Below are 54959 nucleotides of genomic sequence, written 5' to 3' on the forward strand. Positions count from 1 at the left end.
TCATCAGCGTCGGTGAAGGCGAAGAGGATGGCGTCGCGCCCCTTCTCGCCTTGCTGGCGATCGACCCGGAAACCAAGCGCGCGCCGATTGCGCTGGTCATGACCTCGGAACGCTTCCACCGGCAAGTGGCCCGTATGGGAAAGCTCGCCTCGTTCTATGCTCTCTCTCTCAGGCTGGTGTCGGCCGGGGAGGCAGCCGATGCCTATGACCTGCTCGAAGCTGGAGCGCGGGCACTGTCGTCGGACACGATGGTCCTGCTTGCAGGGTCGTTGATCCCGAACAACAACGGCTGGTATCGCAAGCTTGTCGGCACCCAGGCAGCGCTCAAGAATAGTATCATCTCCCCTACCCTTGCCTATGAAGACTATTCTGTCCGCTGGGCGGGAACCTGGCCCGCGCGCCGCTACGAAGGCTACCCCATCAGCGCGGTGACCGGGTTCAAGCTGACGCCGGTCACGGCAGCATCGCTGGACTGCTGTGTGATGCCGCGCCAGGCTCTTCTGAAGGCCGGCGGATTTGCCGGCGGGTATCTCGGCTCGCGGGACAAGGGGTTTGATCTCGGCCTTCGCCTCGGCCGCGCCGGCTTTGCCTGCTACTGGCTGCCATCGGTGCAGATGCTTGGTTCCGACGAAGCGTCGAGCGCGGGCACATCGAAGATGGGCTCTCTCGTGCAGAGCATCGACCGCAAGATCCTCGATATCAGGGGCATGGCTGCGCCAACCGGCAACACAAATCCATCGGAAGGCCCGCGCGCATGACCGAGCAGCTTCGGGTCCTTGTCGTCTCGCATGGGCATCCGGCACTTGCGTTGGGTGGCGCCGAGATCGCGTCCCACAACCTGCACCAGGGCCTGAATTCGCTGCCCGACGTAGAGTCCGTCTATCTGGCCCGCGTCGGCCACCCACTTCCCCGACATGGTGCTTCGGCGCTCATGAGCCTTGGCCCGACCGAGGACGAGCTTCTGTTTCATGCCGACGACTACAACCATTTCTTCCTTTCGAATGGCGATACCGAGGCTCTGCAGCGCGACCTCGTGCGCTTCGTTCGCGACGCACGGCCCCATGTGGTCCACTTCCATCATGTGCTGGGCCTCGGGATGGAAGCGCTCTACGCAGTACGCGATGCCCTGCCGCGATCTGCCATCCTGGTGACGTTCCACGAATATCTGTCGATCTGCCACAACCACGGCCAGATGGTTAAACGGCCGACCGGCCAACTCTGCAAAAAAGCATCCCCTATCGCCTGCCACGGATGCTTTCCCGAAATCCCCGCCTCCAATTTCCTCAAGCGCGAGCGGTTCGTGCGCGGAATGCTCGAACTGGCCGACGCCTTCGTTTCCCCCAGCGTGTTTCTGGCCGAGCGTTACGCCGAATGGGGGATCGAGGCAGACAAGCTTTCGGTCATCGAAAATGGGATCGCCATGGGAGAAGCCGTGCCGGCGCGCGAGCTTCCGCCCCATAGCCCCTACCGGAACCGCTTCGCCTATTTCGGACAATTGACGCCGTTCAAGGGCGTCGACGTGCTGATCGACGCGGTCTCGCGGGTGCCCGAGAACATCTGGGGCGACGACGCCTGCCTGATGATCTTCGGCGGCAATCTCGAGCGCCAGCCGCCCGAGTTCCAGGAGCGCCTGAAGAAGCTTATCGACGATGCGGGTCGACGCGTTCGCTTCTACGGCGCCTACCAGAACGCCGACATGCCGCGCCTGATGCGGTCGGTGGATTGGGTCGCAATGCCGTCCACCTGGTGGGAAAACTCGCCGTTGGTCATCCAGGAAGCGCTGCACCACCGCAGGCCCCTCATCTGCTCCGACATTGGCGGCATGGCCGAAAAGGTGCGCGACGGAAAGGACGGGCTGTATTTCCGCGCCGGCAGCGCACAGGATCTCGCCGATCGCATGGCCGAGGTGTTGAGCGATCCGCAGGCCTGGGACCGCTTGCGGGCGTCGATGAGGCAGCCGACGAGCCACCTCGATTGCGCCCGCAAACATGTCGAGCTCTACCGTCAGCTGCTGCGTCGCGATCATGGCGGCGTCTCCGGCGGCCGGACCAGCCTGCTCTCGCAGGCGGGATAGGCAGCAGATGGCCCGCGCTTTCATGACCTGCCGCGAAATGCCCGATTTCCCGACAGAAGCCGGCATGGCTCGCCAGACCGTCGGCACCGGCAACCCCCAGACTATTTCCGCTCACAAAGTCGCATGAACAGGAGGGCTACCGCCATGCACCAGAAAATCCGCAAAGCCATCATTCCTGCCGCCGGTTTCGGAACGCGCATGCTTCCGGCGACCAAGAGCATTCCCAAGGAGTTGCTGACGATCGTCGACCGCCCCCTGCTCGACTACATCGTCGCAGAGGCCTTCGCCTCGGGGATCGAACATGTGGTCATCGTCACCGGGCGCATGAAGGGCGCGATCGAGGACCATTTCGACCAAGCCTTCGAACTCGACGTCAGCCTGCGCAATGCCGGCAAGCTGCCTCTGGCCGACCGGATCGCGCAGGACACACCTGCTGCCGGCACGATCTCCTTCGTGCGGCAGCAGCAGGCGCGGGGTCTCGGCCACGCCGTGTGGACCGCCCGCCACATCATCGGCGACGAGCCCTTCGCGGTGCTTTTGCCCGACATGCTCATGGTCGACGACAAGCCATGCCTGAAATCCATGGTCGATCTCTATGAACGCCATCGTGACAATTTCGTCGCGGTGGAGAGATGCGCGCCCGAGGACGCCCACAAGTTCGGCATCGTCTCGCTCAAGCCCACGGCCGACGGCCCTGTCGTGACCGGGCTCGTGGAAAAGCCGGCTCCTGGCACGGCACCCAGCAATCTCTTCATTTCAGGACGCTACATCCTGCAGCCCGAAATCTTCGCCATCATCGAGCAGCAGGCGCCGGGAGCGGGCGGTGAAATCCAGCTCACCGACGCCATGCTCACACTACTGGAAACCCGCAACATCCGGCCCTTCGAGTTCTGCGGCCACACCTTCGATTGCGGCGTTCCAGCCGGCTTTGTGACCGCCAACCTGCACATGGCGGCACAGCGCGCCGATCTTGCCCCTCATATCGGGACCGCGGTGGATGCGCTCTACCCGGCACGACGCGCGGTTGCGTGAACGTGCTGCCGGGTGCCCCACGCCAGTGAGGCAACCGGCTCGACCGGCGGTCGAATGCAGGCCGTCCGCCGTCAGGCTTCGGTCGGGGTGTCGTCGTCAGCTCCAGACCCGGCCAGTTAGCAGGTGTCGGTTTCGCGCTGTATCTGCTCCAGCTCTGTCGCCGCACTGTCCATCGCGCGGTTGAAGACAGCGACCATGGTCTCGATGTCATCGGCCGAATGGGCCGCCATGACCTGGAAGCGAAAGCGTGACTGCCCCAACGGGACGGCCGGAAACTCCACCAGATTGGCAATTCCGCCGTATAGGGAGAGGTATTTCGAGGCCAGCCGTCCCAAGCCTTCGCCGCCGACGCGTACCGGCACAATGGGAGAAGGCTCCCCCAGCACCTCGCGGCCGGAGCGTGCCATGGCTTGGCGCAGATGGATTACGTTGTCCCGGAGCTTGCGCCGCAGCTCCTTGCCTTCGTCCGACCGGATGATAGCAAGCGCTTCCATGATCGTGGCCGCCTGAACCGGCGACAGGGCATTGGAGAAGGTATGCGGGGCACTGTAATATCTCAGATATTCGGCCGCCGCCCGCGTTTTGACCGCCACGAAGCCGCCGTTGGAGGCAAAGGTCTTGGAGAAGCTGCCGATGACTATGTCTATGTCGCCGAGCATCTCCTGCGCGCCGATATGGCCAAGGCCATCCTCGCTCATGCAGCCGAAATCATGCGCGCAGTCGACCAGCAGGCTTGCCCCGTAGGCATCACAGATATTCCGAAGCGCCCTGAGATCAGGCGTTTCCGAATGCATTGAAAACAGGCTTTCTGTCGCGACCAGGATGCCGTTTTGCGTGTCCGTCGCGCGAATATTCGCCAGCTTGCGGACCAGCGCATTCTGGTCGAGATGCCGGAAGTAATGCACGTTCCCGGTGGCGGCGGATGCTCCGGCCTGGAGGCAGGAATGCGCCAGAAGATCCATCACGACATGATCGTCCGCACGGACGAAACCCTGGATGGCGCCATATCCGGCAGCCCATCCAGTCGGATAGAGCACGACCTCGCGGCCACCGACGAATTCCGAAAGGGCTTGCGACAATTGCAGTGAGTAGGCAGTGTTGCCGAGCAGGGCAGCGGAGCCTGCGCTGTGGACGCCGTAAGCGTCGATCGCGTCCCGTGCCGCTGCCTTGATCCTGGGATGGGAGGACAGGCTGAGATAGTCCTGCGACGCGAAATTGACGCCCGAGCTGGCCTCGCCAGCGTCCGTGCGGATGTCCGATCGCGGCCGGGGTGCAGATGAGGTAGATCGGGCATATGGCCACAGGCCATGCTGACGTCGGAGATCCTGCCAGCTGAAAAAGTTCTCTGCGCGCGCCATGAGGCCGCTGTTCTTCAGCGCGCGATAGTCCTTCAGGCTCCCGGAAAGTGCAGCCTTGGGTATTGGTTTCATCGGCGACGTGTCTCTCGTTCGGTACGAAGGTTTCTGGCGAAGCGTCCTGGCCGATTCCTGGAGCGACGGGCCCGCCGCTCCATCCATCTTCTTGGCCGCATTTGTGCGACGCCGGACGTTGCCGTCAGGCTGCAAAATGCTCAGAACTTGAAACTCAGCCGTGTCTTCACGAGATCGAGCTGGCCGTCGATCAGCGTTCCGTCGAACCGATTGAACTGCATGTGGTCCCAGCTCACGCCGGCGACGATGTTGTCGCTCAGCAGGTAGTCGGCGCCCAGGCCTGCCACCCAGCCCCAATCCTCCAGGCCGATGTTGGTGGTGATGTAGGTGGCGCCAGCATGGCCTGTCAGCAGCAGGCGATCAAACGCGAAGCCGGCGCGCGCCTTTGTCGCGAAGGCGCCTTCGACGTCGATGGGGAAGCCTTCGAAATTGATGTCGAGCCGCGTATATTCGGCTTCGCCTCCGAGGACGAAGGCGCCGAATTGGTGGAGATAGCCGACTTGGGCGCCAAACACGACGCCGTCTCCGGACGAGCGGAGCGGCGGCGTAAACTGACGGTCGACATCGCGAAGCCAGCCATAGCCGGCCGAGATACCGACATAGGCTCCGTTCCAGTCAACGGCCGGCTGCCCGACCAGGTCGGCCGCTTCGCCCACGTTGGCTGAAAGCATCAAGGTGAAAATACCGAATATCTGCGCTCTCATAGTGACCCTAATCGAATCTCATACAAATGAGAACGCAGTAGATGGCTTTCCGCACTGCATTCAAGCTGCATCGGAAAGGATAATTAATTTTTCTTTAAGTATTTTTCTAGCAAAGTATCCGCAAATACAAACAATCAAAAAATTTAATATTATAAAGATATCAAATAATACTAGCCGACTACTAAAAATTATTCAAAACTAAATCCGACATGTATAATGACATATATCACATCCCGACATGCTGGCAACGGAATAAGGCCGGATTTTCGCGCCGATGGAGACTTGTTCACGGGTTTCCGCCTTCATTGGGAGCTCCGGTATCGTCGCTGTCATGCAGCAAGACGCACAGGGCATCCAAGCGTCGCCCATTTCCGACCGTCGGCCAGGCGCCCAGCAACTCACCCATTCTCGTCTCTGAAACGAGCTCTGGAGACAACCGGCAGAGAGCCTGTTAGGCCACTGGAATGATGCGACTGGCTAGGCTGATTGCGCCCTTCCGGTTGGCCACTCGCGAGTGCCGCGGGACGTCGGCGCCCTCGCAGCCGCACTTCCAGTGTCACCACAGAGCTGTGACATGGTTCACGTGGCAAAGATCTATCGTGACCTGCTCGACGGACACGAAGCGCCCCTGGCGCCCGCGTCCTGCTGTCCTGTCTCGAACTGCTCGGCAAGATAGCGGATGGCTTTGTCCATGGCAGCCCCCCGCGGCCGGCCGGTCGCCTTGCTGTGGAGGCGACCGGCAATGCTCTCGTCAGCGGCCGCTGCCGCAGCAGCAATCGCAGCCGGAACCGTCCTTGCGGCCGATCTCTACACGCCAGACCTCTGGCCCCTGTTCCAGATACTCCCAAGTCAGTTGTTCCGGAAACGCCATTTCGAGCTGGTAGTGCAGAGGTCGCGGGTCGTGGTCGCTGGCAAGCTCGAACATCGCGCCGGGGGCCAGTGCGTCGACGATAGCGAAAATCCTGGGGTGGCGCTCCATCCGGGGAATGGTCCTGACATCGACGACAGGGATGGTTCCGGTTTCGGCAGTTGCCATGTCGTTGTTCCTTCGGGCCGCGACAGAAAAAACGGGGCGAGCGGCCATCCTCCCCAAGCATCTGACCCTAATGCGGGGCCAGGGACGCCAATTTGCCGAAGCGCAAACAATTCCCGAACACCACATCGGATTGGGATTTCGCAAAGAGGGTGGGCAGAGCCGCAGCTAGAACCATCGCAGACAATGGCGACAGAACTGGAAAATCCGATGTCCGAATCCATACTGGAGAAATATGGCGAGGCGCGCCTGCCCCGCTACACGAGCTATCCAACGGCGCCGCGTTTTTCGCCGGCAATCGCGTCCGGCTCGTATGGTGACTGGCTCGAGCAGTTGCCGGCAAATGACCCGGTATCGCTCTACCTGCACATTCCGTTCTGCCGATCGATGTGCTGGTATTGCGGCTGCCATACGACGATCACCAGGCAGGATCGCCCGATCCTCGACTACCTCACCGTGCTGCGCGACGAGATTCGAATTGTGGCCAGGCGCATTCCCCATCATCTGCCTGCCGGCGAGGTGCATTTTGGCGGCGGCACGCCGACTATCATCTCGCCGGTGGAATTCCTGTCGCTTATGGACCTGCTGCGCGACTGCTACGGTTTTTCGGACCGCACCCGCGTTGCCATTGAGATCGACCCGCGCCGCCTTTCACCCGAAATGGCCCGAACTCTGGGAGAAGCGGGCGTCACCCGTGCCAGCCTCGGGGTCCAGAGTTTCGATCCGGTAGTGCAGAAAGCAATCAATCGCATCCAGACGCAGAGGCAGACGGCTGATGCGACCGACAACCTGCGCCGATCAGGCGTCGGCAGCATCAATTTCGACCTGATCTATGGTCTGCCGCACCAGACCGTGCAGTCCTGCATCGACACGGCCAAGGCAGCCATCGCTATGCTCCCCGACCGCTTTGCGGTGTTCGGCTATGCCCACATACCCTCATTCAAGAAGCACCAACGCATGATAGACGAGGCCGCCTTGCCCGACAGTGCTGCCCGCAACGCACAGGCTGAGGCGATCGCCGCGACGCTGGCCGCCGCCGGCTACCGGCAGATAGGCCTGGACCATTTCGCCTTGCCCGACGACGACCTCGTCAAGGTGCAGGGAGCCGGAAGGCTCCGTCGCAACTTCCAGGGCTATACGACCGACAACTGCGAAACGCTGATCGGCTTCGGTGCGTCCGCGATCGGCCGCATGAAGGACGGCTACGTGCAGAACGAGGTGGCACCTGGCCTCTATGCCCAACACATCGTTTCAGGACAGCTGGCTACCGCAAAGGGATATCGCTTGACCGGCGAAGACGCGTTGCGGGCCGAGATCATTGAGCGACTGATGTGCGATTTCAGGGCCAATGTCGGTGCGATCTGCCGTACGCATGGCGTCGACCCTTCGGAGTTGCTTGCCGGCAATGGCAGGCTGAAGGAGCTGGCCGAGGACCGGGTGGCGACGATTGCCGATGGAGTGGTGCATGTCAGCCTCGAGCACCGCTTCGTCGTCCGTGCGGTTGCCGCGGCCTTCGACGCCTATTTCGATCAGTCAATGCGCACGCACAGCAAGGCAGCCTGACTGTCCTGCATGTTCGGAAGCAAAAAGGCCCGGCGTGGGAGCGCCGGGCCTTTCGCCACCGCAGCCTTGTTCCCCTATCCTGCAAGGCTGCGGTAGATAGAAGGAAGAGCCGCAGGCAGCTTCGCGATGTTGCCGACCACCGCAAATCCATTGTGGCCGAACAACGTCGGTATGTAGGATTTCGCTTCCCGGTCGACCGTCACGCCAAAGACCCTGAGGCCGCTCTGCCTTGCCTCCATCACCGCGCGGCGGCTGTCTTCCAGTGCAAAGCGACCCTCATAGTGGTCGAGATCGTTGGGCTTGCCGTCGGTCAGCACCAGAAGCAGCTTCTTGCGGTTCGGCTGCCGGGCCAGCTCGGCGCTGGCATGTCGGACGGCGGCCCCGATCCGAGTGTAGTAGCCCGGCTTCAGCGCGGCGATGCGAGCTTCGACCGCAGCACCCATAGGTTCGTCGAAGGCCTTGACTGTCTCCACGCGGACCCAGTCACGCCGTCGCGACGTGAAGGTAAGGATAGAATGGTTGTCGCCGCAGACAGCGAGCCCATTGGCCAGGATCAGGAGTGCCTCTTTCTCGACGTCGAGGACCCGACGATCGTCGAACCAGGCATCCGTCGAGAGCGACACGTCGACCAGGATTGTGACGGCGAGATCATGCGCCTGCGGCCGACTCATCAAGTGGATGCAGTCGCTGCCCTGGCCACCGGCGGCCAGATCGCAACGACTGCGTACGACAGCATCGAGATCAAGGTCGGCGCCATCGAATTGAGCGCGCAGCATCTCACGTCGCGGTCGCAGCACCTCGAACTGACGGCGTACCTTGCGGATGATGCGCCGAATCTCGAGGTCAGGTTCCTCGACCGTTCCAGTTTCCGCTGCAGGCGCGGCCAGCACCCGACAATGGCCGGTCAGATAGGTGCCGGTCCGGAAATCCCATTCGGGATAGGTCAGTTCCGCCGTTAGCGGCGTCCGATCAAGCGCTTCCGGCGGCAGGTCGAGGTCGAAGCGGAATCGTGATGCCGGGCGTCCCTTGCGCTCGCCGAGCGTCATATTGTCGAGGTCCTCGGCCGCCTTGGCATCATCGTCACTGTCATCAGAGGGACGATCGACATTGACCATCTCGGCCATCGCCAGGATCTTCTCGAAGCGGTTGAGGATGAACGGACTGCGGTCGTCCTTGCGATCCTCCTGATTCTCGCGCACCGCAACCTGGCGCTCGATCTCGGCGCCGCCGGCATCTCGGCCTCCAGTAGCCGGTTCGTCCTCGTCGCGGCGGGAGGCGGTCTCGGGCCGCAACAGCGCGTCTGGCCACAAGGGTGTGGGCAGCATCGGCAGGTACCCCGCCGGAGCGCGGGGCGGAAAGATCGCCGCCAGGGTGTCGTCGGGCAAGCCTGCGTGCCGCCGGAGCAAGCTGGTTACCCTCCGCTCGACATGCGCCTCGACCGATGGCAATGGGCCGCGATGACGCGCGGCGAGCGTCGCCTCGGCCAGTCGTCGATAGCGGCGGCCCAACCCCGGAAAGACTTGCATCACGCTTGCAACCGTCGCCTCGGCCCGTCGCAAGACCGCAAGGTCGCGCAGCAGCGGGTCCACATCCAGGACCGGATCGAGCGGCATGAGCGCCATGTAGGCGGAAAGCCAGACATAAAGATCGCGGTTGAGCTGACGATCTGGAAACAGGTCGATCACCGCAGGCAACATCAGCGACCATCCGTCACGAGCCGGCTGGGCGAGCTTCTCTTCGCCAAGCCCCATGCGCTGGCGCCAGCCGAGGCGATGGCCCGATGTCTTGCCGCGTAGAGTTGCGATCTGGATGGCCCCTTCGCCGCCAAAGCCCCGAAAACAGACGGCCAGCATCGGCTGAATGGCGGCCAGATGCACCGCATGCTCAGGACAACGCGGCCAAGTCTGGACATGGCCGATCAGGCGATGCCAGGCGCGGCCGACTGTCTCTTCCAGCTCGAGAAGATCAAGCATGGCCGGTCTCAACGGATCAGGGAATCGGCAAGCTCGACCAACGCCGCCTTGACGTCGGGCTCGTCGGTCAGCGGTTCGATCAAGGCTGCGAGCACGGCTTCCCTGGCGGGCAGCCCGGCGTCGATCAGGGTGGCGCAATAGACGAGCAAGCGGGTGGACGCGCCCTCCTCCAGATCGTGCCCCTTGAGCGCACGGATGCGCCGGGCGAGTTCGACCAGCGGAGCGACCTGGTCTTCGGCCAGTCCGCTTTCCGTCGACACCACGGCGATTTCTTTCGCCCTGGGCAGGAAGTCGAATTCGATGGCGACAAAACGCTGGCGGGTGCTTGGCTTCAGGCTTTTCAATAGGTTCTGGTAGCCGGGATTGTAGGAAACGACGAGCATGAAGCTTGCCGGCGCCGCCAGCTGTTCGCCGGTGCGCTCGAGCGGCAAGATGCGACGATCGTCGGTCAGCGGGTGCACCACCACTGCAACGTCCTTTCGCGCCTCGACGATCTCATCGAGGTAGCAGATGCCACCTGCACGCACTGCGCGTGTCAGCGGCCCATCGACCCACACGGTGTCGCCGCCCGTCAGGAGATAGCGTCCGGTAAGGTCAGCGGCGGCGAGATCGTCATGGCATGAGACGGTAGAGAGCGGCAGGCCGAGCTTTGCCGCCATGTGGCTGACGAAGCGGGTCTTGCCACATCCGGTCGGGCCTTTGAGCAGCAGCGGCAGTCGCCGCGCCCAGGCGAGCTCGAACAGGGCGCACTCGTTGCCGGAGGGATTGTAATGGGCCGGGCTGTCGGCAACGGGACGGACGTTCGGCAATCTAGTCGTCATAGGGGCGATGGTCATCGGGGGAACTCCGTGGGGAAACGGCTTCAGGTGCGGAGCCGACCCCGGACGAGCCGGGGCCGGAAAACAGGGTCATTCGGCGGGCTGGAGAATGCGGGCCGACTTTGAGCGGTGTTCGTGGCCGGGAACGAGAACCGCCCACATGAACATCAGTGCCGAAATGACGACCACGACACCGGAACCGAGGCGTACCCAGTAGAACAGGGCTAGCTGGTCCTGCACGTCCATGTAGCTCTCGCCCAGCACGCGCTGGAGGTGCACCTGGACAACGCCTGCGAAGGTGAGCGCGAAGGTCATCACCGACATCGCCGTCACCATCATCCAGAAGCTCAAGATCGAGAGCCACTGGTTGTAAGGCGCTCGCCCCTTAATCTCGGGGATGGCATAGGCCATCATCGCCAGATTGAGCATCACATAGGCGCCGAAAAATGCGAGGTGTCCGTGCGCCGCCGTCACCTGCGTGCCATGGGTGTAGTAGTTCACCGACGACAGCGTATGCAGAAAGCCCCAGACGCCGGCGCCAAAAAACGCCATGACGGAGCAGCCGATCGACCACAGCAGTGCTGCCTTGTTGGGATGGTTGCGGCCGGCCTTCCAGGTCATGTGGAAAGTAAACAGCACCATCGAGAAGAACGGCGCCACTTCGAGTGTTGAAAACAGCGAGCCGATCCATTGCCAGTAGCCAGGCGCGCCAATCCAATAATAGTGATGGCCGGTGCCGAGGATACCCGAGAACAAGGCGAGGCCGACGATAACGTAGAGCCACTTCTCCACCACCTCGCGGTCGACGCCGTTGAGCTTGATCATCAGGAAGGCGAGCACCGACGCCATGATCAGCTCCCACACACCCTCGACCCAGAGATGGATGACGTACCACCAGTACATCTTGTCGAGCGCGAGGTTTGACGGGTTGTAGAACGAGAACAGGAAGAAGATCGCCAACGCCCAAAGCCCGAACAGAAGGATGTTGGTGACGGCGGTCTTGCGCCCCTTCAGCGCCGTCATGGTGATGTTGAACAGGAACATCAGCACGACAACGACGATGCCCACCTTGATGATGAAGGGCTGTTCGAGGAATTCGCGGCCCTCGTGAATGCGAAACAGGTAACCGACCACGGCGATGCCGGCCGCTATGAAGAACATCCAGAACTGGAGGATCGCCAGCTTCGGGCTGTAGAGTTCGGTCTCGGTCTCTTCGGGCAGCAGGTAGTAGGTTGCGCCCATGAAGCCCATCAAGAGCCAGACCACCAGCGCGTTGGTGTGGATCATGCGGATGATGTTGAAAGGCAGAAGCTCGGACAGGGTGTTGGGCAGCACGTAGATCGTGCCCGCGAGCACGCCGAAGGCGACCTGTGCCAGGAACAGGACTAGCGCGCCGTAGAAATAGGTCATTGCGATCTTTTGCGTTTGGTACTTCATGTCTCTCTCCTCGCGCTCAGCCGGCCTGGTTCGGTGGCCAGTTCTGGGTCTTGATGCGGCTCGTCCACTCGAGGAAGTCGGCGAGGTCGTTCAGTTCCTGGTCGGTGAGGTTGAACTGCGGCATCTGCCGCCGGCCCTCGATCCCCGAGGGCTGCGCGGCCATCCACGCCTTGAACGTTTCGCGGGCACCGGCGGGATCGGTGTCTCCGCCATAACGTTTCCAGACATTGCCGAGCTCGGGCGCGAAATAGGCCCCCTCGCCCAGGATGGTGTGGCAGTTGATGCAGGAATTGCGCTCCCAGACATGCTTGCCGCGCGCTACCGAGTCCGTCAGCGTCTTCTCGTCGGTCGAGGTGGTGCGCATGTAGAAGTGGCTGTGGGCGGTAAGCCCCACAAAGATTGCGAAGAAGAAGATCGAGCCGCCGTAAAAGACGTTTCGAGCCCCCGTTTTTGTGAGGCGTTCTGCCATCACGCGTTCCTTTCCCAGTCAGATTCCCGCAGATGCGGGATGGTCCGAACGATTCATCCCCGACGGGCAGGCCGCCGCTCTCCGGATCAGTTCCGGGCCGGAACCTTCTATGAATTCGGGGGGAACGGTCTTTGCGATTTGGCAAACAAAGCAGCTCAGCCGACAGCGAGCTGGATGATTGCGACCTTTGCCACTGCAAGCACGGCAAGGATCGCGCACCACCCGACAAGGGCGCGACCGACAGTCTTACTGCGGCGAAGCCCCATGAAATCGAGGACGACGAGGCGGGCCTTGAGCATCGCCAGTGACAATACGAAGCCAAGGCCGACAAGGCTGCCGGCGAAACCCACTGCCAGCGCGCTCGCGGACGTCAGACCAAGAAGCACGAGCCAGACCCGCAACAGGTGCTTTTCGGTGCCGCTACCCATGCCGGTCACGCCAGGTAGACGATTGGGAACATGACGATCCAGATCAGGTCGAAGACGTGCCAGAGCGTGGTGATGAGGATTATGTTCGACTGCTCCATCTTCCATCTGACGAGCAACAGCACCGCGGAGCCGAAGAGGACATGCAGCAGGTGGAAGCCGGTCAGAAGGAAATAGAGTTCGAAGAAGGCGCCATAGGCTTCACCTCCGACATGGGCGATCTCGCCGCTATATTCGAACAGCTTGATTGCAACGAAACCGAGGCCCAGCAAGGCAGCGCGCACCAGCGACCTTTGCCTTCGCGCCCGTGGCATACCTGGACGGGCAGCGCGGGCGGCCTGCCAGCCGCTGGTGAGCAGCACCGCGGTATTCAGGGCAGCAAGCGGCGTATTCAGATGCAATCGTGCCGCGGCAAACGCCTCCGCCTGGAAGATACCGGCGACCATGAAGGCCGCGAGCAGGATGCCGAACGCGGCAAGTTCGCTCCAAACCAGTATCCAAAGCAGGAAATCGCCCGCGTCAGGAGCCTCTTCTTCCTTGGTGGCCACTGTCATATCCATGCCGCTTCATAGGCGGGCGGCGGCAGCGTTTCTTTGCGTTTGCGCAAGGTGGCAGGGGCGAAAAGCTGCAAGATCGGTTCATCAGCATCAATCCCGTGGAGCCGGCGATGAGCAGCGCACAGTTCGGACTTTCCGTCGCCACACCGATCATCATCGGTTTCGCGCTGCTGCTCTATCGTATGGGCGTCCTGCAGCGCACGGGTGCAGCTTCCGCCGTTCTCGCATCGGTCGCGATTGCCGCGATCCTATTCCTCAATCAGTAGCCTGCTCCAGACAGCCCCGATGAACCGCCCGACAGCATCCAACCGCTTAGCCTCCCTTGAGCTGCTGTACGGCCGGACGCTTCGCATCTGCGACGAACTCGAGGAAGTCGCCGACACCCTGCCCAATCCCGACCGCCGTCTTTGCCGGCGGCTGGCGGTCGATCTCGTAGAGAGCGTTTCAGTCGTGACCCGGCGCGAAGAGCAGTATCTGTTTCCCCTCCTCGTCACCCCGGACGAAACGGCCATTGTTACGAGGCTGCGCGAGGAGCATGCGCAAGACCGCTCGACCGCAACGGCTATCGCACGCGCCCTCATCAATCTTGCTCGCGGCCGCGCCGTCGGTTCCCACGAGGCGATCGGCTACATGTTGCGTGCCTATTTCCTCGGCGTCCGTCGCCACGTTGCCTTCGAACTGACGCTGCTTGCCTCAGTCAAGGCCACCGCCGGCCGGAACTGACTGACCCTCCACGCCCTGGTTCCGGATCTCCGAAGACTGAGACCGTCGCTGTCATCTGCGGCAAGTTGCAGTCAAACACTTGCTAAATTGTCGCACTGCAACATCTGTTTGCGCTGCAACAAAGAAGGATTGCCGACAAGCGCCTAATCTCCTGACCGTAACAACAGGCAACATCACGCAGAAGGAGATCTAGATATGTTGACGCGACGCGAAGCACTCTTGGGTACGGCCACAGGTGCGGCAGCGGCCGCGCTTCTCGGTTCGGTCCTGGCGACCCCGGCTCTGGCGCAGGCCAAGGTGGCCGATGTCGCCGGCTTGCCGAGGATCAAGGTCGACCTCGTCGCCCCGCCGTTTGCCCATGCTCATGACCAGGTCGCCAAGGGCGGACCCAAGGTCATCGAATACCGCATGACCATCAAGGAGCAGCCCATGGTCATCGACGGCGAAGGCACCACGCTGAGGGCAATGACCTATGAAGGTTCCATGCCCGGGCCGCTCATGATCGTGCATGAGGGCGATTATGTCGAACTCACGCTGGTCAATCCCGAAACAAACGAGATGCCGCATAACATCGATTTCCATGCAGCCACCGGCGCGCTGGGCGGTGGTGCCCTCACCCACGTCAACCCGGGAGAGCAAGCGGTTCTGCGCTGGAAAGCGACCCGCACCGGCACCTTCGTCTACCACTGCGCGCCGACCGGCATGATTCCCTGGCACGTCGTCTCCGGTATGAGCGGCGCGGTCATGGTCCTGCCGCGCGACGGACTGAAGGACGAGAATGGCAAGGCGCTTAAGTATGACCGCATCTTCTACATCGGCGAGCACGACCTCTACGTCCCGCGCGACGAGAACGGCAAATACAAGAAATACGACAGCCTCGGCGACAGCTATGACGAGACGCTGAAAGTGATGCGGGGCCTGATCCCGACCCACGTCGTCTTCAACGGCAAGGTCGGTTCGCTGACCGGCGACCACGCCCTCAAGGCAAAGGTTGGCGAGACAGTGCTGTTCATCCACGCCCAGGCCAACCGGGACAGCCGTCCTCATCTGATCGGCGGCCACGGCGACCATGTGTGGGAAGAAGGCAAGTTCGCCAACGCGCCGGCCAAGAACCTCGAAACCTGGTTCATTCGCGGCGGATCTGCGGGTGCGGCGCTCTACACCTTCCTGCAGCCAGGGGTCTACGCCTACGTCAACCACAACCTGATCGAGGCTGCCGAACTCGGCGCAACGGCTCATGTGGTCGTCGACGGCGAATGGGATGACGACCTGATGAAACAGGTTGCAGCACCCGGCCCGATCCCGACCAACTGACCGGCGGTAAACCTTCACTGTCCAATTCGGCCCGCCGGCACGCACGCCTGCGGGCCGTTTTTTTTCAAGGGGCTAACAGGAGCCCAACAATGAAACCACGAAATCTGCTTCTGGCTTCGGCCGCGATCCTTCCAGCACTTGCACTGTCGGTCTATTTGCCTCTGCACGTGCCTGCCCGGCCGTCGGCCTTGCCTGACATGGCCTCTCCCCAGACGGTAGTCGTTGCCCCGGGGCAGTTGACCTACAGGCTGCCGGGCGAATTCCAGAACGCCGACCTGCCCGTCGATGCGCCTGAGAAGCGGGTCCGCTTCCGCCGCTCGTTCGACATCATGACCTATCAGGTGAGCGCCGCCGACTATGCTCGATGTGTTGCCGATGGTGCTTGCGAGGCAGCCGATGGCGCCGTCGAACGAGCTGGCGACCTGCCAGCCACCGGCGTCAGCTTCCGCGACGCGAACGCCTATGCGCAATGGCTGTCCGATAAGACCGGCGCGACATGGCGCCTGCCAACCGATGAGGAATGGGCTTTCGCCGCGGCCGAACGCTTCAGCGACCGGGGACCGGATCTGGCCGGCGGCGACACCATCGCACGCTGGCTGGCGCGCTATCGAAGCGAGTCCGAAGCGGCGAAAGGGCGCGACCCCGAACCCAAGCCGCAAGGGCATTTCGGCGTCAACTCCAACGGTCTCCGTGACGTCGGCGGCAATGTCTGGGAATGGACGACGACGTGCTACCGCAGGGTCGCCCTCGGCAACAATGGGCGCATCGACACCAGCACCGACAATTGCGGCGTGCGCGTCGTCGGGGGCAAACATCGCGGCTACATGTCGTTCTTCATTCGCGATGGCAAGAGCGGCGGCTGCGCGGCAGGTCTTCCACCCGATAATCTCGGTATCCGGCTGGTGCGGGAGCGCCCGTCGATGCTCTCTTCCTTCAAGGCGCTCTGGCGTGGCGCCGCAGGCTAGCAGATGCCGACAATGAGGCCCGGATTTCCCATGGAGATCCGGGCCTTTGTATTTCCGGCAGTTCGGGACGTCCTTACGACGACGCGGGATTGGGATGTCGTGCCCGCAAGCGCGGACGCAGCAGAATGCCGCCGTAAACTGCGGCATAACCGAGGAAAGCGAGTGTCCAGGCGGCGGCCGACAAATGCAGCAGCGATGTCATGGCGGGCAGGAAGGCATAGCCAATTCTGAGGATTGCCGACGCGATCACGGCAACGAAGACCATGCAGGTGGCATTGCCGGCATGCAATTCGCGCCCCGTATGCCCCAGTGTTGCCCGGGCCATCACCGCCAAGGTCATCGTGCCGATGGCCCCTGTTCCGAAAGCGTGCAGGCCTGCGGCCGGAGCCACGACATCGGGCAATGCGACTGCAAGCCCGGCCAACGCGAACCCGACCGGCACGAAGGCATAGGCAACATGCAGGACAAACACCAGCGGATCGCGCAAGGTGCGGTCACCGGCCCAGCGAGCGAGCCGTACCACGTTCAGCCCTGCTGCGACTGCCAGGACTGCACCGCTTGCCGCATGATCCGGGAAACAGGTCCAGGCCAAAAGGGCGACCGCCGAGCCTACGATCGTAACGGCATCGAAGCTGTTGAACGGCACCGGCAAGCGCCCTTGCCCGTGGCGCGCCAGCCAGTTGCGGGTGAAGCTCGGGATGATGCGGCCCCCGATAATCATGATCAGCACCACGGTGGCGCCGATCCCCAGCCGGCGAGCGATATCGGCCTCGCCGTTGAAGTGCACTTCGAGGTGGTAGACGACATTGGCTGCAAACATGACGCTGACCGGTGCGAGCACTTTGAGGTTGCGCCAGTTGCGGCCGGCGATGATCTCGACTGCGGCTGCGACGGCTACCGCCAGCAGGAAGGAGCTGTCGATCATTGCGGCCGCGAGCCAACCAATGCCGACCGAGAAGAACACCGCCAAGCGGCCGGCCAGCCAGATAGCCACCAGCGCCGCGAGCGCCCCCCCCTGCACCGGCAGCCGGCCGGTCCAGTTGGGAATGGCCGTGAGCAGGAAGCCGGTTACAATGGCCGCGACATAGCCAAAGATCATCTCGTGGATGTGCCAGTCAACCGGCGCAAATGTGCTCGCCGTCGCTAGACGCCCGTAAATCATCGGCAGCCATGCCAGTATGGCCAGTCCTGCAAAGAGCGAGCCAAGCAGGAAGAACGGGCGGAACCCGTAAGACAGAACGGCGGGATAGTTGCCTGGCCGGACACGGGGAATGGCCATTGTGCACTCCTTTCCAAGAAAGCAAAAAAGGCCGGGCAGAACCTGTCTACCCGGCCTTGTCTGGGAAATTTCGGGCGTAACCGCCACGGCTCAGTTGGTGGGCACCTGTGCCAGCAACCCTTCGAACACTTTCTTGGCCTTGCCGGTCTGCTTGACCGCCTTTGCCTGTTCGAGATTGCTCGGCTTGCCGACCACGATCAATGCCACCATGCCCATGCCGTAATGCGGCGTGCACTTGACGCCGTAGACGCCTTCCTTGTCGAGCGTGACGGTGATCTGCTCGTTCATCTTGCCCTTGAAGGGCGTTGCCCCCTCGGGGATCATGTCCTTGATGCTCTCGGCATCGTGGGATTTGTCTGTCGGCACGAAGGTGACGGTATCGCCTGGTGCCGCGACGATGAAATCGGGCTGGAACACCATGGCCCCCTTTTCGCCCTTGTTCAGCATCTGGACCTGATGATCGGCTGCCTGTGCGGCGCCGGCCAGAAGGGCCGCTGCAAAAGCGGCCGCAACAACAACTGCATGTCTCATCGTCTTTTCCCATGTTCTTGCATGACGGCTCCAGCCGTCAGCCCTCTGTAGGGTCCGCCCGTGTCGAGAACTTTGATCCAACGCAAACTTGACCGGGATTTCAGGAATATTGCGCTGCTTGTGTCAGTCCGATGGCCTGTGACATTCTGGCGCTCGACAGCGAATGCCGATTTGGAGCACTGGGCTCGGCACTGTCAGGAGATACGGAATTGAGCCGACTCGATCGCTCGCTGATTGCAGGCATGCCTATATTCCAGGGAATGGCCCCTGCCGAGCTGGATGGCATGCTCGTGAAAGCGCGCTCGCTGCGCATCGCCAAGGACCAGACGGTGTTCGAACAGGAAGGCGAGGCCCACTCCTTCTTCCTGCTGCTCAGCGGCCATGTGCGGGTTGTCAAGACCACGCCCGACGGCCAGCAGGTCATCGTCCGCTACATCAGCCCGGGTGAACTGATGGGCATCGCCCATGCTTTGGGGCGCACCACCTATCCGGCCAGTGCTGTCGCCGCCGTCGACTGTGTCGTGCTGGCATGGCCCGGCCATCTGTGGCCCGAAATGGCCGCAAATTTCCCGAATTTCGGCGCCGGAACCTACAAGACCGTCGGCGCTAGGCTGCAGGAAACGCAGGCGCGCGTCGTCGAACTCGCCACCGAACAGGTCGAACAGCGCGTTGCACATGCCCTGCTGCGGTTGGTCAAACAGACGGGCCGCAAGACCGAAGAAGGCATCCTCATCGACTTCCCGATTTCGCGGCAGGACATTGCCGAAATGACGGGCACCACATTGCACACGGTCAGCCGCCTGCTCACCGCCTGGGAAGAAAAGGGGTTGGTCAAGAGCGGGCGCCAGAAGGTGACCGTGATCGAACCACACCGGCTGTTTGCGCTGGCCGAGGGCCAGGCTGACAAGGGCTGATCCAAGAGCTCATTTCATCAATTTCGTCAGGTCCGCGACCAGCAAATCTTCATCGAGAAGATGCTCTCGTGCGGCATCAGACACCGTATGGAACGAGGCGATCGGGCAACCGACGCAAAGCATGCCATGGCCCAGAATGACCCGGATCGAACCGGGCCACCGGCGCATGATGGTGTCCATCGTCATGTCGTGGTCGAAACGTGACTTCATTGTCGGGCTACCCGATTGTCGGGCCCAATCATGAGCTGGCCGGCGCGTTCCATCATTGCGCATGGACAAAGAGACCGACGATCGCAATGTGCCGGCATCGCGAACAACAGATTGTCGCGGTCTGAGCGTTTGGCGGGCAGCTCCGGGGCGTCCTCGCCATCTCGAAGAGGGCGGCCTATTCGATCCGGCTGGAGCCAGCCGCCCAGAATGTTTCGCATCGCGCGCATGACTATTCTCGATCCGATCGGGATCAGATCGTCACGAAAGTCATGGTCTGGATTGTAGTGTTGGATATTGCTCGCCTGCCCCGAGGAAGAACATCACCGATGCTGCGCTGTGGCCAAACAGGCCAAAGTCTTCCGATGCGTGCATCGGTCGCAATGCTTGTGACCGACATGCGGCGCGCAGCAGACCTCGCGACTGTGCACGCTATCCCAGGCTACAGCCCTCTCCTCCAGCACTTCACTAGATCTGGAATATGGTCGCAGGCCGGGCTTGCGGGATCGGGAAAAGAGAATGGCAGTTCAGCGGAAGTCTGACTGGTGCACGAAACCTTTGCGCCGGCAAATATCGCCGCCGAAACTACGTTGTTGCCGCGGTTTTCCCTCTACTCCCACTCAATTATTCAAAACCCAGCTAGGTCATTGATCTAGCTGGGTTTTTTCTTGCCCACAGACCGATATGCCGACCCATGAGCCGTCAAAATCATACGGTGTTGATTTTAAACGGGAATTTCCGCGAAAAATTTTTCGCGCGCTGTCGGAATCTATCGAGATCAATCGCCCTTCAGAGCCGCATTTTTCGGTCAGCATCGACCTCGCCGCCAACCCAAAAGTACCGTCATCAACTGCTTTAGCAAATTGGAAGCGAGGAATCGAGGCCACCGTAGCGAGCCCCGCCGCCATGAGGAGTGACGACCGCGAAGCCCAGAGCAAGTCGGCCCCGCTGTAAGCGATCGCCAGTTGCTCATGCGCCTCTATCAGCTGCTCGGTGCGCTCACGTTTCGCCAGTGTCAGCCAACACTACAGCGCCACATGTCCCCGGGAAATTTGCAGAAATGCTAAAATAGCTGCCCCTCATACTTGACTATGAAAATCAGCTTAAATAGGACCGTCCAGTTTGCTCGGTCAACTCGAACTTTCCCTCAGGCTCGAAACGCAGCGGGCACGCCATCCCATTGGGAGGGCGTGATGGGCCGTTGCGTCCTCCATCCGGTGACACAATTGAGCGCTTTCGACCTCTCCCTCGCATCATCACCAGCGCTTTTGTCCTATGCCAGGACATCACTGAGGTTGATCCATTTCGGCGGCCTGATCCTGGGATTCGGCGGGGCGGCGTTTCTCGACCTGACATTGTCGCGTTATCGCTGGACAGCCGTGACAGCCGAACTCGTCGACAATGTCGAATGGATCAGTCGCTTCGTTGCCCGCGGCCTGCTGATGCTCTGGCTGTCGGGCATCGGGTTTCTTCTGCTCTACCAGGCCGCCGAGCCGGAGAAAGTCCTGAACCCGAAGATCTGGGCCAAGGTGATCATCGTCGCCATACTGACGATCAACGGCATCGCCATTCATCGCCTGGTGCTGCCGTTCCTCAGGTGGCAGGTCGGAAAGCACCTCCTGGCTGACATCGAACCGCGCAAGCGCGCCGCACTCATCGGCTGCGGGGTCGTGTCGGTCGTTTCATGGGTAATGCCGGTGGTGCTCGGCGCGGCTCCCCAACTGAACTTTGTCGTCCCCTGCGCCGCCATCCTGGCCGCTTACGCTGTTGTTCTGGTGCAGGGTTTCCTGATCGCCGCCATTGTCGTCCGCAAATGGCCTCGAAATTCCCGGAGCGACATGGCCCGGAATGAGCAGGCGACGTCCCGACAAGGCACAGGAGCACAGTGTTCGCGGTCGTTTGCTGATGCAGGCGGATGGATGAATCGGTCTGGATCGTTTTGGCCCGGATCGTTTTGGGATTGCCCCCGGCCAGCCGGAAATTCGAAGAACGGCGCCATCGAGGCCTGCGAAAGGTAAGTCCGTATGCCTGGAATATCGCGCCGTGAGGTCTTGCTCGGGGGTGCTGCAGCTCTTGCTGCAGCCGCCACCGGCACTGTGGCGGCAAGTCGGGCCAACGCGGTCGACCTGACCCTGCGGGCGTCGATGCTGCGCCATTCGATCCTGCCCGGCACGATGACCGAAGGCATGATGAGCTTTCACGCCGACGTACCGCCTCCGGTGCTGCGGCTGCCGCAGGGCAAACCATTCTCGATCGATGTGGTGAACGACCTGGAGGAAGCGACGATCGTGCACTGGCACGGTTTGCGCATCGCCAATGCGATGGATGGCGTTCCCTATCTGACACAGGCGCCGATCGCGCCCGGCAACAGCTTCCGATACACTCTGGCAGCGCCGGATGCCGGCACCTATTGGTATCATCCGCATTGCAACACGCTGGAGCAGATGGCCAGGGGGCTGACCGGCGTCCTGGTGGTCGAAGACGAGGAAGCCCCGGGGTTCGACCGCGACCTGCCGCTCAACATCAGGGACTTCCGCCTCGGCAGCGATGGTCAGTTCATCGAGTTGTTCAAGCCACGCAATGCGGCCCGCGGCGGCACTCTGGGCACGGTCGGCACAGTGAACTGGGAAGTCGCTCCGACATATGATCTCGCCGCCGGCAGCCTCGTGCGGCTGCGTCTGGCGGTGACCGACGTCACCCGCGTCGGCACATATGATCTCGAGGGCGGAACCGCCCAGGTGATCGCACTGGATGCAAATCCCCTGGCGCAGCCCATTGCGCCCAAGGGGATCGTCATGGCGCCGGGGCAGCGCGCCGACATCGCCTTGCGTGTACCTGACAATGCGGAGGACATTGTGAGCCTGAGCCTGAGAACGCCGCAAGGGCCGCGGCTTCTCGCGCGGTTTCGGCCCCTGGGTGCCAGTATCAGGCGCAGGCTGGACGAGCTCAAGCCGCTGCAGCCCAATCCGATACCACAAGCTGATCTCGCCAATGCTGAAACGATAGACTTCATCTTTGGCTGGTCGCCCGGCGGCGACGCACCTGCGCCGAGCATTTGCGGCACCCTCGGCTACACATTCTGGTCGATCAATCGGGTTGCAGGGCAATCCGACATACCGGGCCCCGGCGAGCCGCTCGCCGTGTTGAAACAGGGCAGGAGCTATGTCCTGCGCCGGCGCAACGAAACACCGAACGATCATCCCATCCACCTGCACGGCATGAGCTTCCGCCTGTTGCGCTCCGACAAGCGCAAGGTCGCCCCACTGCTCACAGACACCGCCCTGCTGCTGTCGAAGGAAACGATGGAGGTGGCACTGGTCGCCGACAACCCTGGCGACTGGGCGTTCCACTGCCATGTGATCGAGCATCAGAAAACCGGGCTGAGCGGCTATCTGCGTGTGGAGGCTGAGGTGCCGACAAATACTGTAGTGAGACTCACCGGCCATGGACTTTGATATCATCTGGATCGCGTTCGAAGGCCGCACCATAGCGATTTCCTCGATTGACGAGGCTCGGGCCTTTTTGTCTGAATGGCCTGGTGGGCAAGAAATGGCTCGCCTTGCTGTCATCGCCTTGACGCGGGCAGAGACCGCGGAAATTTCCACGACAGAAGTTCGTCAGGTATTTCTCGATTTCTGTATCGATGCCCAAATTCTTGCGAGCATCGACTAAATCAGAATTGCGCCAGCCGACACGAATTCAGTTATTTCGATCAACAGATAGTATTGATAAATACTTAACTCTTGATGAATTTAACCGCTTAGGCCCGTGAGGTATTATCGCATCAAATTGAAGACTGTCGCCCGTTGCCATATCGTATATTTTATCGCCATGATTATATTCCATTTCTCCATCAAATATAAATATAAACTTGATCCCAGCCTCAGACAAGATTTCACTTGATTTATTGAAATTATCGTGCGTCAAGGTTATTATCAATGGTTGAAAAACGAACCCATCAACACTCGATATTGTTTCAATTACATGCGCGTATTTGTCGCCTGCGATACTCGACACGCACTTTGTAAATACGGCAGTTCTTTCGGCCTGGGCACGTCGTAGCAAAGCCGAAATCGGAACGGCCAAAGCCTCCGAAAGTGAATGCAAGGTACCAAGCGACGGTGAAATTATCCCCTTTTCTATCTTAGATAGCATTCCGAGCGAAATTCCCGCCGCGTGAGCAAGTTCGGTGGCCGTAATTTCGTGCTTCCTACGATACTTTCGCACTTCCCTTCCGATAAGTAACTGCAACTGCCGCGAGTTGAGGCCTACACTATTTCGATTATAGTTATGAACGCAGACATCACTTTCCACGAAATTGGCCTTTTGGCTCGGATTGACGTATGCTCTGACAAATCATCAGCACATCTGAACCCTTCCGTTGAGTAGCAGACTCAAGCACCTCCCTCATTTTCCTGCAGGCCTATTCATCAGTAAAATTTGCAGGTCAGTTACAGCGGTGCTGGTGTTGACTGTTGCGAGCAGATCGCCCGAATACTGCAGGGCTTGATGAAAGGCACCAGCCTCAAGCAAAGCTCCCGGATCGCAGCCAAGCTTCCGTACCCGCGAAATCGAGTTGGGGTCGACAATAGCTCCGGCTGTATCACGTCCAGCGCAGCCACTCAGAAATGCCCATGGATGCCCGATAGGTGCTTGCTCATCGAGGAACGCGAAACGCAGAGCGAGCTCTTGGTTTCGCTCCCGGATGCCGGCCTTCCTGTCGGCAGGGCTCCAACCCGCGACTATCGCCATTGGCCCGCTTTCTGCAGACTGCAATTTCGCTAGCTGGTGCAGCGTCGCAGCGACGTCGGATGCGGTACCTTCAAGCTCGTCAACTTTGAGGATAGTTTTGTGACTGGCTGCGGCCCGTTCGATCACCTTGCACAAGCTAGCGTTGACAGAGCCAACCACCACGTTCTCGACATGCGAGAAGCTCATTTCTTCGGTACGTTCGAGCAGATGATCGGCATATGAGCGAAGGGCGCCCGACACAATCCCGTTCAAGCGGTAGCGGATTAGTACAGCGAGTGCGTCCGCAGCAGTAGTTGCAGGCTGCGCTGTTGGCCCCGAGGCAACCGTTCCGACTTCATCGCCTGCAACATCCGACAGGATCAACGAGAGTATCTGCGCGCCGGTTGTCAGTTGCGCAAGGCGGCCGCCTTTCAGGCGCGAAAACTGCTGCCGGACAGCATTAATCTCGCAGATATCTGCGCCCGAGTGCAGCAGGGCTTCGCTGAGCGCTATTTTGTCGGCAAGCAACACACCTGGCGCTGGGGCACACACCAGCGCTGAACCACCGCTGCTTATGAGTACCAGCACCAAGTCGCCAGGTACGGCTGAACGCGCAGCGCGTTCAACTGCATAGGCTGCTGCGACACTGCGCTCGTCGGGAAGCGGATAACCGGCGACCGTGACGTGCATCCCTTCCACTGCCGATCGATTCTCGCAGTTTGTGACGATGCACGCACTGTGCAGCTTGTTGACCACAAAAGGCAGGGCGGCGCGGGCCATTGGACACGCTGCCATGCCGAAAGCAATAAGGATTACTCGCTTGGCAAGCTCAAGTTCGGTCTTGCGACTTTGCAGGGCCGAAGCAACAGCTCTTTCGGGGTCGGACGCCTCTATGCCTTCATGGAACAAAGCGATGGCCTGTTCACGAAGCCTATTGCCCGTCAGTGTCGAAAGGTCTTGGATCATGATAGTTCGTCCTGACCGCTCAGTGTGTCTCTGTGTCTCGCGTCTACCTGCGGGAACACAAACACGGCCTCCCACGCGCTAATCCATTTTCAGACGAGGCCGGTCACCACGCCTATGCCGGCGAAAGCCGCGAGCGCGCCAAGCGAACGGACCACGACCGCTCCACGTAGACCGGCCTTGCCGTCGAGAGCCAGTCCGAAGCCAAGTCCGGCCGCGTGCAGAATCGCCGTCGCCAGGACAAAGCCAGCGCCATAAGCCAGGCCGCTGGCACTTTCGGGCATCTCGGCGCCGTGGGCATAGCCATGGAACACCGCGAAGAAGCCGACCAGCGCCATGGCTGCCGCCACTCCGGCGCGCAGGTTGCAGGCGACGACACCACCGAGAACGACGATCGACAGGCCGATGCCGAGTTCGACGAACGGCACGGCAATGCCGGCAAGACCAAGTGCGCCGCCCAGGATCATCATCGACACGAAGCTTGCCGGGACGAGCCAGCGGGCCCGCCCGCCAAGCTGAGCGGCGAACAGGCCAACCATCACCATGGCGAGCACATGGTCGAGCCCGCCAAGCGGGTGGACAAAGCCGTGGGCGAAACCTTCGACATGGCCGATGCCGGTGTGGGCACTGGCGAGACCGGGCGCCAGTGCGAAGGCGGCCAGTGCCGCTGTCCGAATGAGAGATTTGCTGTTCATGATCCTGTTCCTTTCATCATTCACAGATCAGATGCGAATTGGTCGTCATTTGCGCCGCCGCGCGGGTTGCTGTCCGAAGGCCGCCACCACGGCGAGCGCAAAGAGATCGTCGGCGATCCCGCGCGCCGCGATCGCGTCCGCCGCCAGGCAGCGCACGCCCCAGCCCGCGCCATTGGGCAGCGCGGTGATGCCGGCGACCTGGCGTTCCGCTCGACCGAGGCCGGCGAGCTCATCGACGGTTGGCAGCCGGTCCGGCGCGCCGACGAGCATGAAGCTGGACACGACCTTCCATGCGCCGACGGGCGAAGTGGGTCCGGCAAGGTCCGCTCCGGCGATGTCAAAATTGTCGCGCACGAGCAGCCGTCCGTCGGCGCCCCGAATCTCGACCTTCGCCTCCACCCGCTCGAACGGACGGTTGCGCGCCTGCGGGTCGTGCAGGGCGAAGGCGTCGGACAACAGGAGCACTGCACCGGGTGCGAGGCGGGCCTGGGTGATGTTCGAACACGCGGCACCGGGAAACAGCACCAGCGGATCGGGGGTCAGCGCCAGGAACGCCCCTTCCTGCAGCACGATCTCTGTCGTCTGGTGAGCCGGCAGACCGTAGCAGTCGTGAACGACCGTGGCCGCCTGGGTGGTGACGTGGCCGGCGGCGCCCGCACCAACATCGAAGCGGCTCGAAAGCCTGTCGTCCCGGTAGAGCCCGCCGGAGGAAGACTGCTGGTAGACGGTGAGCAGGGATGGGATGGCGGTATCGAGCGCAAACGGCCGCGTCATGTGGAAAGGATAAGAGACGTACTGGCGTCCGATATGCGTGCGCGCGCCGTGGCGGGCCAGCGCAAGCTCGAAGCGGCCACTTCGTGCCCCGGCCTGGCGCGGCTGTGCCGGCAGGCGAGATGTAGGCGGTTGGGGCCAATGGCTCGTCATCTGAACAACACGTCGGAGACGATGCGGTCGGCGATCGCGTCGATCCCATCATTGCTGCGGCAATTGGTGAGCGCCATCGGTCGGCCAGCGCGCGCAGTAGCGGACTGCGCGGCCATCGCCGCAAGGTCGACACCTACGTAAGGGGCAAGATCGATCTTGTTGACGACCAGCAGGTCGCATTTGAGGACGCCAGGACCGTTCTTGCGCGGAATGTCGTCTCCACCGGCAACGTCGATGACGAACATCCACCAGTCGACGAGGTCGAGCGAGAAGGTCGAGGCGAGATTGTCGCCGCCGCTTTCGATCAGGATCAGCTCGACATCCGGAAACAAGGCTTCCAGATCATCGGCGGCGGCGATGTTGAGGGTGGGATCCTCGCGAATGACGGTGTGCGGGCAGGCGCCCGCCTCGACCGCCGCCACACGCGCCGGGTCGATCAGACCCGAGCGGCGGATACGTTCGGCGTCCTCCGCCGTCACCAAATCGTTGGTGACGATTGCCAGCGACACGCCGCGCGCCGCGAAAGCCGGGATCAGCCGTTCGATAAGCGCGGTCTTGCCTGAGCCGACGGGACCGCCAATGCCGATGCGGGCGGCTCCGACACGCGACTGTGCAGGCGAATGGAAAGACGTCCTGGTGTCCATGATGTCACCTCAGCATGTAGCGTTGGGTCAGCGGCAGTTCATAAGCCGGCTCGCAGGTGGCCAATTCGCCATCGACGAAAACGTCGAAGGTCTGCGGATCGACGCGGATATTGGGGCAGGCGTCGTTGTGCAGCATGTCCTTCTTCGACAGGGCACGATTGCCGCGCGAGGGCAGCAACGCCTTCTTCAGGTCGAGCGTCGCGGCAAGGCCCCTGTCGATGGCGAGCGGATTGACGAAGCAGGCCGACAGCGCCTGCTTGGCGCGGCCGAAGGCGCCCCATTGCGGCCGCAGGAGCAGCGGCTCGCAGGTCATCAGCGAGGCAGCGCTGTCGCCCATTGCGCCCCAGGCGATGAAGCCGCCCTTGATGACGAGCTCCGGCTTGATGCCGAAGAAGGCCGGACGCCAGATCACGATGTCTGCCATCTTGCCGTCTTCGAGCGAACCGACATGCTCCGCGATGCCGAAGGTGCGGGCCGCGTTGATGGTGTATTTGGCGACGTAGCGCTTGATGCGTTCATTGTCGCCGAAGCGCGTGGTCTCTTCGGGCAGGCGGCCGCGCTGCTTCTTCATCTTGTCGGCGAGTTGCCAGGTGCGGCAGATCACCTCGTTGATGCGGCCCATGCCCTGGCTGTCGGAGCCGAGCATCGAGATCGCGCCAATGTCGTGCAAGATGTCCTCGGCGGCGATGGTCTGGGCGCGGATGCGGCTTTCGGCGAAGGCGACATCCTCTGGAATGGCCGGGTTGAGGTGGTGGCACACCATCGTCATGTCGAGATGTTCGTCGAAGGTATTGATCGTGTAGGGATTGGTCGGGTTGGTCGAGGACGGCAGGCACCACGGCACGCCGGCGACGCTGATGATGTCGGGCGCATGGCCGCCGCCGGCACCCTCCGTGTGGTACATATGGATGGTGCGGCCATTGATGGCCGCAAGCGTATCCTCGAGGAAACCGGATTCGTTCAGCGTGTCGGTATGGATCTGGACCGGGAAATCGAGTTCGTCGGCAACCGTCAGGCAGGTGTCGATCGAGGCCGGCATGGTGCCCCAATCCTCATGCAGCTTGAGGCCGAGGCAGCCCGTCTCGATCTGCTCGACCAGCGAGGCTGGTCTGTGCGAATTGCCGCGACCGAGGAAGCCGAAATTGATCGGCCAGTGCTCGGCAGCCTGCAGCATCTTGCCGACGTTGAACGGACCGCCGCAGTCGATGCCGACCGTGATCGGACCCAAAGAACCGCCGAGCATTGTCGTGATGCCGGAGGCGATCGCGTGGTCGCAGAGCTGTGCACTGTCGAAGTGGACATGCACGTCGAGCGCGCCGGCCGTTGCGATCAACCCTTCGCAGTCGCGCACCGTGGTCGCCGCCGAGACGATGAGGCGCGGGTCGACTCCGTCCATGATCGCCGGGTTTCCGGCCTTGCCGATGCCGACGATCTTGCCGTCGCGAATGCCGAGATCGCCCTTGACGATGCCGACGACGGCATCGATCACCGTCACGTTGCACAACAGGAAGTCGAGCGCACCCTCGGCGCTGGTGACGCCAGCGGCAAGGCCGGCACCATCGCGCAGCGTCTTGCCGCCGCCATGCAGGCACTCGTCGCCATAGACGGCGAAGTCCTTTTCAACGACGGCGACGAGCGAGGTGTCGCCGAGACGGAAGCCGTCACCGGTGGTCGGGCCGTACATCGCCGCATAGTCGCGGCGTGACAAGGTTGCCATGATCGTTCCTCCCCTCAGGCGCCGCGAAAGCCGCGGGCGCGGGCGTTATCAAGGGCAGCGGCCTTCACCGCTGCATCGTTGGCCTGGCCGTTCGACAGCCCGTTGAGGCCCGAAAGCAGCTGCTGCCCGCCGAATGTGGTGAGCGGAACATCCTTCTCCTGTCCCGGCTCGAAGCGCACGGCGGTGCCGGCAGCGATGTCGAGGCGCATGCCGAAGGCAGCCGCACGGTCGAAGTCGAGCGCCTTGTTGACCTCGAAGAAGTGGTAATGGCTGCCGATCTGCACCGGGCGATCGCCGGTGTTGACGACCTTGAGCGTCAGCTTGCGGCGGCCGGCGTTGAGTTCGATATCGCCTTCCTCGGTGATGATCGCGCCGGGTTCGACATCGTCGGCAACAGCGCCTGCGGCCGGGCGTAGCGGCTCATGCACGGTGACCAGCTTGGTGCCGTCTCGGAACGTCGCCTCGATCTGCAGCATCGGCAGCATAGCCGCCACGCCTGGCATGACGTCGGCCTGGGTCAGGATTGCGGAGCCGAACGACATCATCTCGGCGACCGAGCGCCCTTCCCTGGCACCTTCGAGGATCTCGTCAGTGATGATTGCCACCGCTTCGGGATAGTTGAGCAGGAGCCCCTTGGCCCGCCGCTTGCGCGCCAGTTCGGCCGCCGTATAGATCGTCAGGCGCTCGAGTTCGGTCGGTGTCAGCAACATCGTGGGTACTCCTCAATTCGAAAACAGGCGCTGGCCCGAAGCGCCATGCATGGCGACCGCGATTTCGCAGAGCGGCGTGAACGACCGCAGCGGTTCGTCGTCGCCGACTGGCAGGCGGGCCGCGGCCTCGATGGCAGGCAGAGCGCGCGAGACAACCTTCTGCGCGTCGATGGCGCCGATCACGCCAAGCCGCACCGCGGCAGTTGAAAGCGACGCCACCATCTGGTAGCCGCCAATTGCCACGGCACTCGCCTCGTCAAGGTCGAGCGCCTGCCAGGCGAGGCCCTGGACGACCGGCAGGTGGCCGCAGGCGTCGCCCTTGCGGACCATGGCGCGATAGGCGGCTGCGCCGCAGGTGCCGATCCGCTCATGCGTGGTCAAAAGCGCCATGCCGTTGCGGCGCGAGCCCGATCTCAGCCCCTCGACGAAGGTCGAGGCCTCGACCTCGCGGTCGAGTTCGGCCAGCGCCTCCAGATCGCCGCCGAGCCGGTAGGCTCGAACCAGCGCGACACGGTCGGCATCGGCCCAGCGATGGCGGATCTGGATGTCGACGAAAGCAGCGAAGTCGAAGACGCCCAGTCTTCCAGCAAGCGTGGACGACGCCTCCAGCCCTTGCGAAAAGGCAAAGCCGCCGGAGGGGAATTGCCCGTCGGCATGTTGCAGGGCGACGAGCAATTGAGCCGATGGAGCGCTCATTCGGCCTCCTCGGTCATCTCGACACGGCCGCCTGAGATGAGCGACTCGATGCGCGCGGCATAGGCTGAAGCAGGACCGTCCTGGGCGACCAGCAGATCCTCGCCGTCGAAACGCACCCGCCAGTGCAAATTGCCGGCGTGGTAGCCCAATTCGAGCGCGTCGCTGGCCGAATGCGGCGTGAATCTCAGCCAACGCTGCTCGCCGGCGCGTACGATCACGGCGCGATGATGGTCGAGCACGAGAACGGCGCCGTCATGCAGCTTCTGGTCGCGTGGCAAGGTGATCGCCACCTCCTCGCCCTTGTCGGTCCGGACCATCAGCCGCCGGCGGTCGAGATCGCCGACAGCCACCGTCACAAACTCCACGGCGTGGTGGTGTTCGAGATGATGGATCGCTTCATGCAGACCGGGATCGTTTCGGCTCCCGACAACGCTCTCAACTCGAAGCATTGCTTCCTCCTTCTGCCCCGCTGCAGCCGCCACCAATTAGAATGAATCTGTTACTTCAAGACCCTCAGGCGTTGCCCGTCAGCAGGTCATAGAGCGCAAGCGCCACGACACTCGTCGCCAAAGCAAGGTCGTCAATCTTGAGCTTCTCGTCAGCACGATGGGCATTGGCCTCGAGCATCGTTCGCGGGCCGGCGCCATACAGCACGGTTGGGATTCCCGCATTGAAGTAGTGTCGTGCGTCCGTGTAAATTGGAACTCCGTGCGTAGGCACGGGTTTGCCGATGAGGTCCGAGGCATGCCTCTGCAAGGCATCGGCCAGACGTTCCTGCCCGTCGAGCGGCTTCAGCGGATTGGCCAGCATCAGTTGCCGGACATGGCATTCGATGCCCGGCATCTCCCGCGCCGTCGCCTCGATGAAGGCGATCAGGTCGCGCGCCACATCCGGACCGTTCTCTTCCGGGATCATGCGGCGGTCGACGCGCATCACGATCTTGTCGGGCACGACGTTGGTGTTGATGCCACCCGAAATGAGCCCCACCACCAGCGATGGCGTGGTGATGCCTTCGACCGATGAGCGCTGCTCCGAAAAACCCGAACGCAGCGAATAGAGCCGGCTCAGGATGTGGGTTGCCGCCTCGAGCGCGTCGATGCCCGTTTCGGGCCGTGCCGCATGAGCGGACTTGCCGCGGACGTCGATGTCGAGATGCAGGCAACCATTGTGGGCGGTGACTACGCCATACGACAGGCCGGCGCAGATCGCGTAGTCTGGCTTGGTCAAGCCTTGCTGTAGTAGATAGAGCGGGCCGATGTCGCCACCGACCTCTTCGTCATAGGTCAGGTGGATCTCGATCGTGCCCGACAGCTTTTCGCCTAGCGCACGCAGCGCCAGCAGCGCATAGGCATAGGTGACGAAGTCGGACTTCGAGGTTGCCACACCCCGACCGTACATCCAGCCATCCTTGATCTCGGCGCCATAGGGATCGACGGTCCAGCCTTCGCCAGGCGCCACGACGTCGCCATGCGCATTGAGCGCGATCGTCGGGCCTGGACCAAACGTATGGCGGACAATCAGATTGGTGGCGCTGATCATGCCGACGCTTGTAACCAGCGCGTCGGGCACCTTGTGCCGCTCGACCGTTAAGCCCAGGCCTTCATACAACTGGGCAGCACGATCGGCATGCGCTGCGCAATCTCCGGGCGGGTTGTCGGACGGCACCTTGACCAGTTCTGCCAGCATGCGCACCTGGTCGTCGCGATGCGACCGGATGAATTCTGTTAGATGCGCCCCACCTTCTGATATCTGTTTTGTCTTCATCATGGAGTGTTCCATCCAATGACATAAGGATCGGCAAAGTTGTACTCTTCGAGATTGTTTCCCAGACCCCCACGATCTACCACCAGAAAATCTTGCTCGTTACCCAGAGGAGAAAGTACTCCGTGCCAGACATTGCTGTGGTAATTCACGCCCTGCCCCGCTTGCGCAATAAATGCCCTGGGCGCCTGCGGAACACCTTGCCGGTCAAGACATACGACCACCAGGAACGCCCCCTGCTCCGTCGGGATGAAAGCCTGGCTTCCATACGGATGCCTCTCGACAGCGGAAACAATTAGTGGAAGCTCGTAGTGACGGCTCCGGACCATAGAGATCAGAACTCGCCCTTCCGGGCCACCCACCTGTACTTTCGCGAGATCGTGAAAGCGATCGGCCATACCGCCGTTGATCGAGTAACTGCCATTACCATCTATCTCGATTACATCACCGAACTCGCGAAACCGTTCTCGTGTGAGCGGCTCAATCTCAACAACTTGTGGCATGTTCTCGTTCCAAGCTCAGATACCTAAGATCACGAAATGCCGCTCAATGCAGATCTGGGATGCTTCGAGCGGCATTGCTATCACTACACTCCGTGATGCTTGTGCCAGTGGCGCGCAATTTCATCTCTACGACAAATCCACACGCCCTCGTGCTTTTGCACATAGTCTAGAAAGCGCTGGAATGCCGCCCACCGACCCGGCCGGCCAACAATTCTCAGATGCAGACCGGTGGACATCATACGTGGTGTTCTGTCACTCTCGCGATAAAGCACGTCAAACGTATCCTTCAGGTAGGAAAAGTACTGATCACCTGAGTTGAAACCCGCGGCCGACACAAAGCGCATGTCATTTGCTTCCAGTGTGTACGGTATTCGCAAATGCTTCTTGCCATCCACGGTCACCCAATATGGGAGATCATCTGCATATGTGTCGGAATCGTAGAGGAACCCGCCCTCTTCGACTACGAGCTTCAATGTGTTCTGACTGCAGCGCCCGGTGTACCATCCCACAGGACGCTCGCCAGTGATCTTTGTGATGGCCTCGATAACCAGCTTCATGTGGGCGCGTTCCGTTTCCTCCCCCATCCATTGGTGGTCGATCCACTTCCAGCCATGACTGGCGATCTCATGGCCGGTGGAATGCATGAATTGGCCTGCTTCGGGGTAATGCTCGAGAGCTAGCCCGTTGGCCAGGACTGTGGACTTGATCCCCCGGGCGTTCAGCTCGTTGAAAACTCGCCAGAAGCCGACACGTGTGCCGTATTCGTAGAGAGATTCCATATTCACGCTGCGCACACCGAAAAGCGGGGGAGCACCAATCATGTCGGAGATAAAGTTTTCAGAATGAGCGTCTCCGTGAAGTACGCTGTTCTCTGAACCTTCTTCAAAGGCTACGATAATCTGCAGCGCCAGCTTGGCGCCATTAGGCCAATTGGCATTCGGCGGATTATTGCCGTAGCCGACCATGTCGCGAGCATAGGTCATGTTGTTTTCCTTTCGACTTCAGCCGTTTTGATCGGCACTAACTTCTCAAACGACCCGGGATTAGGGGCCTGGACGATTTCTGCGACGTTCAAAGATGTCGGACAGTTCCAGTATCATCCTGTTTTACGGCGTCGGTCCCGATGCCCGCCGCTGCGCGCTGCTCACCCACTCGACGGCGGCCCTCAAGAAGCGGTCCGAGCACCGAACCCAAGGAGTCAAGGCTGGCGGCAAATACCAAGGCGAGACCAGCAGCAACGAGCTGCACGAATGGCGTCACATTTAGCTGCGTAAGTCCGTTCTCCAGAACGCCGAGAAAGATCCACGCTGTCGCAACACCACCAATCCGTCCGCGACCACCGGCAAACGCAACGCCGCCAAGCAGCACGATCGTCAGAGCTTGGAGTTCCATCTGCAGGCCTAGTGCGCCAGGTGCAGAACCATCAAGGCGTGCAGCCGACATCACGCCAGCCAGCCCGGCAGCTGCCCCGGTAACGACATAGAGAGCAAACGGCAGTGCACGTACCGGCAACGCGGCCAAAAACGCAGCCCGCGGATTTGACCCAATGGCGTAGACGTATCGCCCCCAGGTGGTCAGCGAGATAAAGATCGCGGCAGCAACGAAAGAGATAGCAACGATCCACAGCTGAATCGGAATATGAAGAAAATCACCATTGCCCATCACCACGAAGAACTCGTCCAGGCCCGATATTTCGTTCTGCTGTATAAGCAGCGTGGCCCCGCGGAGAATGCCGAGCATACCCAGGGTAACGATAACTGGATTGAAGCGGAGGACCCCGCAGAGAACCCCGTTTATGGTGCCACCCAGCGCGCCCCCACCAATCCCGACCAACATGCTCAACCAGGGTGAAAGGCCCCATTCTGTATTGGCGAGAGCAACGAGCGTACCGGCAAACCCGATGTTTGATCCGACCGACAAGTCTACGTGCCCTGCGATCACCAACAAGGCCATCGCCGCCACTAGAACACCGATCACGGCATTATTTGTAAGAATCACCTCAAAGTTCGAAACCGTAAGAAATGTCGGCGTCTGCGACGTGAAATATACCATCATGATAACAAGCGCTATCACTAGGATATTATTGATAATAACTTCCGGGCGCTTGATTTTGTTTAGGATTGACGTTGAGCTGGATTTTTTTACCTCAACGGCATTATTCGATGTGGTTGACCTGGTCATCTTACTCTCCTACATGCGCCAGGTGGAGCAGGCGCTCTTGATTAATTTCGGCCCCATGCAGAACTCCCGCAACCTGTCCTCGAGATAGCACTACGACGCGGTGGGCCAATTGCATCAACTCTTCCGGCTCCGACGAAGTCACCACGACCGCAAGCCCGGCCTTGGTACTCTCCGAGAGGACGGAGTAGAGGTCGCCGCGAGCGCCAACGTCCACGCCTTGTGTGGGCTCATCGAGCAGCAGCATCCGACAATCCTGGCCCTCTTGGAGCCACCTGCCGAGCACTAGTTTCTGCTGGTTTCCGCCTGAGAACCGCCTGGCTTCAAGATCAGAGCGCCGCGGCTGCAGGTTCAACTTCCTTGAAATGTCGTGAAATGCTTTTTGCTCTGACCGTTTGCTGCGAAACCCAAGGGTCCCAAGCTTGGCGGCGCTGGCCATCGCTACATTTTCACCTGCCGTCAGTGTCTGAAAGACACTCTTCCGAAGTCGATCCTCTGGAACCAGCGCTATGCCGGCCCGCACCGCATCGGACGGTCGGCGAAGCTTAAGCGCCTTGCCATCCAGAGTAATCGTACCGCCCGCCAGCGCTCGCGCTCCGAACAGCGCTTCAAGCAACTCGGTCCTACCAGAACCTACCAAGCCAAATACGCCTAGGATCTCGCCCGAATTTACGTCTAGGTCGACCGGCCCAATACCTGGCGCAGTCAGCCCACGAAGCTGGGCCAGGGGAGATCTTGTTTTCTGCTGACTGGCGTAGTCAGGCGGTTCAGTTCCCACACTCCGGCCTGCAATCGCGCTTACGATCTCTTGTTCTGTTACGTCCGAGACTCTGGCTGAAAGAACAACCTTGCCGCCTCTAAGGACTGAAACTCGATCAGCAATTGCGAACACTTCGGCCAAACGATGTGTTACATATAGGAGTGGTAATTTTTGCTTCTTTAGAGAGAGAAGCTGCGCCGACAATTGCGCTGCTTCGCGTTCCGTCAATGATGCCGTTGGTTCATCTAATATCAAGAGCTTTGGCTTCGTGCGAAGTGCCTTGACAATTTCGATAACCTGTAGTTCCGCGTTGCTAAGCTTAAGCAAGTCAGCTTCGGGGTCGATAGTGACGCCTAGCTCCGCGAACCATGAGCGCACTTCCCGTGCTTCTTGGGCTTTGCGCACAAACGGACCGCGCTTGTATTCTTGCCCAAGAAAAACATTGTCAAGCACATTGAGGCCTGAGGCTAATGACAGCTCTTGATATACTACGGCAATACCAGCCCGCATTGAATCGCGGGGTCCGCTTGTTGTAAACGGTTTCCCATCGACCTCGATCACGCCGGAATCAGGCTGCTCAGCCCCCGACAAACACTTGATCAATGTCGATTTCCCGGCACCATTGGCACCTAGAAAGGCATGGATTTCTCCATCCTCAATTTCAAGATCGACCCCCTTAAGGACTGGAACGCCAGAATAGGCCTTCTTGAGATTGCTAATCACAACAGACACGGAAACCACCTTATTTGATAGTATTTCCTCTATATCTTGCGATAAGGACCACGCCTCTGCGCCTGGTCCTTATCGCGTCGACATCGGCAGGAATTGCGGCTCTATTCGATGCCTTGCTGCTTCAGGTACTTGTCAGCCAGGGGCGATTTTGCCTCAACCAACTCCAGCGCGATGATACGTTCGGCTACGGCCTCACCACGCGCCAGCTTGTCAGCTGTCGTTGCGATCGCCTCGCCCAAGTCAATCAGCGGCAGCGCCATCGAAGCACGATAGATGGTATCGCCGCTTCGCAGCAATTTCAGCGCACCGGGGGTGCCGTCCATGCCGCCGATGAACGCTTTTGGATCAGTCTTGTCGCGCCCAGCGGCAATCCATGCCTTGTATGCGCCCTCTGTTGCAGGATCTTCGATGCCGAGGATCACATTAACTTCAGGGTGCGCTTGAAGAATGCTGCGGGTCGTCTCGAGACCCTCAGTAGCGCTAATTGCGTCCTGGCGAGCAACGATGGTCGCGCCGGGCGCAACGCTGTTGAGCCCTTTGGCGATGCCATCCGCTCGAGAACGCCCCCAGAAGGCGCCTTCGTAACCTAGAATGACAACATTCGCTTTTCCGCCCAAGTTGGAGTTAATCCACTTGCCGGCGTATTCCCCAAGAACTGCCGCAGACTCGTACTGGCTGAAACCAACGGTCGCATCCTGGTTCTCGAGCTTTTCCGCATACGTGATCCACTTGATGCCGGCGCTGCGAGCCTTCTTGGCTACGCTTTCGAACACCGCTGGATTAAGGGTAACGCAGACGATGACTGCGACCTTTTGCTCGATCCACGTATTCAGCGTATTGATCTGCTTCTTCAGGTCTGTTCCGGGATCGTCTACAACGACTTGATAGCCAAGCTCTCCCCCCTTCTTCTTTGCGGCTTCCAAAGTGGCGATAACTGCGCCCTGAAGCGACGAATTCGGGAAGCTGACGGCGATTACAGGCTGTTGTGCGAAAGCAGGCATCGGCATCGCAACCGAAGCGGCGGTGAGTCCGGCCACTCCGAGTGCCATAAAGTTTCGCCTCGACAAGGCAGTCCACATTTTCTTTGACATTGCTTATTCCCCTTTTTCTATCACAGTTTTTCTTGTTGAAGAAACCTAGATCACCAGAGACTATTCATACCCCTTTCTAGCAACAATAACGCCGTTGCTTATTTCTATTACTGTTCCGAACGGACTTGACAAGCGCTTGAGCCGAGAGAGCAGCTGATCCAGCGCATCTCCTTTCGCAAGCTCAGGCAACCGCCTTGCGTTGAGGATGTGAGGAATGAGGCGGAGTTGGGTGTCCTCGCTCGCTTGTGAGCGATACAGAGCGACATAACCCTCGGCCGACATCTCGCTCCAAAGCTTCTTGACCTTAGGATCCGCTTCCATAAAGACCTGCTGACCGACCAGCGTTCCCAAACCGTACAGAATTGGTTTGTTCCGGTAGAATTCTATCGGATGGATCGCATGGGGATGGTGGCCGTGAATGAGGTCGGCGCCCGCGTCGATCAACCCATGGGCCAGCGGCTGCTGGTACTCCGCCAACTCATCGCCAGAGCCGAAGCCCCAATGAACGGTCACAATCAAGAAATCGAAGCGAGAACGGCATTCGCGGACACACTCGCTGGCAAATGCCAAGTCGCTGTCATGGACATGAGTGCGAACCCGTACAGCCGACAGGTCGCCCGGCTCTTCCATCTGATAATATGGATCGATCTCGTAAGAGGTCACCACCTTCAGGCCAGCGATCCCAGGCCTCTGCTCTGCCGCGCCAGCCCCTGTCGGCACAAGGCAAGAGAAAGCCAGCACTCCCACGCGAGTTCCGCTGAGAACAACCTCTGCCGGTGCAATGGCCTCGCGTAATGTTCCGCCGGCCCCGATTGTGTGAAGACCTGCAGACCGCAAGCAATGCAGGGTATCTTGCAGGCCCTCCCAGCCATAGTCGACAGTGTGATTGTTGGCGACTGTGACAACGTCTAAACCTAGCGCATCAAGGTCAGACGCAATCGATGGATCCGCGCGTATGTTCAGCAGCTTCTGAAGCGGCTTCACTGCGCCAGTGAGCGGCATCTCAAAGTTGCCAATGGCCAGGTCGGCGTCATGAAGATGCCGCAGCACCGCATGGACATCCGCCATTTGGGCGTCGCTTCGCAATTGCTCAAGCGGGATGACATCCCCAGTCAAGGCCAACGTCGGCACGATATCGCTCCTCCAACTGTTCCCTGGTCCGCAGCAGGCTCAAGCCCTTTTTTGCGCTGTCCAACCTATCGATAGCTGTTTACTACCTAGCTAACAGGGTGTACCGTAATTGAGAGCGCCAACAGTGTCAAGGCGCTACGCAGCGACCACAACGGGAGATCCAGAGGTGACAAAAAGCACACAACCAGACTTTGCGAGCAGCTACATCAATTTGGCGAGCCCGCAGCTTGGTGCCGAAGCTGTCTTTGCCAATGATGAGTTTTTTGCTTCAAAGGAAAGAATGTTGAGCCCGGCCAGTCCGGTATTTGTTTTTGGCAAGAAGGACGATACGCGGCCAGGCTTGTATATGGACGGATGGGAGACGCGACGTCGCAGGACCGAAGGGCACGATTACTGCATCGTGAAGCTTGGGATACCGGGCATCATTCACGGCTTCGACATCGATACCAGCCACTTTACCGGGAATTTCCCTCCGGCCGCTTCGATTGAAGGCTGCTTCTCAGCGCAAAAAATCCCGGCGGACGATACCCAATGGGCTGAAATCCTGCCGGCCACGGAACTTTCCGGCAATTCACATCATTTTTTGCCGGCCTCACATCCAGGGGCCTTCACTCATATTCGGCTGAATATTTATCCCGATGGAGGCGTAGCTAGGCTCAGGGTATATGGCGAAGCGGCGGTAGATTGGGAAAAGGCAAACCAAAGTGCAGCACATGAACTGTCAGCCTTGCGACTTGGTGGCCGCGCCCTGGCAGCCAGCGACCAACACTACGGGTCGCCCAACAATCTGCTCTTGCCTGGATCCGGGGATTCTCCCATCGACGGATGGGAGACACGCCGGCGGCGCAGCCCGGGCAACGAATGGGTGGTAATTGAGTTGGGCCACCGAGGCAGCATTTCGGAGATTGAGGTAGACACAGCGCATTTCCGCGGGAACTATCCAGACAGATGCTCTGTGCTGGCCGCCGACCTGAGCGGAGTAGACGTGCCTGGGATAGTCACGCAAAGCATGTTCTGGCGGGTATTGCTTCCGGAACAAAAGTTGGAGATGCACAAGCGGCATGTATTTGAACGGGAGATTCTCGATCTTGGCGGCGTATCTCACTTGCGCTTCAACGTATTTCCGGACGGTGGTGTGATGCGATTCCGCGCGTCGGGGAAACTCGCCTAATGCGCAGGCCTATGAGCAACACGGAGGCTCATCGGTAGCCTAACGCTGTTGTATACGCGGCGCACTTGATACCCCGTTCAGGTATTGGTGGGCATCGAGTATCAGGTTTGGCGTTTCTATCAAACCTGATACTCACAGGAGACAAAAGAATGGAACGTGTTAACTTATCGAGGCGAAAGCGCTCGCTATCAAATGAAGTTTGCGAGCGGATTATTCATGACTTCATTGCCAGCGAAAAGGTCAAGCCCGGTTCACTTCTGCCGAGCGAAAAGGAACTGACTGAAAAGTATGACGTCTCAAGAGTTACGTTGAGGGCTGCGGTCAAAAGCCTTCATGATCGAGGCGTTGTAAGCGTTCGAAATGGAGTGGGCGCAACTGTACTGCCGCAGACGCCTGCTTCGTCGGCAATTGTGCATCACCTCGATAGGCTTGCGTCTTTGGACAAGGCTGCGAGCGACGCCGGCAAGCTTCTTGACACCGAGGACCTAAAGTGGGGCCAAGGTATCGTAACACCAGAAATAAGCACTAAGCTACGCCTACCCGTAGGCGATCCAGTATATTACGTTCAGCGCTCAAAAACGCTTGATGGCACAAAAATCGCGTGGACGATAGACTGGCTACCGACGACGATTGTCGATCTAGATCTGCTTCGGAATGAATTCAGAGGCTCGCTTCTTGACGCATTGTTGTTGCATTCAGAGCTCGAGTTAAATTACGCCGACTTGGAGGTGGCTCCGCAAATACTTGACTCTGAGATCGCAAGCCATCTAAGAACCGCGGCTGGAGGACCAGTGCTTTATCTAGATACTGTCGTCTATGGAGCAGCAGGTCAGCCTGATATATGGGGACAGGTGTGGGTACTGCCGGAGCACGTTCGTTTCTTCATTCGTCGGCACATGTAAGCCTTGAAAGGCGGCCCGAGCTCTTGCTTAGATAGAGCGGCCGCCTTGCTGTAGGCAGCAATGGAAGAAAGCGGGACTTTCCGCTGAGGCGAGTTGGCCGTTCTGTGCCGAGGGTAACTATTGCTAGCCGGTAAGTTCACCCCTCATGAGCGCACCCCAATTGCTCATTGTCGGATCAACTCCTGCAAGCGTGCATCCCTTCCAGAACGTCACAGCAATTGAATCGATGATAGGCTTGCCAAGTTCCCGCTCCATCTCCTCGACAAGCAGCGTCGCCGGAAGGTTGGTACATACGACTGCAATGCAGTCAGCTTCTGGGGAGTCTGCAGCACGCAATAGCTTGCGAATGTCGTCCATCGAATTGTTGCCGATGTCGTGGTTCACGGACTGCCTCAACGAAGAGTGAGACACGACATTCACGCCAAGTCGACCGTACACTTCACAGATTTTGGTGGTGACTTCGTCCACATAGGGAACGGCCAGGCCTATCCGCGTAGCTCCCATTGATCGGAACACTTCGTGAAACGCGAGCGTAGCGGTGGATGCCTGGAGGCCAGTACGTTCCGAAATCCTCTGGCACAACTCTTCATCGCGCTGCAGCCCAAGCCACGATGCCGACGTTCCGTTCCATACGATCGCATCCAGCGGAGCGTCTGCCAGAAGCTCTGCCGCTGCGACCATAGTATCGAGCGCAAACTGTGCTTCCGTCGCTTGATCGAGCCGAACAGCCTTTACGCGCAGCCGAGCAAAATGATGAGAGCAGCGATTTGCCAATCCCACATTCATCAGAGACGTGATCGTCTCCAACGCCGTGTTCGAAGACGGCGTGATATGGCCAATCTTCTTGAGCTGTTGAAGCGACTTCAGTGTAGTATCAACGTGACCCACGCTTTCACTCCTCTCGTTTTCGAAAGTAATAACATTGAATGTGCCGACTTATGATGGAGTAGGTTCAAGCATAACCTTCCACCCACGTACTTCCTGGATAGACTGGCAAATCGAAGGCAGATTTTCAGAAATATTCGACGCTTCCGCTTCTGCCTGAGAGACGTCGGCTGCGCTCCAGTCTCGCCTGGTGGAGGAATGTACTGATATCCAACCGGCAACGCGATCGTTATGCACTACAGGTGCCAACATCTGTGCTTCGACACCATAGGCATTAACAAGCGCGGCGGGAGGACGAACTTGTGAGTTGGAAAACTCCGATTGCACCAGAACCTTCCGCGTCTGGATTACCCATTGTGCAGTGGCGGCACCCCGTTGATCGACACTTTCATCATGTTTGATGGACGGGGAGCCTTCTGCGACCGCCTCTCCAACTACAGGGAAGTTCCGCCCGTCCACATCAAGACGCAGCGTCACTCTCATCGTCCCCAACCGATGTCGCAATTGTTCCAGGTGCTTGTCCAAATCAGCCAGAAGGCCGCTGCAATCTCCACGATCGCTGCTGCCACGGGGTTCTTCCTCGGCGCCAAGACCCTGTGCGCGACCAAGGTTGAGTTCTTCGTCGTTGAGTAGCGCGTAGGCTGTATAGGCAGCCACATTCGCGACCTCGGACACGGCCGCCATATCAAGCAATGCGGGAACGTCGCCCGAACTATGATAGTAGGGATGCTGAGGAGGAAATCGCCAGAACCAGCAAGCGGGCACCCCAGCATCGATAAACGGATTGAGATCTGCGGCGCGAAGAAGGCTAGCGTTGGTGAGATCTTCAATCTCCCACCCAATCTCCGCCGCTCGCGCAACGGCATAGTCTGCGATCCCCGGATCGGCAAGCAGCGCGCGCCGGCCGGGGAGCGCCCATGCCAATGCGTCAAGATTGATCATCGCGACCGTTGACCTGAGATCTGCCTCGTGTCTGCGGCAGTAGTCCGTTGCGCCCCACATGCCGGGTTCTTCGGCACAGAACGCAACAAGCTTCAATGTTCGTCTGAAATCTTGTCCGGCCCACCGGTCCGCAAGTGCGACAAGCGCTGCAAGACCCGTCGCATTGTCCTGTGCTCCAACTCCCTCAAGTTGCGTATCGTAGTGAGCTCCCACCACGACGCATTCGTCGGTTGCGCCAGGGATTTCCCCTACCACATTACCCGATGTAAACGGCTTGTACCTGGCGCTATGTTCGATCCGCAGGCGAACGACGCCGTTGGCGACGTAAGTCAGCAGTTGCGCACCATCGTCTCGGTCGATTGTGACGCCTGGCACGGCGAGCGGCCTGCCCTCGAAACTCGGCGCCGTCGGCACTGGATACAACTGTGCCGTCAAGTGAGAAATCGTTCCACCCGGCGTCTCACTTATGACGACAATGCCGGCGACCCCCTTCTTCACCAAGAGCTCTGCAAATAGCCATGGCCAGTACGAATGCATCACAGCTATCCGCCCATTCAACGGGGGCAATCGCGCGAGGATATCCGTCAAGTCGTCAATGCTGGAGGGCCGTCCAACATAGATCGCTACGCCCTCCGCCTGAGCACTCGCAGTGTACTGCAGGCCGACGGCTCGAAGCGCCTGGAAAGGCTTTAGTATCTCGCACGTCGCCCCAACAGCCTCGTATGACAACAATTCCACTGGTTCTGTCTGGACTCGTTGCAGACCCGCCGCATTGAAGCGGTCGAGCAGGAACGAGCGAGCTGCAGCCTCTCCAGCTGTGCCCACGAAACGATTACCAATGCCACAGATTTCATCTACCAAGCTCGCAACGCTCGCGCGATCGAGGCTTGGCCATTGAGCCATGCCAGTCATCACATTCACCTTCGTAACTTCAGCTGCGCTGTATCAAAGTGCGAGTACAGGCGAGCGTCGGCTGTAGGGAATGAGCAACTCTCCACCGCCTGATCGAACGATGAAGGACTGTTCGTTCTGGATTGCTCCGATGGCAGGAAGGAAATGGCCGATCTCGAGATTGATCACCATATTTTCCTCAAGCGGAAAGTCTGCTGAGACATCTATGCAATCGTCGACGATGCGCCCCCCACAATCGGGAACGATGATTGGATATTCACGCACATCGAGGCCAATACCATGACCTTGCGGCTCATTTCCCTCGATTCCTCCCTTGGCGAGAGCATCACACATTGCGCGAAACACCTCTGACGACCTCACACCAGGTCTTAATGCGCGCCCACCAGCAGCGACACATTCCTTCAGCGCCGCGTCCTTCGTGCGCACCAATTCCGGTGGGGCCTCGAACATAAAGCTCATGCCAATGTCAGCCCAATAGTTGCGATAGATCGCGCACCAGTCGGTGAAGACGACCTCGCTGCGCGACGGCGCATAGGTTGGTTGAGTAGTGAGCCCAACCCCCCCGGCCGCCAATTGGACGGCCGCGAAGTCAGCACAATGTTCGCCCAGGCGGATGCGATATTCTCTCTCGATCGCTTCGAGAGTGCCATCTGGTTGTGCCTGCTCGATTGCTGCTGTGGCCGCCCTTTCGGCAATATTGATCGCAGTGCGCATCCGGTCGATTTCCGCATCGGTTTTGACCATCCGGACCAGCCTGATGAGCTTGGTGCAGTCCAGAAGCGTTGCATCAGGCAGCAAGCCCGCAAGGGCTAAGCGCCCACTGTCGCCCATGCCCTCGATTTCAACGCCGATCCGGCTGCCATCCGCGAGACCACGTTCGCGCATGACAGCGACAAGCGCCTCCGCAGCAGTTTCATAGGAGTTGCCGCGCATGACCTCCCCAGCCTTACCGACAAAGCCGGCTGGGCTCATCGATAGGTCAAAGGGGAAATTTCCTCCAAAGAGCCGAACGTCCCGGATCCACACATCGTCCGAATTCATCGCAAACCGCGAACCCAAGATGAGCGTCGGCTCCCCTTCGGCAGGGATTAGGACAAAGCCTGAAAACATCAACTCGCTTGAAGCTTCAGGGGTAAACATGTACTGACGCATCGAAGATTCTAATGGCCAGCTGTAGCCTGAAAAATAAGTAATACTCTTAGGCGATGTGGCAATAATCGCTGAAACGCCAGCTTCCTTCATATACTTGATGGCTCGTTCACGATTGTACAGCATTTCATATCCTCCAAACACAAAACCTTCAGACCGACAAGTATCGGCCGAGAACCTCAGGATCTTTTGCTTCCGACGCAGAGCCTTCCCAAGCAATTTGACCTTTCTCCATGAACAAGACACGATCGGCGATATCGAGAGCGAGACCGTGGTTCTGTTCAGTGAGCAGGACAGCAAGTCCGGCATCGGCGAGCCGGCGCAACATGCCCCCGAGCTCCGCTACGACCAGGGGAGCGAGACCTTCACTGGGCTCGTCGAGCATGAGTACCTCGGGCTGGGACAAGAGCGCGCGTCCCACCGCCAGCATTTGACGCTCACCGCCAGACAGCTGCCGTCCCTGCGAACCCGCCAATTGTCGCAGCTTGGGAAAGAGGCCAAACACCTTATCGATACTCCACTGCCCGTTGCGTGCGGACACGCCTGCGCTCGTCTGCAGGTTCTCGAGCACTGTCAAACTGCCAAGGGAGCGGGAACCAGAGGGAACAAGTGACAGTCCGGCCCGGACGCGGCGAAACGCTGGTGCTGTGGCAATCTCATTTCCTGCCAACAACACTTTCCCTCGCCTCGCAGTCACAAAGCCCGCAATGGCCATGAGCGTGGTTGTCTTGCCAGCACCATTGCGGCCAAGCAACGCGACGATTTCGCCTCGCCCCACATGCAATTGTGCATCGAACGTGACTTGGCACTTGCCGTAAAAGGCATCCAAGTTATTCACTGTCAACGCGGCGGATACCGGGTAAGCTGCGGTCGTCATTTGTGGATTCCTGCTGTATCCGAACCGAGATAGGCGGCAATTACGTCAGGGTTGCTTCTAATCTCCTCCGGCGTCCCTTCGGCTAGTACCGCCCCGTTGCACAAGACAGTTATCCGGTCTGCGATGCCGAACACGACTTCCATGTCATGCTCGACAAACAGGATAGTGAGTCCCTGACTATGGGCGATCTGCCTGATCGCATTCACAACCTGACGGGTCTCGCCTGGCCCGACACCTGCTGTAGGCTCGTCGAGGCAAAGCAGTTGTGCTTCGACCGCAAGACCCATAGCGATCTCAAGTGTCCGTTGATCACCATGAGAGAGATCTGCTGCTCGAACCAACGCCACATCGCCAAGTCCGACATTTTCAAGGATCGATGCCGCACGGTCTCGAACAGCCGCCGGAAGTTTGCCCACCAGGCGTGAAGTTCTGCCACGCACGCTCGCCTCTGCGAGTGCGACATTATCGATTGTGGTCAACGCAGGGAAAATGTTCGGCTGCTGAAACGATCGCCCCAAGCCTAGCTTGACGCGGTCCCACGGGTTGGCAAAGGTGATGTCCTTGCCTGCGAATTGCACTCTTCCTGCATCTGGCCGAAGCGCCCCTGTAACCAGATTAAAGAAGGTCGTTTTGCCGGCACCATTGGGTCCGATGATCGCGTGGATCGTACCCTTCCGGACCTTCATACTTACGTCACGCGTAACATGAAGGCCGCCGAAGCTCTTGGTCAAATTGGACACTTCGAGGAGCACTGGCGCATTTTTGGCATCAGCCCGAGTCGTTTGAGGGCCCGACACTGCCGAACTCGGGGCCGCAGACATTACCGTCGCACGCTGAGGTATACGGGATCGCGCATCGCCCAGAAGGTTGCGCAGACCTGCCTCAAGCGCCCCCATGATGCCACTGGGCATACCAATCGCAACGATGACGACCACGAGCCCTACAGCAACGTCCCAGAACTCAGTGCGCGAAGCGAGCTGATCCGTAAGGAGCGTGTAGAAGATGGCGCCAACGACTGGTCCAAGAAAGTAACCGAACCCGCCAAGAAGCGCGACGATCAGCGGAGTCGCGGACATCTGCCAGAAGAACAAAGCGTCCTGGACCTGGCCTTCGTAGATAGTAAACAGTCCGCCGGCGAGGCCCGCAAAGAAGGCGGCCATGATGAAGGCAGCATACTCGTAGCGGATTGGTGAAATGCCGATGAACTGCGCTCTTAGACGGTTCTCGCGAAGACCACGCAGGGCGTCCCCAAACGGTGAACGGGTCACTATCCATAGCACCAACGCTCCGCCCGCCACGCAAGCCAAGGTAAACCAATAAAGCTTGCTGAGATCGAATGCCCAGCTGGGCTGGAAATCGCCAATAAGCCCTTCATCGCCGCCAGTCCATCCTGGTGTACCGTGTGCGATTGCATAGACAAGCTGGGCCGTGCCAAGTGTCAGCAGACCAAAATAGATCTCTTTCCCACGCAGCACGATTGGGGCAAGTATCGCGGCAGCAATAGCTGCCGCGAACGGCGCCACGATCAAGCCAGTGATCGGATTCCATTCTAGTCGAGAAACCAGAAGAGCAACGGTATAGGCGCCGATGCCGAAGTAAGCAGCATGCCCAAACGTCAACAGGCCACTTGTTCCAAACAGAAGGTTTAGACTCAGCGAAAACATTCCCACAACGAGAGCCGAGCCAAGAACCAGCACTATCGTACTAGGGAATATTATTGGTGCACATATCAGCATGCTTGCACAAATAATAGCTGACAATAAAACTACTGGGCGCACCCACGCTGCTGCGTGTTTTGTCTCCGAGAGCACGCTCATTTCGGACTGTACAGCAGACAATTGGTTCAGTGACATTGTCTCACCCATGGGTACTTTCTGATTTTCCTGTACCGACATCATCTCACCTTGCCGAAAAGGCCCTGCGGACTAATTGCGAGCACTGTTACAAGCAAGCCGAATACAACTATCAAGGACCAGGACGGCGGAAGCCAAATCAGTGCAATCGAGCTTGCAACACCCACCATCAACGAGCCCACAAGAGCTCCGCCGATACTGCCCAACCCGCCGATGACAACGACGACAACGGCCTTAACAATCACGTCGAGGTCTAGGCCAACAGAGATGGTTTGCTGGGGGGTCACAAGAGCGCCGGCAATACCTGCAAAGAAGGCGCCAAGAGAGAAGACTGCCGTAAAGAGGAGCGGAACATTGACGCCCGCCATTTCGAGAAGTTGGCGGTCGTCGACCGCGCCCCGGATCAGTCGACCTAGAGAGGTTTGATACATGATAAGCCACAGCGCGATCACCGCCGCACTCCCTACGCATATTAGGAACAGCGAGTAGGTAGGGAAGTAAGTTCCAAGCATCGGGACGCCCCCATCGAACAAGGGAGGCATGGCAGTCTGTCGCGGCGCGGATCCCCAGATGCCGCGCACTAGCCCGCCAATGATCATCACCAGGCCAAACGTGACGAGCAATTGAATCGCTACATCGCGATGATAGATGCGACGAAGGCAGACAATTTCGATCAACGCACCGAGCGCAGCTACTGAAAAGCCGGCAAGGAGTGCGCTGATCCAGAACGATACGTTTCCAGTTCCAACGAAGTCGCTGATCGAAGTCGCGAGGAACGCGCCCAGCATGTAGACCGAACCATGTGCGAAGTTGATGATCCGCAATGCGCCAAACACCAAGGTAAACCCAGATGCGACGAGGAACAGAACAGCCGACGCGGAGATTCCAGAAAGTAATTGCAGCAGAAATTCATTCATAGGAATGCCTCCCACGAGGTCGAAGCAAGCAGGCATGACTGTCGCCATGACTGCTTGCGTGACCTATTGCTATTGTGCTGACGTCCAGCGCGTCGAAGTCTTCCCGGAAAGGATTGCTTCATAGAGGGGCTGTGGGATAACGTCCTTCGTCCACATTGCCTTGCTGTCGGACGACCAGTACGGGTGCCCCAGTTCGCTATCGTCGACAACTGGGCCTACATTGGACCAGGCATTAGCTTGGTGGTTCGGCATGATTTCGACGCCGTCTCCATAGACCGAATCGAAAGTCAGCCCGCCCTTTTTCGCGGCGGTATCCAGCGCGTTGTAGTCGAAGCTACCAGCAGCCTTTACCATTGATGCCCACATCTGGACCGCTGAGGCAGCCGCGTACGCCCACTCGTCGGGAGCCGCGCCATTATTGGCAGCCTTGTATGCCTCCGTGAACTCACGCCCGACAGGCGTCGCAGCCATGGTTTTGACGTTGGCTCGCATAACCCCGTAAGTGTTGGCAGGCAGGTTGCCGTTTCCAACCGCCTTCAACGTCGCTGTATCCGGGTAAAACATCGTCAGGATATCCAGCTTCCGCTGGTTCCATATCTTATATACCGATCCCAAATCCGGGCCGAGCAGGTTCCCAAATACACAGTCCGGGGACTTGCTGGAGATCGCCTGAATGATGGCCCCAAAGTCCTTGTTCTGCAGGTTGTAGGGCTGGTCCACCACGATCTGCGCGTCGGGTTGCGACTCCGCCAACTGACCGCGAAAGGCTGAGACGATGTCTCGGCCGGCTACGATGTCAGGATACAGGAAGCCGTATCGCTTGCATTTGCCGCTCTCAACAAGATATTTGGCGGCTGCTCTGCCATCCTGATACAGGGTTGAGATGGCCATGTAGTTACCCGGCTCGCGTGCATCCATAACGAACTGGGCGTCACCGCCTTCACCGGAAAACAGCGGGATGCCTTGTGCGTTCGTGATCTTCGCCATGCTGAGCATGCTGCTGCTCAATGTCGGGCCAAACACCACATTTGGCTTGTTTGTGGCGATAGCCTTCTTGAGCTCTCTAACGGCAACCGCCGGATCCAACTGCTCGTCCTTAATGGTCAGCTTGACCTTACAACCGAGCAAACCGCCGTCCTTGTTGATCAGATCGATTACGGTTTGAGATGCAGTCGACTGGCTCGGTCCGAGCACGCCGAGGCGTCCCGAGACGTCGCTGACGATCAGCGCCTGAGCCTCGCCGTTGACGCATCCGCCAGTCTCGGCCGAAGCAATTCCTGAGCTGAACGCTGCGCCCATAAGGCCAAGTGTAAGGCTGCCAAGCACGGTCCTCATTGATCGGCTAGTTCGCCAATCACGTACCGAAGAACGAAACATTATCATTGATTTCCTCCCGTTAGTACCTTCGGCGCCCTTCGCCTCAGGTATTGGTCAACACCGGACGGCGCTCATGCCAATCGGTCGCGCTTTGGAACGCCTGCCCAATGCGCAGGATCATTTTCTCGTTGAGGGGCGCACCGACTAATTGAAGCCCAACCGGCAATTGCTGGCTCGTAAACCCACATGGCACACTCAATGCCGGCTGGCCGACGAGGCTCCATGGACATGTGTATTGGATGAGCCGACCCATATCCCGCGCGATGACCATCTCGTCGAGAGGCATCGATGTGCAGGGCAGTGTCGGCAATGCGAGGGCGTGAATACCTGTCCTACCAAACAGCTTCGAGAGCTCGTCTTGTAGCGCACGGCGAGCGCGGTAGGCGGCCTGGAGATCAGCTGAGGGCGTCAGTAGCGAGAGCTCGATGAAACGACGAACCGGTTCACTGTATAGCTCCCGCTTTTGCGCCAGCCATTGCCTGTGTTGAGGGCCAAACTCGCCAGTGATGATTGCCGTCGCAGCTGGGAGAGCCAACTCTGCCAAAGGCAAGTCCACCTCGACAAATTCAGCTCCGAGTTTGCCGATTACATTGATCGCGTCAGCAACCAAACGCGCGACGCTTTCATTGGGAGCTGGGCCGAACCTGTCGAGCCGCGGCAATCCAATCCGAACACCCCGAAGCTCAACATCGGCATCTGAGCAAAAATCCGGGTTCGGCCCCAGCCACGTCCTGGGATCTGCGGGATCCTCGCCAGCTATTGTGTTCAGCACAATTGCTGCATCACGCACCGAACGTGAGAATATGCCGACATGCTCAACTGTCGGAACAGTAGCACCACGCACAGTGCCCTTTGCGCTTACGCGGCCGTAAGTGGGCTTTAGGCCTACAACGCCCGTTACCGCAGCTGGTTTGCGAACAGAGCCTCCCGCATCCGTGCCAAGCGCAAAGAGACAAGACCCGACGGCCATCGAGGCACCACTGCCGGCACTTGAGCCTCCCGGATAGTGCGCCAAGTTCCAAGGATTGCGCGTTGGCGGGACGTCTTGGCCACTGGCAAACTCGTGGGTAACATGTTTGCCTACAAGTATTGCTCCGGCCTCACGAAGCCGGGCAACTGCCCAGGCGTCATTACAGGAGCGGTGCCCCGCCAGTACACGCGAGTTAGCCTCTGTGGGCATGTCGCTCGTTAAAAGCACATCCTTGACTGCAAATGGTATCCCATGCAGGGGGCCTCGCGGCTCGGTTGCATCTGCTCGGTGCGCCGCGGCGAGCGCCTGCTCTGCTCCCACATAGGCATATGCATGCACCGCTGGCTCTGTTTGTGCGATCCGCTCGAGTGTCGCCTCCACTAGTTTGACGGAGGTCAGTGACCCCTTCGCAATCCGCGATGACGCCTCGTGAATTGTAAGATCTGCAAGGTCAGACATTCCAACGTGCCTCCATGCTAGGCAGCACATCCTCCAGATCAGCTTGAAGGAGGAGTTCCGTCGCGTTCAAATGCTGCTCGAGCGAAACGGCTAGCGGCGATAAGTCCTCATGGCCCACCTGTATGCCGGCAAGGTGAGCCAGAGTGGCGATATCTTCGGGCGAAACCCGGCGTACAATTTTCGGATGCGAGGTCTGGCTCACGTTCTGCTCCGTGCAATTGGCCAATCGATTGGAAGCGCTACATCCGCGATCCAAGTAGTTGCACTACGGGCTGACGTGTTTGGTGAGGTATTTGCCGTACCCGAGCGGGCCTACGACTTCGCCGTCCTGATAAACCACCGTGCCGCGAACGATCGTGGAAACGGGGAAAACCCTTACTTCCCTGCCGTGGTAAGGTGACCATTTGGCCGTCTGGTCAAAGAATTCCAAGGCTTGGCCGTCGATTACACGCTTCCCGTTTGTTTCCAGGACAACAAGGTCTGCGTCAGCGCCTACCTGAATGGCACCCTTGCGGGGATAAAGCCCAAGAATCTTGGCTGGATTTACCGCCATGGCCTCGACAAGCTGCGCCAGGCTTACCCCTCGCTTGAAGATCGCTTCAGTTGCGACCACGGGAAGCATTGTTTCCAGGACGTTGCCCGCACCGGGGTTCTGGTTCCAGATGTCGGCGCCGTTGATCTTGGTCAAAGGTGCGTGGTCCGATGCGATTGAATGGATTTCGCCCCGGGCGAGCCGATCCCAAAGTCCATCAACGGCTTTGCGAGACCGCGGCGGTGGGTTCCATTTCAGGCGCGCGTCATCGCCACCGGACTCCAAATCCAGGCACAACTGATGAGGCAGCGTTTCGGCCCAAATATCTACGCCGTCTCGCCTTGCGGCGGTGATGACGTCGACAGCTTCCGGGGTCGAAATGTGCACCACAATAACGCGAGCACCCGTCGCCTTTGCAAGCGTCGCCAAGCGCTGAACGGCATCCACCTCAGCAAACCACGGGCGTGCTTCGTCCCATGCCGCAGGCCCGGTCTTGCCTTCTGCCCTGACGCGCGCCGTCTCAGCGCTTACAATGCCCGCATTCTCACAATGCGCCATGAGCGCGACGTTTTCGCTCTTCACCCGCCGCATCAGATCCATAAGCTCCCCATCCGAGGTGCCAGCGAACATGCCGGGAGGTGCGACATCTCCAGTGAAGATCTTTATCGAGATGACCCCTGCCCGTACCATGGCATGGACTTCCTCTGGGCGGTCGGGGCAATATCCTCCAATTGCGGCGTAGTCGACGTGATACTTGTCTCCAACCTCGGACAACTTCGCACTAAGCAGTTCGCTTGTGATAGTTGCCGGGCGGTCCAGAGGCATTTCGACCAGCGTCGTCACGCCACCGCGTGCGGCTGCCCGGGTAGCAATTTCGTGCGTCTCAACCCCATAGCCCCACCAGCAGTGAAAATGCTGATCGACCAAGCCTGGAATGACCACCTTTCCAGACGCATCTACTATTGTCTCTGCATCGATGGTCTCTGACGATATTTCAATAATTTTTCCGCCACGAACGCCAATGTTTGCAGTTACCAGATCGCCTCCTGGCAGCATCACTCTTCCGTTCAGGACAGAGAGATCACATTTTTGCATGTTAAGGCTCCACCTAATATTTGACCGCACTGATCTCATGCACCGACGGGGTGCCGGTTCACATTGCTAGATCTTCAGAGCCCTGCAGAGCGTTGATCTCTCCGAATAAGGAAACACCATCTGCTACATCTGTCAACTTTTCGAATGTCATTTTTTCACGTATTTAATCCGATAAATCGACAATCTTAGGCCAACAAGAACTTATGATTCGTCTCCGTTGATTCACGAACTGCGATATTTTTGTGCGTTTTCATATAGTTAGATGAAACCCTCAGCCGTCACCCCTCGCCCCAAATCGCGCCTTGCCGTCTTTTGAATCGACGAAAATTGCATACCTCCATCACATTTATCGCACCAGATGTCGGGAATTCGTTGACATAATAGGCAAATTCGGTGAGGGAGATATTCAACAATCCATGGGAAATTGCGCGCAATGCGCACGACTGCGGTCGAGGGAGTTTCTGTGCGATAAAGACCCCTTGCAGATCCGACGTGAAAGCACTCAAGTCGGCTCTGGACAGACGCAGTCGAGCAACCGATTACGTGTTGCTTGCAGTGAGGACGAAAGACGACATGGCAAGCCGGAAAAACGAAGCGAACTTGGTCTACGACATGCTAACGCGTGCGATCATCGAGCAGGCCCTCGCTCCGGAAACAAAACTCCCTGAAGAGGCGATCAGCAAACAGCTGAACGTCAGCCGACATGCGGTCAGATCTGCGCTTCAGATGCTTGCCGCCGATGAGTTGGTGGAGATCAAGCAGAATAAGGGTGCAACAGTTGCAAAGCCTAGCGTGGAGCAGGGAAGGGATATCCTGCGAATGCGCATGGAGCTGGAAGATGTTGTCATCCGAACGCTTGCCGGCAAACTGACGGCCGCTCAAGTCGAAGAGCTTCGCAATTCGGTCAAGCTTGAACATGAGTATCTCGAGAAAGATCCTGCGTCGTACAAGGGACAAACCAGCTCCTTCCACCGAACGTTGGCCAGGATGACTAACAGCAAGCTTCTATCTAAGTATCTTGAGCCTCTGCTGACGCAGAGCTCGCTGGTATTTTACATCTATGGGCGTCCTCATTGGACGAAGTGTAACTCAGATGAGCATACCGAGATAATCGATGCCTTAGAGATCGGAAACATCGATAGAGCACAATCGATAATGCGAATGCATCTCGAAGCTATTTATGAGCGAGCGTTCTCTGACGACAAGATAAGCGATATCAAATCGCTTCACGATGCACTCGATAAATACACTCAAGTGGGCAACAGCGCTCTCCGTAAAGCGAACGCCTGAGCGTTCAAATTGCCTGAGTGATTGCAGATGTCTGCCCTGGACCGCGGAATAGCGCCTCCCATGGGCCGCGTCGTGATTTGCACACCGCGGCCTCCCGCGCGCTCCAACGTCGATGCGGTGTCAGCACAATCTTTCCTTGCACTTTGCCAAACACCAGCTCTCCACATGTTGGTTCTACGATCGCGCGCGAACCACTTGGCCCCTAGACACACATCTTAGGCCTACAGGCCGCGCCAACTGCGCACTTCTCCTAGCTTTGGCGCCGATGGAGTTCCTTGGCGGTCATGGGGCGGACAGATGCATTGGCTCGGCAATTTGCGCACTGCCTCATTGCATGTGCCACAAGTTTTTCAAAACGCACGGCTGCTCGATTTGTCTGACAGGAATAAATCATTCATGACAGTTGAAATTGACGAAGGAAGCTGCTAGGTTCTCTCATGCTGTTAGCTTGTCACAGGCAGCCAATCAGGTGAGGAAACCGGGATGTGCGGAATTGTAGGACTCTTTTTGAAGGACAAGTCGCTGGAGCCCCAATTGGGCGCATTGCTGTCCGAAATGCTCGTAACCATGACCGATCGTGGCCCCGATAGCGCGGGCATCGCCATCTACGGCGGCGGCACCAAGGGTCATGCCAAGGTCACCATCCAGTCGGCCAATCCGGACGCGGACTTCAAGGGTCTCGACGCCGAGCTCGGCAAGAAGATCGGCGCCAAGGTTTCGTCGACTGTGAAGTCGACCCACGCTGTGCTCGACGTACCGACCGAAAAGGTCGCCGAAGCCCGCGCGGCACTTGCCGAACTGCGCCCCAACGTCCGTGTCATGGGCGCTGGCGAAGCGATCGAAATCTACAAGGAAGTGGGTCTGCCAGTCGAAGTGGTGAAGCGCTTCGACGTCACCAAGATGAGCGGCAGCCACGGCATCGGCCATACCCGCATGGCAACCGA

The 54959-nt window shown here is 59.4% G+C and carries 54 protein-coding genes and 1 pseudogene (1 of these 55 cut by a window edge); 17 read left to right on the forward strand and 38 right to left on the reverse strand.

The features are described 5' to 3' along the window. From NDO48_RS18505 to NDO48_RS18515, 3 genes are all read left to right on the forward strand, one after another. Positions 1–758: the 3' portion of a hypothetical protein gene (locus NDO48_RS18505; protein WP_416377212.1), read on the forward strand. 1453 nt of this gene lie to the left of the window's left edge; 758 of the gene's 2211 nt are visible here — the last part of the coding sequence; the start codon falls outside the window, past its left edge; the stop codon is at positions 756–758. Then, a complete protein-coding gene (locus NDO48_RS18510) occupies positions 755–2074 on the forward strand; it encodes a glycosyltransferase family 4 protein (protein WP_018426705.1) in 1320 nt (439 codons plus the stop codon). The genes NDO48_RS18505 and NDO48_RS18510 overlap by 4 nt, the downstream gene beginning before the upstream one ends. Before the next feature lie 144 nt (positions 2075–2218). Beyond that, complete coding sequence (locus NDO48_RS18515) at positions 2219–3106, forward strand: UTP--glucose-1-phosphate uridylyltransferase (protein WP_267322019.1); 888 nt, start codon at positions 2219–2221, stop codon at positions 3104–3106. Positions 3107–3222: 116 nt separating this feature from the next. Here NDO48_RS18515 and NDO48_RS18520 read toward each other — a convergent pair whose 3' ends face one another. From NDO48_RS18520 to NDO48_RS18530, 3 genes are all read right to left on the reverse strand, one after another. Continuing rightward, positions 3223–4623, reverse strand: a complete 1401-nt coding sequence (locus NDO48_RS18520) for a pyridoxal phosphate-dependent aminotransferase family protein (RefSeq protein WP_323848118.1) — start codon at positions 4621–4623, stop codon at positions 3223–3225. 53 nt (positions 4624–4676) lie between these two features. Next, a complete protein-coding gene (locus tag NDO48_RS18525; protein ID WP_018426702.1) occupies positions 4677–5240 on the reverse strand; it encodes an outer membrane protein in 564 nt (187 codons plus the stop codon). Positions 5241–5991: 751 nt separating this feature from the next. After that, entirely contained in the window at positions 5992–6276 is a 285-nt protein-coding gene (locus tag NDO48_RS18530) for a DUF2249 domain-containing protein (protein WP_018426701.1), read from the reverse strand. Positions 6277–6483: 207 nt separating this feature from the next. Here NDO48_RS18530 and hemN point away from each other — a divergent pair, with 207 nt between their 5' ends. Continuing rightward, complete coding sequence (gene hemN, locus NDO48_RS18535; RefSeq protein ID WP_267322020.1) at positions 6484–7836, forward strand: oxygen-independent coproporphyrinogen III oxidase; 1353 nt, start codon at positions 6484–6486, stop codon at positions 7834–7836. Between the two features lie 74 nt (positions 7837–7910). Here hemN and NDO48_RS18540 read toward each other — a convergent pair whose 3' ends face one another. The 6 genes from NDO48_RS18540 to NDO48_RS18565 all read right to left on the reverse strand — a co-directional run bounded on the left by NDO48_RS18540 (position 7911) and on the right by NDO48_RS18565 (position 13512). Then, positions 7911–9809, reverse strand: coding sequence for a nitric oxide reductase activation protein NorD (locus NDO48_RS18540; protein ID WP_267322021.1), 1899 nt, complete (start codon positions 9807–9809; stop codon positions 7911–7913). Between the two features lie 8 nt (positions 9810–9817). Beyond that, positions 9818–10630, reverse strand: a complete 813-nt coding sequence (locus NDO48_RS18545) for a CbbQ/NirQ/NorQ/GpvN family protein (RefSeq protein WP_026226934.1) — start codon at positions 10628–10630, stop codon at positions 9818–9820. An 87-nt stretch (positions 10631–10717) separates the two neighbouring features. Beyond that, the gene (locus tag NDO48_RS18550) at positions 10718–12064 is read right to left on the reverse strand and encodes a cbb3-type cytochrome c oxidase subunit I (RefSeq protein WP_026226933.1); all 1347 of its coding nucleotides are present in this window, start codon (positions 12062–12064) and stop codon (positions 10718–10720) included. Between the two features lie 16 nt (positions 12065–12080). Next, the gene (locus tag NDO48_RS18555) at positions 12081–12533 is read right to left on the reverse strand and encodes a c-type cytochrome (protein ID WP_018426695.1); all 453 of its coding nucleotides are present in this window, start codon (positions 12531–12533) and stop codon (positions 12081–12083) included. A gap of 155 nt (positions 12534–12688) precedes the next feature. Continuing rightward, positions 12689–12961 carry a cytochrome C oxidase subunit IV family protein gene (locus NDO48_RS18560; RefSeq protein WP_018426694.1) on the reverse strand — a complete coding sequence of 91 codons (273 nt, stop codon included), beginning with the start codon at positions 12959–12961 and terminating at the stop codon, positions 12689–12691. Between the two features lie 5 nt (positions 12962–12966). Beyond that, the gene (locus NDO48_RS18565) at positions 12967–13512 is read right to left on the reverse strand and encodes a cytochrome c oxidase subunit 3 (protein ID WP_018426693.1); all 546 of its coding nucleotides are present in this window, start codon (positions 13510–13512) and stop codon (positions 12967–12969) included. 113 nt (positions 13513–13625) lie between these two features. Here NDO48_RS18565 and NDO48_RS18570 point away from each other — a divergent pair, with 113 nt between their 5' ends. From NDO48_RS18570 to NDO48_RS18585, 4 genes are all read left to right on the forward strand, one after another. Next, a complete protein-coding gene (locus tag NDO48_RS18570) occupies positions 13626–13781 on the forward strand; it encodes a hypothetical protein (protein WP_018426692.1) in 156 nt (51 codons plus the stop codon). A gap of 19 nt (positions 13782–13800) precedes the next feature. Continuing rightward, positions 13801–14238, forward strand: coding sequence for a hemerythrin domain-containing protein (locus NDO48_RS18575; protein WP_018426691.1), 438 nt, complete (start codon positions 13801–13803; stop codon positions 14236–14238). A 195-nt stretch (positions 14239–14433) separates the two neighbouring features. Beyond that, positions 14434–15552, forward strand: a complete 1119-nt coding sequence (gene nirK, locus NDO48_RS18580; RefSeq protein WP_018426690.1) for a copper-containing nitrite reductase — start codon at positions 14434–14436, stop codon at positions 15550–15552. Positions 15553–15641: 89 nt separating this feature from the next. Continuing rightward, positions 15642–16517: an SUMF1/EgtB/PvdO family nonheme iron enzyme gene (locus NDO48_RS18585; protein ID WP_018426689.1), complete on the forward strand. Its 876-nt coding sequence runs from the start codon at positions 15642–15644 to the stop codon at positions 16515–16517. 73 nt (positions 16518–16590) lie between these two features. Here NDO48_RS18585 and NDO48_RS18590 read toward each other — a convergent pair whose 3' ends face one another. Together NDO48_RS18590 and NDO48_RS18595 are read right to left on the reverse strand one after the other, a co-directional pair. Next, entirely contained in the window at positions 16591–17796 is a 1206-nt protein-coding gene (locus NDO48_RS18590; protein ID WP_018426688.1) for an NnrS family protein, read from the reverse strand. A 90-nt stretch (positions 17797–17886) separates the two neighbouring features. Beyond that, positions 17887–18327: a pseudoazurin gene (locus tag NDO48_RS18595; protein ID WP_018426687.1), complete on the reverse strand. Its 441-nt coding sequence runs from the start codon at positions 18325–18327 to the stop codon at positions 17887–17889. 209 nt (positions 18328–18536) lie between these two features. Between NDO48_RS18595 and NDO48_RS18600 the strand changes: the two genes are divergently transcribed. Continuing rightward, positions 18537–19241, forward strand: coding sequence for a Crp/Fnr family transcriptional regulator (locus NDO48_RS18600; protein WP_267322022.1), 705 nt, complete (start codon positions 18537–18539; stop codon positions 19239–19241). A gap of 9 nt (positions 19242–19250) precedes the next feature. Here NDO48_RS18600 and NDO48_RS18605 read toward each other — a convergent pair whose 3' ends face one another. Beyond that, positions 19251–19451: a DUF1858 domain-containing protein gene (locus NDO48_RS18605; protein ID WP_018426685.1), complete on the reverse strand. Its 201-nt coding sequence runs from the start codon at positions 19449–19451 to the stop codon at positions 19251–19253. 681 nt (positions 19452–20132) lie between these two features. Here NDO48_RS18605 and NDO48_RS18615 point away from each other — a divergent pair. The 4 genes from NDO48_RS18615 (at position 20133) to NDO48_RS18630 (ending at position 23120) form a co-directional block, all read left to right on the forward strand. After that, a complete protein-coding gene (locus NDO48_RS18615) occupies positions 20133–20402 on the forward strand; it encodes a hypothetical protein (RefSeq protein WP_267322023.1) in 270 nt (89 codons plus the stop codon). A gap of 137 nt (positions 20403–20539) precedes the next feature. Next, entirely contained in the window at positions 20540–21466 is a 927-nt protein-coding gene (locus tag NDO48_RS18620; RefSeq protein WP_267322024.1) for a hypothetical protein, read from the forward strand. A gap of 6 nt (positions 21467–21472) precedes the next feature. After that, entirely contained in the window at positions 21473–22903 is a 1431-nt protein-coding gene (locus NDO48_RS18625; RefSeq protein WP_267322025.1) for a multicopper oxidase family protein, read from the forward strand. Beyond that, positions 22893–23120: a DUF982 domain-containing protein gene (locus tag NDO48_RS18630; RefSeq protein WP_267322026.1), complete on the forward strand. Its 228-nt coding sequence runs from the start codon at positions 22893–22895 to the stop codon at positions 23118–23120. Before NDO48_RS18625 ends, NDO48_RS18630 begins: the two co-directional genes overlap by 11 nt. 27 nt (positions 23121–23147) lie before the next feature. On the opposite strand, the gene NDO48_RS18635 is transcribed toward NDO48_RS18630, so the two are convergent. From NDO48_RS18635 to NDO48_RS18710, 16 genes are all read right to left on the reverse strand, one after another. Continuing rightward, complete coding sequence (locus tag NDO48_RS18635; RefSeq protein WP_267322027.1) at positions 23148–23675, reverse strand: helix-turn-helix domain-containing protein; 528 nt, start codon at positions 23673–23675, stop codon at positions 23148–23150. Positions 23676–23855: 180 nt separating this feature from the next. Beyond that, positions 23856–25145, reverse strand: coding sequence for a glycerate kinase type-2 family protein (locus NDO48_RS18640; protein WP_267322028.1), 1290 nt, complete (start codon positions 25143–25145; stop codon positions 23856–23858). Between the two features lie 89 nt (positions 25146–25234). Next, positions 25235–25837: a HupE/UreJ family protein gene (locus tag NDO48_RS18645; RefSeq protein WP_267322029.1), complete on the reverse strand. Its 603-nt coding sequence runs from the start codon at positions 25835–25837 to the stop codon at positions 25235–25237. A gap of 45 nt (positions 25838–25882) precedes the next feature. Beyond that, a complete protein-coding gene (locus tag NDO48_RS18650) occupies positions 25883–26761 on the reverse strand; it encodes an urease accessory protein UreD (protein WP_267322030.1) in 879 nt (292 codons plus the stop codon). After that, the gene (gene ureG, locus NDO48_RS18655; protein ID WP_267322031.1) at positions 26758–27405 is read right to left on the reverse strand and encodes an urease accessory protein UreG; all 648 of its coding nucleotides are present in this window, start codon (positions 27403–27405) and stop codon (positions 26758–26760) included. The genes NDO48_RS18650 and ureG overlap by 4 nt, the downstream gene beginning before the upstream one ends. A 4-nt stretch (positions 27406–27409) precedes the next feature. Beyond that, on the reverse strand, positions 27410–29122 hold the full coding sequence (gene ureC / locus NDO48_RS18660) for an urease subunit alpha (protein WP_267322032.1): 1713 nt from the start codon (positions 29120–29122) through the stop codon (positions 27410–27412). A gap of 14 nt (positions 29123–29136) precedes the next feature. Next, entirely contained in the window at positions 29137–29832 is a 696-nt protein-coding gene (locus NDO48_RS18665; protein ID WP_267322033.1) for an urease subunit beta, read from the reverse strand. A gap of 12 nt (positions 29833–29844) precedes the next feature. Then, positions 29845–30528 carry an urease accessory protein UreF gene (locus NDO48_RS18670; protein WP_267322034.1) on the reverse strand — a complete coding sequence of 228 codons (684 nt, stop codon included), beginning with the start codon at positions 30526–30528 and terminating at the stop codon, positions 29845–29847. After that, entirely contained in the window at positions 30525–30977 is a 453-nt protein-coding gene (gene ureE / locus NDO48_RS18675; RefSeq protein ID WP_267322035.1) for an urease accessory protein UreE, read from the reverse strand. Before ureE ends, NDO48_RS18670 begins: the two co-directional genes overlap by 4 nt. A gap of 64 nt (positions 30978–31041) precedes the next feature. Next, entirely contained in the window at positions 31042–32295 is a 1254-nt protein-coding gene (locus NDO48_RS18680) for an ArgE/DapE family deacylase (protein ID WP_416377213.1), read from the reverse strand. Then, on the reverse strand, positions 32292–32792 hold the full coding sequence (locus NDO48_RS18685; RefSeq protein WP_182576092.1) for an ureidoglycolate lyase: 501 nt from the start codon (positions 32790–32792) through the stop codon (positions 32292–32294). Before NDO48_RS18685 ends, NDO48_RS18680 begins: the two co-directional genes overlap by 4 nt. A gap of 83 nt (positions 32793–32875) precedes the next feature. Next, positions 32876–33775 (reverse strand): allantoinase PuuE, encoded by a 900-nt coding sequence (gene puuE / locus NDO48_RS18690; protein ID WP_267322036.1) that lies wholly within the window; start codon positions 33773–33775, stop codon positions 32876–32878. A gap of 88 nt (positions 33776–33863) precedes the next feature. After that, positions 33864–34973, reverse strand: coding sequence for an ABC transporter permease (locus NDO48_RS18695; protein WP_182576094.1), 1110 nt, complete (start codon positions 34971–34973; stop codon positions 33864–33866). Position 34974: 1 nt separating this feature from the next. Next, entirely contained in the window at positions 34975–36462 is a 1488-nt protein-coding gene (locus NDO48_RS18700; protein WP_182576095.1) for a sugar ABC transporter ATP-binding protein, read from the reverse strand. Between the two features lie 101 nt (positions 36463–36563). Next, the gene (locus NDO48_RS18705) at positions 36564–37553 is read right to left on the reverse strand and encodes a sugar ABC transporter substrate-binding protein (RefSeq protein ID WP_182576096.1); all 990 of its coding nucleotides are present in this window, start codon (positions 37551–37553) and stop codon (positions 36564–36566) included. Positions 37554–37613: 60 nt separating this feature from the next. Continuing rightward, positions 37614–38684, reverse strand: coding sequence for a CapA family protein (locus NDO48_RS18710; protein WP_182576097.1), 1071 nt, complete (start codon positions 38682–38684; stop codon positions 37614–37616). 166 nt (positions 38685–38850) lie between these two features. On the opposite strand from NDO48_RS18710, the gene alc reads away from it, so the two are divergent. After that, complete coding sequence (alc, locus tag NDO48_RS18715) at positions 38851–39855, forward strand: allantoicase (RefSeq protein ID WP_267322037.1); 1005 nt, start codon at positions 38851–38853, stop codon at positions 39853–39855. Between the two features lie 149 nt (positions 39856–40004). Beyond that, positions 40005–40757, forward strand: a complete 753-nt coding sequence (locus NDO48_RS18720; protein ID WP_267322038.1) for a GntR family transcriptional regulator — start codon at positions 40005–40007, stop codon at positions 40755–40757. A 123-nt stretch (positions 40758–40880) separates the two neighbouring features. On the opposite strand, the gene NDO48_RS18725 is transcribed toward NDO48_RS18720, so the two are convergent. The 10 genes from NDO48_RS18725 to NDO48_RS18770 all read right to left on the reverse strand — a co-directional run bounded on the left by NDO48_RS18725 (position 40881) and on the right by NDO48_RS18770 (position 52725). Beyond that, positions 40881–41645: an Asp/Glu/hydantoin racemase gene (locus NDO48_RS18725; RefSeq protein WP_267322039.1), complete on the reverse strand. Its 765-nt coding sequence runs from the start codon at positions 41643–41645 to the stop codon at positions 40881–40883. A gap of 48 nt (positions 41646–41693) precedes the next feature. Next, a complete protein-coding gene (locus NDO48_RS18730) occupies positions 41694–43496 on the reverse strand; it encodes a M28 family peptidase (RefSeq protein WP_267322040.1) in 1803 nt (600 codons plus the stop codon). Positions 43497–43529: 33 nt separating this feature from the next. Next, positions 43530–44771 carry a M24 family metallopeptidase gene (locus NDO48_RS18735; RefSeq protein WP_182576102.1) on the reverse strand — a complete coding sequence of 414 codons (1242 nt, stop codon included), beginning with the start codon at positions 44769–44771 and terminating at the stop codon, positions 43530–43532. A 25-nt stretch (positions 44772–44796) separates the two neighbouring features. Beyond that, positions 44797–45522, reverse strand: a complete 726-nt coding sequence (locus NDO48_RS18740; protein ID WP_182576103.1) for an ABC transporter ATP-binding protein — start codon at positions 45520–45522, stop codon at positions 44797–44799. Further along, positions 45519–47387 (reverse strand): branched-chain amino acid ABC transporter ATP-binding protein/permease, encoded by a 1869-nt coding sequence (locus NDO48_RS18745; protein ID WP_267322041.1) that lies wholly within the window; start codon positions 47385–47387, stop codon positions 45519–45521. The genes NDO48_RS18740 and NDO48_RS18745 overlap by 4 nt, the downstream gene beginning before the upstream one ends. A 29-nt stretch (positions 47388–47416) precedes the next feature. After that, positions 47417–48292: a branched-chain amino acid ABC transporter permease gene (locus tag NDO48_RS18750; protein ID WP_192315344.1), complete on the reverse strand. Its 876-nt coding sequence runs from the start codon at positions 48290–48292 to the stop codon at positions 47417–47419. A 69-nt stretch (positions 48293–48361) separates the two neighbouring features. Further along, the gene (locus NDO48_RS18755) at positions 48362–49627 is read right to left on the reverse strand and encodes an ABC transporter substrate-binding protein (RefSeq protein WP_192315342.1); all 1266 of its coding nucleotides are present in this window, start codon (positions 49625–49627) and stop codon (positions 48362–48364) included. 85 nt (positions 49628–49712) lie between these two features. Continuing rightward, positions 49713–51128 carry an amidase gene (locus NDO48_RS18760; protein ID WP_323848117.1) on the reverse strand — a complete coding sequence of 472 codons (1416 nt, stop codon included), beginning with the start codon at positions 51126–51128 and terminating at the stop codon, positions 49713–49715. After that, entirely contained in the window at positions 51091–51300 is a 210-nt protein-coding gene (locus NDO48_RS18765) for a hypothetical protein (RefSeq protein ID WP_192315338.1), read from the reverse strand. The genes NDO48_RS18760 and NDO48_RS18765 overlap by 38 nt, the downstream gene beginning before the upstream one ends. 63 nt (positions 51301–51363) lie before the next feature. Then, entirely contained in the window at positions 51364–52725 is a 1362-nt protein-coding gene (locus NDO48_RS18770; protein WP_267322043.1) for a dihydroorotase, read from the reverse strand. A 492-nt stretch (positions 52726–53217) separates the two neighbouring features. On the opposite strand from NDO48_RS18770, the gene NDO48_RS18775 reads away from it, so the two are divergent. Both NDO48_RS18775 and NDO48_RS18780 read left to right on the forward strand, forming a co-directional pair. Continuing rightward, the gene (locus NDO48_RS18775; RefSeq protein ID WP_182576110.1) at positions 53218–54015 is read left to right on the forward strand and encodes a GntR family transcriptional regulator; all 798 of its coding nucleotides are present in this window, start codon (positions 53218–53220) and stop codon (positions 54013–54015) included. 483 nt (positions 54016–54498) lie between these two features. Further along, a pseudogene (locus NDO48_RS18780) lies at positions 54499–54959 on the forward strand (glutamine amidotransferase); the annotation flags it as partial.

The organism is Aminobacter sp. MET-1, from assembly GCF_026521175.1.
GTDB lineage: Bacteria > Pseudomonadota > Alphaproteobacteria > Rhizobiales > Rhizobiaceae > Aminobacter.

Coding starts and splice junctions, on each gene's coding strand:
- NDO48_RS18510 (WP_018426705.1), top strand. CDS start 755: ATGACCGAGCAGCTTCGGGTCCTTGTCGTCTCGCATGGGCATCCGGCA.
- NDO48_RS18515 (WP_267322019.1), top strand. CDS start 2,219: ATGCACCAGAAAATCCGCAAAGCCATCATTCCTGCCGCCGGTTTCGGA.
- NDO48_RS18520 (WP_323848118.1), bottom strand. CDS start 4,623: ATGGATGGAGCGGCGGGCCCGTCGCTCCAGGAATCGGCCAGGACGCTT.
- NDO48_RS18525 (WP_018426702.1), bottom strand. CDS start 5,240: ATGAGAGCGCAGATATTCGGTATTTTCACCTTGATGCTTTCAGCCAAC.
- NDO48_RS18530 (WP_018426701.1), bottom strand. CDS start 6,276: ATGGCAACTGCCGAAACCGGAACCATCCCTGTCGTCGATGTCAGGACC.
- hemN (WP_267322020.1), top strand. CDS start 6,484: ATGTCCGAATCCATACTGGAGAAATATGGCGAGGCGCGCCTGCCCCGC.
- NDO48_RS18540 (WP_267322021.1), bottom strand. CDS start 9,809: ATGCTTGATCTTCTCGAGCTGGAAGAGACAGTCGGCCGCGCCTGGCAT.
- NDO48_RS18545 (WP_026226934.1), bottom strand. CDS start 10,630: ATGACGACTAGATTGCCGAACGTCCGTCCCGTTGCCGACAGCCCGGCC.
- NDO48_RS18550 (WP_026226933.1), bottom strand. CDS start 12,064: ATGAAGTACCAAACGCAAAAGATCGCAATGACCTATTTCTACGGCGCG.
- NDO48_RS18555 (WP_018426695.1), bottom strand. CDS start 12,533: ATGGCAGAACGCCTCACAAAAACGGGGGCTCGAAACGTCTTTTACGGC.
- NDO48_RS18560 (WP_018426694.1), bottom strand. CDS start 12,961: ATGGGTAGCGGCACCGAAAAGCACCTGTTGCGGGTCTGGCTCGTGCTT.
- NDO48_RS18565 (WP_018426693.1), bottom strand. CDS start 13,512: ATGACAGTGGCCACCAAGGAAGAAGAGGCTCCTGACGCGGGCGATTTC.
- NDO48_RS18570 (WP_018426692.1), top strand. CDS start 13,626: ATGAGCAGCGCACAGTTCGGACTTTCCGTCGCCACACCGATCATCATC.
- NDO48_RS18575 (WP_018426691.1), top strand. CDS start 13,801: ATGAACCGCCCGACAGCATCCAACCGCTTAGCCTCCCTTGAGCTGCTG.
- nirK (WP_018426690.1), top strand. CDS start 14,434: ATGTTGACGCGACGCGAAGCACTCTTGGGTACGGCCACAGGTGCGGCA.
- NDO48_RS18585 (WP_018426689.1), top strand. CDS start 15,642: ATGAAACCACGAAATCTGCTTCTGGCTTCGGCCGCGATCCTTCCAGCA.
- NDO48_RS18590 (WP_018426688.1), bottom strand. CDS start 17,796: ATGGCCATTCCCCGTGTCCGGCCAGGCAACTATCCCGCCGTTCTGTCT.
- NDO48_RS18595 (WP_018426687.1), bottom strand. CDS start 18,327: ATGAGACATGCAGTTGTTGTTGCGGCCGCTTTTGCAGCGGCCCTTCTG.
- NDO48_RS18605 (WP_018426685.1), bottom strand. CDS start 19,451: ATGAAGTCACGTTTCGACCACGACATGACGATGGACACCATCATGCGC.
- NDO48_RS18615 (WP_267322023.1), top strand. CDS start 20,133: ATGCCGACCCATGAGCCGTCAAAATCATACGGTGTTGATTTTAAACGG.
- NDO48_RS18620 (WP_267322024.1), top strand. CDS start 20,540: ATGAAAATCAGCTTAAATAGGACCGTCCAGTTTGCTCGGTCAACTCGA.
- NDO48_RS18625 (WP_267322025.1), top strand. CDS start 21,473: ATGCCTGGAATATCGCGCCGTGAGGTCTTGCTCGGGGGTGCTGCAGCT.
- NDO48_RS18630 (WP_267322026.1), top strand. CDS start 22,893: ATGGACTTTGATATCATCTGGATCGCGTTCGAAGGCCGCACCATAGCG.
- NDO48_RS18640 (WP_267322028.1), bottom strand. CDS start 25,145: ATGATCCAAGACCTTTCGACACTGACGGGCAATAGGCTTCGTGAACAG.
- NDO48_RS18645 (WP_267322029.1), bottom strand. CDS start 25,837: ATGAACAGCAAATCTCTCATTCGGACAGCGGCACTGGCCGCCTTCGCA.
- NDO48_RS18650 (WP_267322030.1), bottom strand. CDS start 26,761: ATGACGAGCCATTGGCCCCAACCGCCTACATCTCGCCTGCCGGCACAG.
- ureG (WP_267322031.1), bottom strand. CDS start 27,405: ATGGACACCAGGACGTCTTTCCATTCGCCTGCACAGTCGCGTGTCGGA.
- ureC (WP_267322032.1), bottom strand. CDS start 29,122: ATGGCAACCTTGTCACGCCGCGACTATGCGGCGATGTACGGCCCGACC.
- NDO48_RS18665 (WP_267322033.1), bottom strand. CDS start 29,832: ATGTTGCTGACACCGACCGAACTCGAGCGCCTGACGATCTATACGGCG.
- NDO48_RS18670 (WP_267322034.1), bottom strand. CDS start 30,528: ATGAGCGCTCCATCGGCTCAATTGCTCGTCGCCCTGCAACATGCCGAC.
- ureE (WP_267322035.1), bottom strand. CDS start 30,977: ATGCTTCGAGTTGAGAGCGTTGTCGGGAGCCGAAACGATCCCGGTCTG.
- NDO48_RS18680 (WP_416377213.1), bottom strand. CDS start 32,295: ATGATGAAGACAAAACAGATATCAGAAGGTGGGGCGCATCTAACAGAA.
- NDO48_RS18685 (WP_182576092.1), bottom strand. CDS start 32,792: ATGCCACAAGTTGTTGAGATTGAGCCGCTCACACGAGAACGGTTTCGC.
- puuE (WP_267322036.1), bottom strand. CDS start 33,775: ATGACCTATGCTCGCGACATGGTCGGCTACGGCAATAATCCGCCGAAT.
- NDO48_RS18695 (WP_182576094.1), bottom strand. CDS start 34,973: ATGACCAGGTCAACCACATCGAATAATGCCGTTGAGGTAAAAAAATCC.
- NDO48_RS18705 (WP_182576096.1), bottom strand. CDS start 37,553: ATGTCAAAGAAAATGTGGACTGCCTTGTCGAGGCGAAACTTTATGGCA.
- NDO48_RS18720 (WP_267322038.1), top strand. CDS start 40,005: ATGGAACGTGTTAACTTATCGAGGCGAAAGCGCTCGCTATCAAATGAA.
- NDO48_RS18730 (WP_267322040.1), bottom strand. CDS start 43,496: ATGACTGGCATGGCTCAATGGCCAAGCCTCGATCGCGCGAGCGTTGCG.
- NDO48_RS18735 (WP_182576102.1), bottom strand. CDS start 44,771: ATGCTGTACAATCGTGAACGAGCCATCAAGTATATGAAGGAAGCTGGC.
- NDO48_RS18740 (WP_182576103.1), bottom strand. CDS start 45,522: ATGACGACCGCAGCTTACCCGGTATCCGCCGCGTTGACAGTGAATAAC.
- NDO48_RS18745 (WP_267322041.1), bottom strand. CDS start 47,387: ATGGGTGAGACAATGTCACTGAACCAATTGTCTGCTGTACAGTCCGAA.
- NDO48_RS18750 (WP_192315344.1), bottom strand. CDS start 48,292: ATGAATGAATTTCTGCTGCAATTACTTTCTGGAATCTCCGCGTCGGCT.
- NDO48_RS18755 (WP_192315342.1), bottom strand. CDS start 49,627: ATGAGGACCGTGCTTGGCAGCCTTACACTTGGCCTTATGGGCGCAGCG.
- NDO48_RS18760 (WP_323848117.1), bottom strand. CDS start 51,128: ATGTGCTGCCTAGCATGGAGGCACGTTGGAATGTCTGACCTTGCAGAT.
- NDO48_RS18770 (WP_267322043.1), bottom strand. CDS start 52,725: ATGCAAAAATGTGATCTCTCTGTCCTGAACGGAAGAGTGATGCTGCCA.